Raw genomic sequence first — 57671 nt, 5'->3', positions numbered from 1 at the left:
GGCCTGAGTGGTCGCGGGCGGTCCGCTCGTAAAGGTCGCGGACGGCTTCGGCGTCGGTGACGTCCAGGGCCGCGCCGAAGGCCTTGCCGGGCCCGCTCGCGGTGAGGCGTTCGGCGGTCTCTGCCGCGCCGCCGGCGTTGATGTCGGCGAGGACGACGGTGTCGCCGCGCGCGATGAGTTCGGCGGCGATGGCCGCTCCGATACCGGAGGCGCCCCCGGTCACGATCGTGGTGGTCATGGGGACCTCTCGGCTGAACTCGGTGCGAGCGGACGGGGGGAATCCCCGGATTGTAGGGGGAAGGCCGGTCTCCCACCAGAGCTGCCGGTCTCCCACCAGAGCTGTGCCTACCGGTAACACGGGCGACATGTGTAACGGGACAACCACTAGTGTTGTGTCATGCCGGTGAAACAGTCGGACAAGTTGGCCGATGTCTGCTATGAGATCAGGGGTCCGGTCCTCAAGCGCGCGAAGCAGATCGAGGACGCCGGGCATCCGGTGCTGAAGCTGAACATCGGCAATCCCGCGCCCTTCGGTTTCGAAGCGCCCCCGGAGATCCTCCAGGACGTGATCCAGAACCTCTCCCAGGCGCACGGGTACAGCGACTCCAAGGGGCTGCTGTCGGCCCGCCGGGCGGTGGTCCAGCATTACGAGGGCCAGGGGTTCACGGGCGTCGACGTCGAGGACGTCTATCTCGGCAACGGGGTGTCGGAGCTGATCGTCATGTCGCTCCAGGCGCTGCTGAACGACGGCGACGAGGTGCTGATCCCCGCGCCGGACTACCCCCTGTGGACTGCCGCGGTCTCCCTGGGCGGCGGCACGCCCGTCCACTACCTCTGCGACGAGGCGCTGGACTGGCAGCCGTCGCTGGAGGACATGGCGCGCAAGATCACCGCGCGGACCAGGGCCGTCGTGCTGATCAACCCGAACAACCCGACGGGCGCGGTGTACTCGCGCGAGACCCTGGAGCACATCGCGGAGCTGGCCAGGCGGCACGACCTGATCGTCTTCTCCGACGAGATCTACGACCGGATCCTCTACGACGGCGCCGTGCACACCTCGATCGCGACGCTGGCGCCGGACCTGCTGTGCCTGACGTTCAGCGGATTGTCGAAGTCCTACCGGGTGGCCGGGTTCCGGTCGGGCTGGGTGGTGCTGTCGGGGCCGAAGCGGCGGGCCGCGTCCTACATCGAGGGACTCGATCTGATCGCGAACATGCGGCTGTGCCCGAACGCGCCCGCCCAGCACGCGATTCAGGCGGCGCTGGGCGGTCGGCAGAGCATCCGCGACCTGGTCCTGCCGGGCGGCCGGCTGCTGGAGCAGCGCGACAGGGCGGTCAAGCTGCTGAACGGCATCCCCGGGGTGAGCTGCGTGGAGCCGAAGGGGTCGCTGTACGTCTTCCCGCACCTCGATCCGCTGGTCTACCCGATCGCCGACGACGTGAAGTTCTGCCTCGACCTGCTGGAGGAGCAGAAGCTCCTGATCGTGCACGGCAGCGGGTTCAACTGGCCGCGCCCGGACCACTTCAGGTTCGTCACGCTGCCCTACGCCGACGTCCTGGAGGAGGCGATCGGCAGGTTCGCCGAGTTCCTGGAGCCCCGCAGGGTGCGGTGACGTCCGCCGCGCCGGACTCGGCCCGGGGGCTGTGGACAACCGGCGGCGGCTGTCCGTGGCGGCCGGTACGGTGTCGGGGTGTCTTCTCCGCAGCCCCGTATCGCCCTGAAGGATGTGCCTCCTTTGGAGGACCTCATGTCGGCCGGGGTGGCCGCCGTGGGGGGCAGTGAGCGGCCGGGCCAGGTGAAGATGGTCGAGGCGGTCGACCAGGCGCTGCGCCGCAAGGAGCATCTCGCCGTCCAGGCGGGCACGGGCACGGGCAAGTCGCTGGCCTACCTGGTGCCCTCGATCCGGCATTCGGTGTCCAAGGGCGTCACGGTCGTGGTGTCCACGGCGACGATCGCGCTCCAGCAGCAGCTCGTCGACAGGGATCTCCCGCGGCTCGCCGACGCGCTGGAGCCGCTGCTCGGCCGGGAGTTGCGCTACGCGATCCTGAAGGGCCGCCGCAACTACGTGTGCCTGAACCGGATGTCGGTGGGCGCGCCCGACGACCCCGAGGACGGCCTGTTCGACACCGCCCAGGTCTCGACCCTCGGCCGGCAGGTGCAGCGGCTGCACGAGTGGGCGGAGAAGACCCAGACGGGCGATCGGGACGAGCTGGTGCCGGGCGTCTCGGAGCAGGCGTGGCGGCAGGTGGCGGTGTCGGCGAAGGAGTGCCTGGGCGGCCAGCGCTGCCCGCAGGCGCAGGACTGCTTCTCGGAGCTGGCTCGGGCCGAGGCCGCCGAGGCCGACGTCGTGGTCACCAACCACGCGATGCTGGCGATCGACGCGCTGGAGGAGTTCCAGGTCCTGCCCGAGCACGACGCGGTGGTGATCGACGAGGCGCATGATCTCGTCGACCGGGTCACCTCGGTGGCGTCGGGGGAGCTGTCGGCGAACGCGGTGGAGGCGGCGGCGCGGCGGGCGGGCAAGCTCGTCGCCGACCGGACGGCCGACCGGCTGCGGGAGCTGGCCGAGGACCTGCGGGCGGCCCTCGACGAGGAGTCCGCGGCCCGGCTGGACATGCTGCCCTCGCACCTCGGCAACACCCTGGCGGCCGTCCGGGACGCCGCGCAGGCGTGCCTGCAGGGGCTCGGCCCCGAGCCCAAGGACGCCGACCCGGCGGTCGCCGCGGGCAGGCGGGCCGCCAAGACCGCCCTGGACGACGTGCACTCCACCGCGGTGCGGATGCTCGCGGTGTTCGAGGTGCCGCTCGCCGACCGCTGGGAGGTGGTCTGGCTGGCGAAGTCGTTCGACGGCAAGTGGCCGCCATCGCTGCACGTCGCGCCGATCGCGGTCGGCGGGCTGCTGCGCGAGGCGCTGTTCCGCACCCGGACCACGATCCTGACCTCCGCGACCCTCACCCTGGGCGGGTCGTTCGAGCCGCTGGCCCGGCAGTGGGGTCTGCCCGCGCCGGGCGGGCCGGTGCCGTCGGTTCCCGCGGCGCGCGACGGGGAGGCGTCCGAGGACGACGAGAAGCCGCTCATCTGGGAGGGGCTGGACGTCGGTTCGCCGTTCGACTACCCGCGCAGCGGCATCCTCTACATCGCCCGGCATCTGCCGGAGCCGGGCCGTGACGGCCTGCCCAAGGAGTACCTGGAGGAGCTGAAGGGCCTGATCGAGGCGGCCGGCGGCCGGACCCTCGGGCTGTTCTCGTCGATGCGGGCGGCCCGCCAGGCGGCCGACGAGCTGGAGATCGACTTCCCGGTGCTGTGCCAGGGCGAGGACTCGACGTCCCAGCTGGTCAAGCAGTTCGCCGAGTCGCCCGAGACGTGCCTGTTCGGCACGCTCTCGCTGTGGCAGGGCGTGGACGTGCCGGGGCCGTCGCTGTCGCTGGTGGTGATGGACCGGATCCCGTTCCCGCGCCCGGACGATCCCGTGGCGTCGGCCCGGCAGCGGATGATCGCGGCCCGGGGAGGCAACGGCTTCATGCAGGTGGCCGCCGCCCAGGCGGCGCTGCTGCTCGCCCAGGGGGCGGGCCGGCTGCTGCGCAGCGGTTCCGACAAGGGCGTGGTCGCCGTCCTCGACCCGCGGCTGGCCACCAAGCGCTACGGCTCGTTCCTGACGGGCAGCCTGCCTCCCTTCTGGCCGACCTCGGATCCGGAGAAGGTCCGGGCCGCCCTCAAGCGGCTTTCCGAGGGCTGATCGGCACGCGGCGAAAGAAGAAGGGCGGCGTCCCGAAGGACGCCGCCCTTGCGGGGGTGGGAGGGGGTCAGGGCTTGAGGGTGAGGGTGTGCCGGGCCGCCTTCTCGACGGCCGCGGCGGTGAAGGGCCAGGCGATGGTGTCGCCGCGCGCCCACAGTTCGGTCTGGTCCCAGTAGTGCGGGGAGTAGGCGTGCCCTGAGGCTCCGGTGAGGTTGACGTACCGGGAGGCGTCGAGGTCGGCGAGGTCGGCGACGAGGCGCAGCGACGGGACCGTCTTGACCTCGTAGCCTTCCTGGGCGTCCCAGCCCGCGGCGTTGACGACGGACTTGCCTCCGCCGACCTCGATCGGGCCCCGGTTGAAGATCTTCTCGATGAGGGAGATCCCGGACGTTCCGAAGCTCTCATTCGTGAGGGTCAGGGTGTGCAGGTCGCCCCACCGCCAGGAGGAGGGGTCGTCGCCGAGCTCGCCGACCAGTTCGTCGCTCGCCTCGCGCAGCGCGCGCAGCAGGACGTCGTCGCGCTGCTCGGCGGCCTCCTCGGTCGCCACGTCGTCCCAGAACGGGTCGGCGGGGCGGCCGAGGAGGGTGCGGACCACTTCGAACCAGCGGTCGCCACCGTCGGGGCGGGCCCCTTCGGGCAGCTCGTCGTTGAACGTGTCGAGCAGGAGGTGCCGCCAGACGGCGTTGAAGAACGCGGCGGGCGCGGAGTCCACGGGCTGGGAGTAGTCCCAGGTGCGGAGCAGCTCGATGCCCTTGACGCCCGCGCCGAGGCGCAGGAGGTGCGGCACCAGGGTCGGCGCGAAGCCCTGCCGGCCGTCCATCTGGATCCCGGCCATGGCCTCGGCGTCGAGGCGGCCGCCGTTGCGGACGAGTTCGTCGATCCGCTGGGCCCGGTAGCCGTAGGACCAGTCCTTGGTGAGCAGCGGCTGGTAGGACTCGCCGATGACCGCGTTGTTGGCGGTGACGATGTACCCGGCGTCGGGGTTGAGGACGGTCGGCAGCTCCTCGTACGGGAGGTAGCCGCTCCATTCGTGGACGCCGTCCCAGCCGGGGACGGGACGGGTCCCGTCGCCCGCAGTGCGGATCGGGATGCGGCCGGGGGACTGGTAGCCGATGTTGCCCTCGACGTCGGCGTACACGAGGTTCTGGGCGGGCACCTCGAACGACGCCGCGGCCTGGCGGAACGTCGTCCAGTCGGTGGCCCGGTTCATCTGGAAGATCGCGTCGGCGGTCCTGCCCGGGTCCAGGGCGGTCCAGCGGAGCGCGACCGCCTCGCCCCCGGGGGCGGCGGCCTCGGCGTCGGACATCACGTCGGAGACGATCGGGCCGTGCCGGGTGGTCCGGACGGTCAGCTCGACGGGCTTGCCGCCGGCCACCTCGATCTTCTCGTCGCGGATCTGGAGGGGCTCCTGGGCGCCCTTGTACTCGGCGGTCGTCGCGGTGACCTTCTCCAGGTAGAGGTCGGCGACGTCGGGGGCGAGGTTGGTGAAGCCCCAGGCGACCTTGTGGTTGTGCCCGATGACGATGCCGGGCAGCCCCGAGAAGGTGAAGCCGGTGACGTCGTAGGGGCAGGCGTCGGTGACGGTCCTGCAGTGCAGGCCCGTCTGGTACCAGACCGACGGCATCTGGGCCGACAGGTGCGGGTCGTTGGCGAGCAGCGGCTTGCCCGTGGCGCTGCGCTCGCCGGAGATCACCCACGAGTTCGAGCCCAGCTCCGCGTCGCCGTTGCCGAGGTCGTCGGGCATGGCGCGGATGGCCTCCAGCACCGAGCTGAGGGCCCGGGCGGGCGCCTCGGCCGCCTCCTTCGCGCCGGAGGAGGCGAAGGCGCCGTCGGTGACCTGGCCGCCGCCGACGATGGTCGGCATCCGGCGGAAGTCGTAGCCCGGGTAGAGCTGGTCGACCCGCTCGGCGGGCAGCTTCGTGTCGGCGATGGCGCGGCCCAGCTCCTCCTCGATGTTGGAGCGCAGGTCCCAGGCCATCGCCTTGAGCCAGGCTACGGAGTCCACGGCGGTCCACTCCTCAGGCCGGTAGCCGGTCCGCTGGAACCCCAGCACGGAGTACTCCAGCGACTGGGCGGCGGTGTCCGGGTTGTCCTTCAGCCAGGCGTTGACGCCGGCGGCGTAGGCCTCCAGCAGCTGCCGGGTCTCGGGTTCCAGCAGCGGCAGTTCGGCCTCGGCGGTCTTGCGCCAGCCCAGCGTGCGGGTGACCTTGTCGGTGTCCAGGGTGGTCTCGCCGAACAGCTCCGAGAGGCGGCCGGCGGTGATGTGCCGACGGAAGTCCATCTCCCAGAAGCGGTCCTGGGCGGTGACGTAACCCTGGGCGCGGAAGAGGTCCTCGGGGGAGTCGGCGTAGATCTGCGGGATGCCGTAGGAATCCCGATGGACGGTGACCTCCCCGGCCAGCCCGGGCATCTTGATCTGCCCGTCATAGGTCGGGAAGGCCTTGCGGACCGTCCAGACGAACCATCCGGAGACGACGAGGACCAGTACCATCACCAGGGCGAGAGCCCGCACACCCCACCGCAGCGGCCAGGGCCATTGACGCATGAACTTCACGGCCAGCACTCTATGGCGCAGGTCACTAAAAAAGGCGTGCGGGCCTCGTTACCAGGACATTCGTCACTGCTTTGTTGTCAAGGAGTCAGGATCACCCCGTTCCCAGGTCGGGGGGATCGGCGTAGGCGCGGGCGAGGTCCTCGGGCGTCATCGTCAGGAACGCCTCGGACGGGTGAACGCCCGCCTCCAGAGTCTGGCGCAGCAGATCGGCGAGGGAATAGGCCGGATCGGCCTCCTCGGCCACGTCCAGTGCCACGTTCGCCAGCGCGCCGTCCCCGGACAGGAAGGCGCAGTAGGCGAGCAGGCACGCGGGTGCCGGGCGGTAGGTCCTCGCCGTCCGGCGCAGGACGTACTGCCAGAACCCCCGCTGGGCGTGCAGAGCCCTCGGATCGATCCGCACCCATGCCTCGTCGCGCAGCCGCACCCGGCCGAGCGCGACGGTGAGCCGCGCGACCTCGGGGATCCCCGGCGGCGGCCGCCCGCTGCCGATCCCGGCCATCACCCCGCGCACGAGCCGCAGGCCTTCGGCGAGATCGAGCGGGACCCGCTCGGCCCGCGCCGCCTCCCGGGCCGCCGCCGCGGCGACGGGATCGGGAAGCGGCGCGACGGAGGCGGCGAGTTCCTCGCGCGAGGGCAGCGCCACCAGGCCGTTCACGACGGCCTGCACCTCCACGGCGGTGGGCCGCAGGGGCAGGCCCGCGAGCTTGCGGTCCAGGTAGGACCAGAACTCTCCGTCGTGCACCCGCAGCGCGTCGCCGACGTCGATCCCCAGCTCGGTGAGCGCCGCGCGGACCGCGGCCATGGCCGGATCCGCGGCCTCGGGCGGGCCGTAGCAGACCAGCATCACCTCGGTGAACCCGTGCACCGCCAGCAGCCCGGCCAGATGCGCGGCCGCCTCCTTGGAGACGTCTAAGTCGAGTCGCACGGCGCATGCGCCGCCGGGGCCGTCGAGCCCGACACCGACGATGCTCATCGCCGGGTGGTAGCCCAGCATGTAGGGGATCGCCGCGATGAGTTCCGCGGAACCTCGGATGACCAGGGGAGCGGCGCCGCCGCGTGTCTCGTCCATGCCCGAACGGTCGCACAACGCGGCGGAACCCGCTCGGCGCCCTGTGGACAACTTTCTCAGAGCGAGCCGCGGGAGCCCTTGTTCCGTTCGTTCCAGGCGCGCATGCGCGGCGGGTACCCGACGATCTGGACGTCGTAGACCGGCAGTCCCAGGTTGCGGGCCACCTTCGCGATCACCGCGGGGGCGCCGACGCGGCGCCGGATCCACTCGCCGTCGTGCGCGACGGCGACCGCGGTGGTGTCGGTGGCGAAGGTCTCGGGTTCCACGAAGAACTCCACGCCCCGCTTGTCCTTGGCGAAGGCGATCAGAGCCTTCACATCGGTGTCCGTGGCCTCGCGGTCGAAGCGCTGAACAGCGCCGCCGCGGTGCCTTCTGAGCCCGAAACGATCCCAGAGCCTCATCGCCGTCCGATCATCACTGTGGAGAAAAGCGCAAGGAAAACGATAACGAAAAAGTCCGACATCGGGTTCCGATGAACATCACCAGGGCATGTCACCACCGTTTTCGGGCGACGGGGGTGCAGATGAAACGGCTCATGGCGGCGCTGGCCGTCCTGGTCGCGCTGGCGGCCTGCGGCGAGGCGCCGGAGCGGCAGCGCACGAGCGCGGAGGCGGAGACGCCCGTGCTCGTGCAGCCCATGGTCTACCGCCAACCCGACCCGGACCGGCGCCGGGGCCTCGGCCCGGACGGGCTCCCCGACATGTGCGCCCAAGGCAAGTGCGTCGCCCTGACCTTTGACGACGGCCCGATGGACCACACCGAGCGCCTGCTGGAGATCCTGGCCCGCTACAACGCCCGGGCCACCTTCTTCGTCGTGGGGCAGATGGTCGAGGAGTTCCCGCAGCTCGTCCAGAAGGAGGTCGCCGCGGGACACGAGATCGCCAACCACAGCTGGAACCACTCCGACCTCGCGGGCCTGTCCGAGGAGGGCGTCACCGCGCAGATCAAGCAGACCCAGGAAGCCATCCTTCGGCACTCCGGCTACCGCTCGGTCCTTCTGCGCCCTCCCTACGGCTCGTCCAACGCCCGGGTGGCCAAGGTCGCCGCGTCGTTCGGCCTCCCGGAGATCATCTGGGCGGTCGACCCGCTGGACTGGCGGGACCGCAACTCCTCGCTCATCGCGCGCCGCGTCCTCTCCGAGACGGGCCCCGGCGACGTGGTGCTCCTGCACGACATCCACGCCAGCACCGTCGACGCCGTCCCGAAGATCCTGGAAGGTCTCTCGGCCAAGGGCTACCGGTTCGTCACGGTCAGCCGGCTCTTCCGGGGGATGGCGCTCCAGCCGGGGCACCAGTACCGCGAGCGGACGATGACGGTCGCGCGCTAAGGGGCTTCTCAGGGTTCTTCCCCGATGCGGACGGGGCGGCGAGCGGCGACCATCGGAGTATGGAGACCACCCAGATGCGCGTCGGCCACGCCGAACGCGAGTCCGTCATCGACGTCCTTCAGAGCGCCTACGCCGAGGGAAGGCTGGACACAGAGGAACTCGACCAAAGGGTCCACCTCGCCATGACGAGCAAGACGCGCGGCGACCTGGAGCCTCTGACGCACGACCTGGCTCCGCGGCCGGCCCTGGAAGCCGAGGAGACGGGCGAGGACAAGGTCCTCGGGTCGCTCGCCCACGTGACGGGGATGCTCACCACCTTCATCGGGCCGCTGGTCCTGCTGCTCACGTCCGGACGGCGCTCCGCTCCCGTCCGGGCGCACGCCGTGGAGGCGCTCAACTTCCAGCTCACCCTCCTGATCTTCACCATCGTCACGTTCGGCATCGGCGGCGTCGTGTACGCGGTGGCCTGGATCGCGTCGCTCATCGCGGGGCTCTCGGCCCTGACGAGCGGTTCCTTCCGCTACCCCCTGACACTGAGGCTCATCAAGTGATCTGAGTCTCAAAAGTAAAGGACCTGGAATATTTACGGGACGGAAAGGTTTACCGCATGAGTTGTGCGTGAAGATCGAGTGAGGGAGGCGCCCATGCCAGTGACCGAGTCCTCACATGACGCAGCGGTGGCCGCGCTCCGCGCGTCCTACGCCGCCATCCCGCCCGGAGCCCCGGTGCGGCTGGCGAAACCGACGTCGAACCTCTTCCGTTTCCGGGACAGCCCGGCCGCGCCCGGCCTCGACGTCGGCGGATTCGACGGGGTGCTGCGCGTCGAGGGGACGACCGCGGTCGTCCAGGGGATGACGACCTACGAGGATCTCGTGGCGGCCACCCTGCCGCACGGGATGATGCCCACGGTCGTCCCGCAGCTGAAGACCATCACCCTCGGCGGAGCCGTCACCGGGCTCGGCATCGAGTCCACGTCGTTCCGCCTCGGGCTGCCGCACGAGTCGGTCCGCGAGATGGACATCATGACCGGGGACGGCGAGATCGTCACGGCGAGCCGGGACAACGAGCACGCCGACCTCTTCTACGGCTTCCCCAACTCCTACGGGACGCTCGGCTACGCCGTCCGGCTCACCATCGACCTCGTCCCGGTGAAGCCGTTCGTCAAGGTCCGGCACGTCCGCTACACCGACGCGGCCGAGGCGGCCAGGGCGATCACCGAGATCACCGACGCCGACTTCCTGGACGGCACGGTGTTCGGCCCGGACGAGATCTACCTCTCGATCGGCACCTTCGCCGACGAGGCCCCCTATACCTCCGACTACACCGGACAGAAGATCTACTTCCGGTCCATCCAGGAACGCTCGGTCGACTACCTGACGATCCACGACTACCTGTGGCGCTGGGACACCGACTGGTTCTGGTGCTCGGGCGCCTTCGGCCTGCACCGGCCCGCGGTACGCCGCCTGTGGCCGGCCGCCAAGAAGCGCTCCGACGTGTACCGGAAGATCGTCGCCTGGGACAAACGCGCGCACTTCACCGCGCGCCTCGACCGCTGGACGGGAAAGCCGCCGCGCGAGGACGTCATCCAGGACATCGAGGTCCCCACAGAACGTCTCCCCGAGTTCCTTGAGTTCTTCCACAAGGAAGTGGGCATGAGTCCGATCTGGCTCTGCCCGCTCAAGGCACAAGAGAAGTGGCCCCTGTATCCGCTCGAACCCGGACGCAGCTACGTCAACGTCGGCTTCTGGGGGACGGTCCCGCAGCAGCCCGGCGCCCTGCCCGACCACTACAACCGGCGCATCGAGCGCGTGGTCGACTCGTTGGACGGGCATAAGTCCCTGTACTCGACGGCCTTCTACGCGCGCGACGAGTTCTGGCGCCACTACGACGGGAAGACGTACCAGGCCCTCAAGGAGCGCTACGACTCCGGTGGCCGCCTGTACGACCTTTACGACAAGTGTGTGAGGGGCACATGACCCTGGCGAAAGTCTTTGAAAGAGTCACCCACGGGGCGGACGTCCCCGTCGAGTTCGCGGCCTACGACGGGAGCCGGGCCGGGCGACCCGGCGCCGACCTGAGAGTGGAGATCCGCAGCCCCTACGCGATCTCCTACCTCGTCAGGTCACCCGGCCTGCTCGGCCTGGCCCGCGCGTACGTCGCGGGCCACATCGAGGTCCGTGGCGACATGTACACCACGCTGAGCACGCTCTCGCAGACGTTGGAGAGCATCTCGGTGAAGGACCGCCTCAGGGTGCTCGCCGGCGTCCTGGACGATCCGCTGCTGCGCGCGGCGGCCGCCACGAAGCTCGACCCGCCGTCGGTCGAGGCGCCCAAGCACGGCAGGCTCCGCCGGCACTCCAAGCGGCGGGACGCCGAGGCGATCCACCACCACTACGACGTCTCCAACCGGTTCTACGAGTGGGTGCTGGGGCCGTCGATGGCCTACACCTGCGCGGTCTACCCGGAGCAGGACTCGTCACTGGAGGAGGCGCAGTTCACCAAGCACGAGCTGGTGGCGCGCAAGCTCGGCCTCGAGCCGGGGATGCGGCTGCTGGACGTCGGCTGCGGCTGGGGCGGCATGGTCATGCACGCCGCCCGCGAGCACGGGGTGAAGGCGCTGGGCGTCACGCTGTCCAAGCAGCAGGCGGAATGGGCGCAGAAGGCCATCGCCGAGCAGGGGCTGGGCGACCTCGCCGAAGTCCGCTACATGGACTACCGCGACGTCACCGAGGAGGGCTTCGACGCGGTCAGCTCGATCGGCCTGACCGAGCACATCGGGCAGGCGAACGTGCCCGGGTACTTCGAGTTCCTGGCCGGGAAGCTGCGGCCGGGCGGGCGGATGCTGAACCACTGCATCACCCGGCCGGACAACACCCAGCCGTCGATCAAGCCGGACGGCTTCATCAACCGGTACGTCTTCCCCGACGGCGAGCTGGAGGGGCCGGGGTACCTCATCACCGCGATGAACGACCACGGGTTCGAGATCCGGCACGAGGAGAACTTCCGCGAGCACTATGCGATGACGCTGCGGGACTGGTGCCGCAACCTCGACGCGAACTGGGACGATGCGGTGGCCGAGGTCGGGCCGGAGATCGCCCGCGTGTGGCGGGTCTACATGGCCGGCTGCCGTCTCGGCTTCGAGAAGAACATGATCCAGCTCCACCAGGTCCTCGGGGTGAAGCTGACCGAGTCGCAGAGCTCGGGCATGCCGCTGCGGGCCACCTGGGCCATGTGACGCGTTGCGCGACCCTTCGGGGCGGTGATCCGGGTCCGGATCACCGCCCCGCGTGCGTGGGGGACCCGGAGCGCAGGGCCCGGCCGAGTGGCCCTGCGTGAATTGTCAGTGGCGGGGCGTAGCGTGCGCGGCATGGACGAGACACTTGTGCTGCCGGTTCCCGCCGAGCTGTGCGCGGTCTGCGTGGTCGCCGCGCCGCTGAGTCTGCCCGTGGGCCCGAGCGAGGGGGCTTTAGCGCTGGTCGAGCTGGTCGAGGCGGGGACGGCGCCGCTGCCGTGGCTGTTCGGGCCGAGCGCGCACTGCCCGCGCTGCCTGCCGGGCGGTCTCGACGTCGACGGCGCCTTGGTGCGCCGGATGCGCGAGGCGGATTTTCATCTGCGGATCAGCGCGATGGGCGAGCCGAGCTGGCCGCCCGGCCACGTCATCGAGGCCGCGTCCGTCGCGTTCGAGCTGGCGGAGGCGACCGGCGGGATCCTTCTGGACGCCGCGACGGGCGACGTGGAGCCGTGGTCGGGGCCACCGGAGCCGTTCGAGGGGCCGGAGGAGTTCGCGGTCGCCGAGTGGGTCGGGGTGCTGCCGGTACCGGAGCCGCACGGCAGGGGCTGGACGCTGACGACGGCGGGGCTCGCCGTCCTCGGGCTGCCCGAGCTGCGCGTCACCCGGATCGCGGAGGAACTGCGGCGGCCCTGGTCCGACGTGCTCGCCGGGCTCGCCCAGCGGCTGCTGGAAGACCAGTGGGCCGATCTGGCGCGGGCTCCGACGAGCGCGTTCCGGGAGATCCCCGCCCAGGTCAGGCTGACCGCCGCCGAGGTGGGCAGGGCCACCGCGGCCTGCCCGCACCGCCGCGGCGCGGCCCTCCTCGGCCTGCGCCTCGACCCGGGCACCCCCGCCGGCCCGCCCACCCACCTGTCAGTGGTCGCCCCCACCGCGCACCTGCACCGCCACCACCCCCTGTCCTGGAGGGAGGCCGTCGTCACCGAACTGGGCTGGTGACACCGCCCGCCCGACGCCCCCGACCCTGCGGGGGCGTCGGGCCGGTGGGCCGCTTCGTTCGGCGGGGTTCCTGGTGGGGCCAGGAGCCGGGGGAGTCGCGGCTTCGTGCGGAGCCCGCGACGTGGTGGGGCGTCCGGAGGCGGGGCGTCCGGAGGTGGACGTCGCGGGTTCCGTGGGGTGGGCCCGCGACGTGGCGGGGTCAGGACAGCGTGTAGGGGAGGTGCTTGATGCCGTTGATGAAGTTGGAGAAGAGGCGGTCGGGGGCGCCGGAGCGGATCTCGGGGAAGGCGGCGAAGAGGCGGCGGAACATGACGGTGACCTCGCGGCGGGCCAGGTGCGCGCCCAGGCAGAAGTGCGGGCCGGGGCCGCCGAAGCCGATGTGCGGGTTGGGGGAGCGGGAGATGTCGAACCTGTCGGGGTCGGGGAAGACCGTCGCGTCGCGGTTCGCCGACCCGTAGTACAGGACGAGCTTCTCGCCCGCCTTGATCTCGTGGTCGTTCAGCGTGGTGTCGCGGGTGGCGGTGCGCCGCATCCAGATGACCGGGGAGACGAACCGGACGATCTCCTCGACCGCGCCGGGGGCGTTCGCGTCGTAGTCCGAGAGCAGGAGCGCGCGCTGCTCGGGGTGGGCGGTGAACAGGTGCAGGCCGTGCGAGATGGCGTTGCGCGTGGTCTCGTTGCCCGCGACCGCGAGCAGGATGAAGAACGAGCCGAGCTCCTGCGGGCTGAGCGACTCGCCGTCGATGTTGGCGTTGATGAGCAGCGAGATGAGGTCGTCGCCGTCCCCGCCCTTGCGCTCGGCGCTCAGTTCCTGCACGAGGTTCTGGAGCGTCTCGCCCGCCTCGATGAGCTTCATCATGATGCCGTCGAAGTCGTTCGACGGAAGGTACTCGGGGTCGTTGCCGGCGAGGATGACGTTCGAGGCGTCCAGCACGTCCTGGTAGGAGGACTCGGGGATGCCCATCATCTCGCAGATGATCTGCAGGGGCAGGCGGCAGGAGACGTCGAGGACGAAGTCGCCGGTGCCCTTGCCCGCCCTCAGGTCGTCGACGATCTTCTCGGCGACGGTCTCGACCTGGTCCTCGAACCGCTGGATCATGCGCGGCGAGAAGGCGCGCGAGACGATCCGGCGGATCTTGGCGTGCCGGGGGTCGTCCATGCTGATCATCGAGCCGAAGTACTCGTGCACGTCGGTCGGCATGTCGGGGATGCTGATCGCGCCCTGGCCGGAGCAGAAGTCCTGGGGCCGCCGCGAGGCCTCGACGACGTCGGCATGGGTGACCAGGGCCTTGTAGCCGGGGCCGGGTTCGCCGAAGCCCGCCGGGAGTTCGCGGAAGTGCCGCAGGGCGCCGTGTTCGCGCAGCAGGCGGAAGCCCTCGTTGCGCTCGGCGAGCGGGCGCTCCCAGAAGGCCCAGTCGGTCAGGTCGATGTCCTCGACGTTGAGCATGTCCTGCCCCTCGGGTTTAGAACAACATTCGGTTGAAGCATCATGCCAAACTCTCTACGTACACTGTATGTTACCTGGATCACAGCCAGTCGAGGATCGCGGCGTTCACCGCTTCGGGCCGCTCCACCTGGAGGAAGTGCCCGGCTCCGGGCACGATCCGGGCCTGGGAGCCCGCCGGGAGGTGCGCGGTGATCGAGGAGAGGTCGCGCGAGCCGTCCGGCCCGGCCGGACTGACGGCGTCGAGGCCGAGGCAGCCGTCGTCCTCCCCATGCAGGTACAGCAGCGGCACGTCGGCCTCTCCGGAGGGCGCCGCCGCCGCGGCCTCGCCGAGGTTCTCCGGGGCGAGCATCGCCCTGTAGTAGCCGAGTGCGGCGGCGACGTTCTCTGGTGCGCCGAGCGCGTCCGCGACGTGTCCGACGTCCTCGGTGTGCCCGGGCGACCAGTCGCGCCACAGCCCCTCGATGAAGGCGCGGTCCAGGGCCATCTCCGCCAGCGGGGTCTGGAACAGGAAGATGTAGAACGAGCGCTTGAGCTGGGCGTAGGAGAAGAAGCCGGAGAGCAGCGAGGGCAGCGGCGGGAGGGCCAGCGCGGCGCCCCTGCGCCAGCGCGACGGGTCCTGGGCGATCGCGGAGTACACCGCGGCCGCGCCCCAGTCGTGTCCGACGAGGACCGCCGAGGAGTCGCCGCCGAGGGCCTCGTGCAGCGCGTTCGCGTCGGCGCCGAGCGCCCCCGCGCGGTAGTCGCCGTCCGGCGAGGTGCCGGACGGCGCGTAGCCGCGCATGAACGGTGCGGCGACGCGGTACCCGGCGCCGGCGAGCGCGGGCGCCAGGTGGCGCCAGGAGTGCGGGGTGTCGGGGAATCCGTGCAGGAGCAGGGCCAGCGGGCCGTCGGCGGGACCGGCAGTGCGGCAGGCGAACTCGATCCCGTTGGCCTTGATCGTCGTCTCGGTCATGCCGCGACGCTACTGCGCCCGCTCTGTCACGGCCAGAACCGGATTCTGGTGCGGGGGTGGGCCTCGCCGCGCCGGGTTACTTCGGATATCGTTGCGGAAGCAGGCTATGACACAGGATTCAGTGTCAAGTGTCCGTAACGACAACGAAATAAGTTGACGTCGCGCAGGGATGAGAGATGACGGGTTCTCAGGTGAACGATCTACAGGCGGCGGCCCGCGACAACCTCTGGCTGCACTTCACCCGGCACTCGGTGCACGAGAACGGCGCCGAGGTGCCGATGATCGTCCGCGGTGACGGTGCCTACATCTACGACGACAAGGGCAAGAAGTACCTCGACGGTCTCGCCGGGCTCTTCGTGGTCCAGGCCGGGCACGGCCGCGAGGAACTCGCCGAGGCCGCGGCCAAGCAGGCCAGGGAGCTCGCGTTCTTCCCGCTGTGGTCCTACGCCCACCCCAAGGCCGCCGAACTCGCCGAGCGCCTCGTCGCGGCGGCCCCCGGCGACCTGAACCGGGTCTTCTTCACCTCCGGCGGCGGCGAGGCCGTCGAGTCGGCGTGGAAGCTCGCCAAGCAGTACTTCAAGCTCACCGGCAAGCCGCTCAAGCACAAGGTGATCAGCCGCCAGACCGCCTACCACGGCACCACCCAGGGCGCGCTGTCGATCACCGGCATCCCGGCGTTCAAGCAGCCGTACGAGCCGCTCGTGCCCTCCACGTTCCGGGTGCCGAACACCAACTTCTACCGGGCGCCCGAGCACGGCGAGGACGTCGAGGCGTTCGGCCGCTGGGCCGCCGACCGGGTGGAGGAGGCCATCGTCTTCGAGGGCCCCGACACCGTCGCCGCCTTCTTCGTCGAGCCCGTCCAGAACGCCGGAGGCTGCTTCCCGCCGCCCCCCGGCTACTTCCAGCGGGTCCGCGAGATCTGCGACAAGTACGACGTGCTGCTCGTCTCCGACGAGGTCATCTGCGCCTACGGCAGGCTCGGCACCATGTTCGGCGCGCAGAAGTTCGACTACCTGCCCGACATCATCACCAGCGCCAAGGGACTCACCTCCGGGTACTCGCCGCTCGGCGCGATGCTCGTCAGCGACCGGCTGTTCGAGCCGTTCAAGCACGGCGACACGATGTTCGCCCACGGCTACACCTTCGGCGGCCACCCCGTCTCCGCGGCCGTCGCCCTGGCCAACCTCGACATCTTCGAGCGCGAGGACCTCCTCGGCCACGTCCTGCGCAACGAGGGGGCCTTCCGCGGCACCCTGGAGAAGCTGACCGACCTGCCGATCGTCGGCGACGTGCGCGGCGACGGCTTCTTCTACGGGATCGAACTCGTCAAGGACAAGGTCACCCGCGAGACCTTCGACGACGAGGAGTCCGAACGGCTCCTGCGCGGTTTCCTGTCCAAGGCCCTGTTCGAAGCCGGGCTGTACTGCCGCGCCGACGACCGCGGCGACCCCGTCATCCAGCTCAGCCCGCCGCTCATCGCCGACCAGTCGCACTTCGACGAGATCGAGCAGACGCTCCGCGCCGTCCTCACCGAGGCCTGGACGAAGCTGTAGGCCGATACCGCCCGCCAAGACAGGGCGGCAAGCCGTAGACACCGCGACCGCGCGCGGTGTTCACTCCGGGGTGTCGGCCCGTCCCGCACCCCGGAGGAAGCCCCCCGTGGACTACGACTATGTGATCGTCGGCGCCGGATCGGCGGGATGCGTCCTGGCCGCGCGGCTCTCGGCGGACCCCGCGGTCACCGTCGCGCTCATCGAGGCCGGAGGCGGCGACGACGCCAAGGAGTTCCGCATCCCGGCGGGATTCCCCCGACTGTTCGGGACCGAGGCCGACTGGGCCTACCGCACCGTCGCGCAGGACGCCCTGGACGGCCGCGCGCTGTACTGGCCCCGCGGCAAGGTGCTCGGCGGATCGTCCAGCATCAACGCGATGATGTGGGTGCGCGGCGGTCCCGCGGACTACGACGGCTGGGACGTGCCCGGCTGGTCCTACGCCGACGTGCTGCCCTACTTCCAGCGGGCCGAGCGCAGGGTCGGCTCCAACACGGGCGGCGTGTACGGCACCGAGGGGCCGCTGCACGTCGAGGAATTGCGCGACCCGAACACCACCACCGCGGCGTTCCTCGCGGCCTGCGCCGAAGCCGGGCACACCCGCCTCGACGAGGTCAACGGCCCCGTCGCCGAGGGGTTCGGGCCGACGCCGGTCACCCAGCGGCGCGGCAGGCGCTGGTCGGCCCACGACGCGTACCTGCGGCCGGTCCTCGACCGGCCGAACCTCACCGTCATCACCCGCGTCCAGGTCGCCAGGGTGCTCATCGACGACGGCAGGGCCGTCGGCGTCGCCTACGGGGCGCAGGAGGCCAGGGCGCGGCGGGAGGTCGTGCTGTGCGCGGGCGCGATCGGCTCCCCGCACCTGCTCCTCCTGTCCGGGGTGGGGGACCCGGACCACCTGGCCGAGCACGGCATCGAGGTGGCGCACCCCAGCCCGTCGGTGGGGCGGTACCTGGAGGACCACCTGTCCGTCCCGGTGCTGCGCGCCTGCCCGCGCAAGGTGACGCTCGCCAGCGCCGGGAGCGTGGGCGGTCTCGCCCGCTACCTCGCGCGGCGCAAGGGGCCGTTCACCTCGAACATCGGCGAGGCCGTGGCGTTCCTGCGCAGCGACGAGGCGCTGCCCGCGCCCGACCTGGAACTCGTTTTCGCGCCCGTCCCGTTCGTCGAGCACGGCCTGCGCGAGCCGTCCGGCGACGCGCTGACCATCGGGGTCGTGCTGCTCCAGCCCGACAGCGCCGGGTCCCTCCGGCTCGCCTCGGCCGACCCCGCCGTCCACCCGGCGATCGACGCCGCCTACCTGACCGGCGAGACCGACATCGCGCGGCTCGCCTTCGGGATCAAGGAGGCCGAGCGCCTCTTCGCCACCGAGGCGCTCGCTCCGTACGCGGCCGAGCCTTACGCGCCGTACACGGGCGCCGACGACCCCGCCGCCTTGCGCGCTTACATCCGGGCGCACGCCGAGACGCTCTACCACCCCGTCGGCACCTGCCGGATGGGCGTGGAGGAGACCTCGGTGGTGGACCCGGAGCTGCGCGTGCGCGGGGTCGAGGGACTACGCGTCGCCGACGCCTCGGTCCTGCCGCGGATCATCCGCGGGCACACCAACGCGCCGGCGATCATGATCGGCGAGAAGGCCGCCGACCTCATCAGGGGCTGAGGCGCGGGGCCCGGCCGCCGGGCCGGGCCCCGCCGCCGCCTAGCGCAGCTCGCGCTTGAGGATCTTGCCGGTGGCGGTCATCGGCAGCGCGTCGCGGAACTCCACGATGCGCGGGTACTTGTAGTTGGCGAACTGCTCCTTGCCCCACGCGACGAGCTCGGCCTCGGTGACCTCGACGCCCGGCGTCTTGATGACGTACGCCTTGATCTCCTCGCCGTGGCTGTCGTGCGCGACGCCCACGACGGCGGCCAGGGAGACGGCCGGGTGCGTCATGAGGACCTCTTCGATCTCCCGCGGGTAGACGTTGTAGCCGCCGCGGATGATCATGTCCTTGGAGCGGTCGACGATGAAGTAGTAGCCCTCGTCGTCGCGGGTGGCGAGGTCGCCGGTGCGGAACCAGCCGTCCCTGATCGCCTCGGCCGTCGCCTCGGGCCGGTTGTAGTAGCCCTTCATGATGTTGTGGCCGCGGATCGCGATCTCGCCAGGGCCCTCGCCCTCGATCGTCTTCCAGTCGTCGTCGATGAGCTTGAGCTCCACGCCCCACACGGGCAGGCCGATCGAGCCGGCCTTGGTCGGCCGGTCGGGGCGGTTGAACGCCGCGACCGGGGACGTCTCGGACAGGCCGTAGCCCTCAAGGATGTCCGCGCCGAACTTGGCCTTGACGCCCTTGATGACCTCCAGCGGCAGGGCGGCGCCGCCGGAGACCGCGACGCGCAGGTTCTCGGTGATCGTGGCGACGTCCTCGGCCGAGGTGTCGTCGGTCATCAGCGCCCACCACATGGTCGGGACGCCGGCGAACACGTTCACCTTCTCCTTGACCAGGAGCTCCACCGCCGCCTTGACCTCGAAGCGAGGCACCAGGACGAGGGTGGCGCGGCGGTAGACGCCGACGTTCATGACGCAGGTCTGGCCGAAGATGTGGAACAGCGGCAGCGCCACCAGGAAGGTGTCGTGCAGGGTCTTCTCGAACAGGCCGTCGGCGACCAGGGCGTTCATCATCATGTTGCCGTGGGTCAGCTCGGCGCCCTTGGGCTGGCCGGTCGTGCCGGAGGTGTAGAGCACCACGGCGGTGTCGGTCGCCTCGGTGATGACCGGCTCGAACGTCGAGGCCTGGCCCGCGAGCGCCGCCCAGAAGAGTTCGGTGCCCTCGATCGCCGGCTCGGTGGCGGCCGGGTTCGCCGGGAGCAGGAAGAAGTGCTCGCAGGCGTCGGCCTGCTGGAAGCCCGCGTAGCCCGCCTCGCCGATCGGGAGCTCGGGGGTGCCCTCGAAGCAGAACAGCGCCCGGGCGTCGGAGTCGGCGAGGTGGTAGGCGACCTCGCGCGGCTTGAGCAGGACGTTCAGGGGGACGACCACCGCGCCCGCCTTGAGGATGCCGAAGTACACCATCGGGAAGTACGGGAGGTTCGGTGAGGAGATCGCGACCTTGTCCCCCGGCCGGATGCCCCGGGCCACCAGGAGGTTCGCGACCTGGTTGGCGACCGTGTTGATGAACGCGTACGAAAGGCGCATCTCGCCGAAGACGACCGCGTCCCTGTCGGGGGTCTCGCGGGCCGCGTCCTCGATCAGCACGGACAGGTTGAGCATGGATCTACTCCTCGCGCCAGGGGCTGGGCAGTGAACTTCATGTGGGGGTGGCCACATCCAACCGTGGATCGCGATCCACATCTAGGGGTGAGAGCGCAGGGCGCACGGAAAACCCGAAGTTTCTTGCTCTTGCGCTACCCTTGGGCTATGCGATCGTGGCTGCTTCTCAGTCGGTCGCGTCGACCGAGATGACAGGTCCGAGGTCCCGAGCGTGCCCCCTTCGGCGGCAGACGACTCGGGCGGACCCGGACGGCGCGGCAGCCCCTTGCATGTGCGAGGGGCTTCTTCATTCCTAGAGGCAGCGAACCCCGAAAAGGACACCCAGTGAGCGACGAAGAGCAGCGGTACGACGCCGGAGCAGTCCAGGACAAGTGGCAGGACCGCTGGGCGGAACTCGGCACCTTCGTGGCCAGCGACGACCCCGCCGACCCCCGCGAGCGCCGCTACGTGGTGGACATGTTCCCCTACCCGTCCGGCGACCTGCACATGGGCCACGGCGAGGTCTTCGCGATCGGCGACGTGATCGCCCGGTACTGGTTCCACCAGGGCTACAACGTCCTGCACCCGATCGGCTGGGACTCCTTCGGCCTGCCCGCCGAGAACGCCGCGATCAAGCGCAACGCCCACCCCGCCGAGTGGACCTACGCCAACATCGAGACGCAGGCCAACTCCTTCCGCCGCTACGGCATCTCCTTCGACTGGACGCGCCGGCTGCACACCAGCGACCCGGACTACTACCGGTGGAACCAGTGGATGTTCACCCGGTTCTTCGAAAAGGGCCTGGCCTACCGCAAGGGCGGCCTGGTCAACTGGTGCCCGAACGACCAGACGGTGCTGGCCAACGAGCAGGTCGTGGCCGGCGAGTGCGAGCGCTGCGGTGCGACGGTCGTGCGGCGCGAGCTGACCCAGTGGTACTTCAAGATCACCGACTACGCGCAGCGGCTGCTGGATGACATGAAGCAGATCGAGGGCGGCTGGTCCGAGCGCGTGCTGACCATGCAGCGCAACTGGATCGGGCGCTCCGAGGGCGCGGACGTCACCTTCGAGATCGAGGGCCACGGGCCCGTCACCGTCTACACCACGCGCCCCGACACCCTGTACGGCGCGACCTTCTTCGTCGTCGCTGCCGACGCCCCGCTGGCCGAGCGGATCGTCAGCGATGAGCAGCGGGCGGCGCTGGCGGACTACCGGGCCGAGGTGGCCAAGCTCAACGACATCGAGCGGCTGTCCACCGACAAGGAGAAGACCGGCGTCTTCCTGGGCGTGCACGCGGTCAACCCGGTTAACGGCGAGCGGATCCCGGTGTGGGCCGCCGACTACGTGCTGGCCGACTACGGGCACGGCGCCATCATGGCGGTGCCCGCGCACGACCAGCGCGACCTGGACTTCGCCCGCGCCTTCGGCCTGCCGGTCAGGGTGGTGCTGGAGACGGGCGCCGAGGACCCGAACACTACGGGCACCGCCACCCCGGGCGAGGGCCGCCTGGTGAACTCCGGCCCGCTGGACGGGCTGAGCAAGACCGAGGCCATCTCCAAGATCATCTCCATCCTGGAGGACAAGGGCCTGGGCCACGGCACCGTCAACTTCCGGCTGCGCGACTGGCTGCTGTCCCGGCAGCGCTTCTGGGGCACGCCGATCCCGATCATCCACTGCCCGGACTGCGGCGAGGTGCCCGTCCCGGACGACCAGCTGCCCGTCACCCTGCCCGACGACCTGCGCGGCGCGGACCTGGCCCCCAAGGGCGTCTCCCCGCTGGCGGCGGCCTCGGACTGGGTCAACGTCGACTGCCCCCAGTGCGGCGGCCCCGCCAAGCGGGACACCGACACCATGGACACCTTCGTGGACTCGTCCTGGTACTTCCTGCGCTACACCTCGCCCGGCTACACCGACGGGCCGTTCGACCCCGCCAAGGTCAAGCAGTGGATGCCCGCCGACCAGTACATCGGCGGCATCGAGCACGCGGTGATGCACCTGCTGTACTGCAGGTTCTTCACCAAGGTGCTCTACGACCTGGGCATGATCGACTTCACCGAGCCCTTCACCCGGCTGCTGAACCAGGGCCAGGTGATCAACCAGGGCAAGGCCATGTCGAAGTCGCTCGGCAACGGCGTGGACCTGGGGCAGCAGATCAACGAGTTCGGGGTCGACGCGGTCCGGCTCACCATGCTGTTCGGCGGCCCGCCCGAGGACGACGTCGACTGGGCCGACGTCTCCCCGGCCGCCTCCCAGAAGTTCCTGGCCCGCGCCTACCGGGTCATGACCGACGTGGCGAGCGAGCCCGGCGTTGACTTCGCCGCGGGCGACATCGACCTGCGGCGCTTCACCCACCGGACCGTCGACGAGGTGACCCGGCTGGTCGAGGGGCACAGGTTCAACGTCGCCATCGCGCGCATGATGGAGCTGACCTCGGCCGCCCGCAAGGCGATCGACAGCGGCCCCGGCGCGGCCGACCCCGCGGTGCGCGAGGCCGCCGAGGCGCTGGCGATCATGCTCTCGGTCGCCGCCCCGTACATCACCGAGGAGGGCTGGGAGAAGCTCGGCCACGGCGCGGACGGCTCCATCGCCCGCGTCCCCTGGCCCGTCGCCGAGCCCGCGCTGCTGGTGCAGGACTCGGTGACCTGCGTGGTGCAGGTGAAGGGCAAGGTCCGCGACCGCCTGGAGGTGGCGCCGGACATCGCCGAAGGCGACCTGGAGAAGCTGGCGCTGGCCTCGGAGAAGGTCCAGGCCGCGATCGGCGACGCGACGGTGCGCAAGGTGATCGTGCGCGCGCCGAAGATCGTCAACATCGTCGTCTGATCGCCCCGCCGACTTAACAAACCGTCGGCGGCGGGTCACCCGCGCGTAACGTCGGCCGGGCACGCTGGGACCTTCCCGAGAACCGGAGGTCCCAGCGTGCCCCAGGCAGATCCAGCAGCGCGGGTGAAGCAGGCCGTCATCCTGGCCGGCGGCAACGCCACCCGGCTGCGGCCCTACACCGACCGGGTGCCCAAGGCGCTCGTCGACGTCGGCGGCAAGCCGATCCTCGACCACCAGCTCGCCTGGCTGGCCGACGAGGGGGTGGAGCACGTGGTGCTCTCCTGCGGATACCGCGCCGACGTGCTCCAGCGGCACCTGCTGGGCAGGACCTTGCCGCTGGAGGTGACCGTGGTGGTGGAGGACAGGCCGCTGGGGCGGGGCGGCGGGCTCAAGTACGCCGCGCGCGCCCTGCCGCTGCCCGACGCGCCCTGGCTGGCGCTCAACGGCGACATCGTCACCCGCTTCCCGCTCGCGGACCTCGCGTCCCGGCACGCGGAGTCGGGAGCCGCGGCGACCCTCGGCGTGGCCGCGCTGCGCACTTCCTACGGAATCGTCGACGTGGCCGCGGACGGAACCGTGCGCGGCTTCGAGACCGCGCCGGTGCTGCCGCAGAAGGTCAACGCGGGGGTCCAGCTCTTCGGCCCCGAGGCCGCGGCGCTGCTGCCGGACCTCGGCGACCACGAGCACGTCATGTTCCCCCGGCTCGCCGTGCAGGGGCGCCTGGCCGCCTACGAGATCGACGGCTACTGGCGCGCGATCGACAGCGCCAGGGACCTCTGGTGCGCCAACCGGGAACTCCGGCACCTGGAGTGGGCCGCCTGATCGTCCGGGCGGGCGGCGGGGCACGGGCGCGCAGGAGCGGGCCGGGAGTGCGGCCCCGCCCCGCCGGCGTCGCGGACGGGGCGGAGCCGCGCGGAGCGGCCGGGCCGCTCCTCAGATCTTGCGGAGGACCGCCACGACCTTGCCCAGGACGCTGGAGGAGTCACCGGGGATCGGTTCGTAGGCCGCGTTCTGGGGGAGCAGCCAGACGTGGCCGTCCTTGCGCTTGAACGTCTTGACCGTGGCCTCGCCGTCGATCATCGCCGCCACGATGTCGCCGTTGTCGGCGTCGGGCTGCTGGCGCACGACCACCCAGTCGCCGTCGGCGATGGCCGCCTCGATCATCGAGTCGCCCTGCACCTTCAGCAGGTAGTGCTCGCCCTCGCCGACGAGCTGCTTGGGCAGCGTGAAGACGTCCTCGACGGACTCCTCGGCCAGGATGGGGCCACCGGCCGCGATCCGGCCCACGAGGGGCACGTACGCGGGCTCAGGGCCGCGCGCGGCGGCCTCGCCGTCAACGGGACCCGCCTTACCCTGCATCCGGACCTCCACCGCGCGCGGGCGGTTCGGATCGCGGCGCAGGAAGCCCTTGCGCTGCAGGGTGCGCAGCTGATGGGAGACGCTGGACGTGCTGGTCAGGCCGACCGCCTCGCCGATCTCGCGCATCGACGGCGGGTAGCCGCGGCGCTGGACCGAGTCCCGGATCACCTCAAGTACCATGCGCTGGCGCTGGGTGAGGCCGCCTTCGTCCAGGGGTTCCTCAGGTGTCTGGGAGACCTTGCTCATGGCGCCTTCCCCTCCTTCGTGCACGAGTTGGCTTGCTTGCTCTTGGCCAGTCTTCGCCGCCCGTGGAGCGCGGCTCCGACACGGAGCGTCGCCACATTCCGTCGCCGCATATCCGCCACCACATAGCGTCACAGATCTGAACGTTAGCGTGTCCGCGACCACCATCGTACATCCGTTCTATCGAATCTGCATTCGAGGGGTGCGGGTGCGGGGTCGAAGATCGCCACTCGACACGCCGGTGGCCGGTACGTGACGGGCGCTACAACGCACGGGGCCCTTTCGGCTTGCGTTGCCAAGATCATAGGCCTAGGTTTAGGGACCACAACATCTAGTAGTTACACGGATGTAGTTCACCACAGCTTGTGTTCTGTCGGTGAATGGTTGACGCCGGAGGAACGGGAAGGAGACGGACGTGCACTGCCCGTTCTGCCGTAACCCGGACAGCCGCGTCATAGACAGCAGGTCCACGGAGGACGGTGCCGCCATCCGCCGCAGGCGCTCCTGCCCAGAGTGCAACAAGCGCTTCACCACTCAGGAGAACGTGCTCCAGATGGTGGCCAAGCGCAGCGGCGTGACCGAGCCGTTCCTCCGGGAGAAGATCATCGCCGGGGTGCGCAGGGCCTGCCAGGGCCGCCCGGTCGACGAGGACGCGCTCGCCCTGCTGGGCCAGCGGGTCGAAGAGGCCATCCGGGCGACCGGCTCCGCGGAGATCCAGTCCCACGAGATCGGACTGGCGATCCTGGGGCCCCTGCAGGAGCTGGACGAGGTCGCCTATCTGCGCTTCGCCTCGGTGTATCGGGGATTCGAGTCGCTCGACGACTTCGAGAAAGAGATCAACGCTCTGCGTCGGACCACGCCGCCGGAATGAGGAAGCCGGCGAACGCGCTGTAGCTGACGCGAGCGCACAGCAAACACCCACGCCCCCTCCGGCTCATCCGGCGGAGGGCGTGATCCGTCATGTGCGAGCAAGGGCCCTTGCGGGAGGGCCCAGATGAAGGGGGAAGACATGACAGAGACGGTCAGCGGACCGGCTCGTCGTGGCAAGACCACGGTGCGCAAGGGGCTGAAGATGCGCCGAATCTTCACCAAGCCCGGGGTGCACCCCTACGACGAGATCACCTGGGAACGCCGTGATGTCGTCATGACCAACTGGCGGGACGGCTCGATCAACTTCGAGCAGCGCGGTGTGGAGTTCCCCGACTTCTGGTCGGTCAACGCGGCCAACATCGTCACCACCAAGTACTTCCGCGGCGCGGTCGGCACCTCGCAGCGCGAGTGGAGCCTGAAGCAGCTCATCGACCGCGTCGTCCGGGTCTACACCGAGACCGGCCGCGAGCACGGCTACTTCGCCACCGAGGAAGACGCCGAGATCTTCGAGCACGAGCTGAAGTACACGCTCGCCCACCAGGTCTTCGCGTTCAACTCGCCGGTGTGGTTCAACGTCGGCACCAAGTCGCCGCAGCAGGTCAGCGCGTGCTTCATCCTGTCCGTGGACGACCAGATGGAGTCGATCCTGGACTGGTACAAGGAAGAGGGCGTGATCTTCAAGGGAGGCTCCGGTTCCGGGGTCAACCTCTCGCGCATCCGCTCGTCCAAGGAGCTCCTGTCGTCCGGTGGCACCGCCTCCGGCCCGGTCTCCTTCATGCGCGGCGCCGACGCGTCCGCCGGGACGATCAAGTCGGGCGGCGCGACCCGCCGGGCGGCCAAGATGGTCGTCCTGGACGTCGACCACCCCGACATCGCCGAGTTCATCCAGACCAAGGCCCGCGAAGAGGACAAGATCCGGGCCCTGCGCGACGCCGGCTTCGACATGGACCTGGGCGGCAAGGACATCGTCTCCGTCCAGTACCAGAACGCCAACAACAGCGTCCGCGTCTCGGACGAGTTCATGCGCGCGGTCGAGACCGGCGGCGACTTCGGGCTGCGCGCCCGGCTCAACGGCGAGGTCATCGAGACCATCAAGGCCAAGGACCTCTTCCGGCTCATGGCCCAGGCCGCCTGGGAGTGCGCCGACCCCGGCATTCAGTACGACGACACGATCAACGACTGGCACACCTCGCCGGAGACCGGCCGGATCACCGCCTCGAACCCGTGCTCGGAGTACCTGCACCTGGACAACTCCTCGTGCAACCTCGCCAGCATCAACCTGCTGAAGTTCCTGCGCGAGGACAACACCTTCGACGTCGAGTCGTTCCGCGACCTCGTCGAGCTGATCATCACCGCGATGGACATCTCGATCACGTTCGCCGACTTCCCGACCGAGCGGATCACTGAGACGACGCGGGCGTTCCGCCAGCTCGGCATCGGCTACGCCAACCTCGGCGCGCTGCTCATGGCCACCGGCCACGCCTACGACTCCGAAGGCGGCCGGTCCATCGCCGCGGCGATCACCTCGCTCATGACGGGCACCGCCTACCGGCGCTCGGCCGAGCTGGCCGCCGCCGTCGGCCCGTACGACGGCTACGCCCGCAACGCCGACGCGCACAAGCGCGTCATGCGCAAGCACGCCGCCGCCAACGACCACGTCCGCACCCTGGACGCGATGGACAAGGCGATCCACACCGAGGCCACCCGGGAGTGGGCCGAGTGCCTGCGCCTCGGTGACAAGAACGGCTACCGCAACGCCCAGGCCTCGCTCCTGGCGCCGACCGGCACCATCGGCCTGATGATGGACTGCGACACGACCGGCATCGAGCCGGACCTGGCGCTGAAGAAGTTCAAGAAGCTCGTCGGCGGCGGCTCCATGGAGATCGTCAACCACACGGTGCCGCGCGCGCTGCGCATGCTCGGCTACCAGGAGGAGCAGGTCGAGGCGGTCATCGGCTACATCGCCGAGCACGGCCACATCGTCGACGCCCCGGGCCTCAAGCGCGAGCACTACGAGGTGTTCGACTGCGCGATGGGCGAGCGGTCCATCAGCCCGATGGGCCACGTCCGGATGATGGCGGCGACCCAGCCGTTCCTGTCCGGCGCGATCTCCAAGACCGTCAACATGCCGGAGACGGCGACCGTCGAGGACATCGAGAAGGTGTACTTCGAGGGCTGGAAGATGGGCCTCAAGGCGCTCGCCATCTACCGCGACAACTGCAAGGTCGGCCAGCCGCTGTCGGTCGCCAAGAAGAAGGAGGAGCCGGCCGCGGTGGCCGCTCCCGTCGTGGCGGTTCCCGCCGTGCCCGCCGCCCCGGCCCGTCCGGTGCGGAGGCGCCTGCCGAAGAAGCGTCCGGCGACGGTCACGCGCTTCTCCGTCGCGGGCGCCGAGGGCTACATGACGGCTTCGTCGTACCCCGACAACGGGCTCGGCGAGGTCTTCCTGAAGCTCGGCAAGCAGGGCTCCACCCTTGCGGGCGTCATGGACGCGTTCTCCATGGCCATCTCCATCAGCCTCCAGTACGGGGTGCCGCTGGAGACGTGGGTCGAGAAGTTCACCAACATGCGCTTCGAGCCCGCGGGCATGACCGACGACCCGGACATCCGGATGGCGACGTCCTTCATGGACTACATCTTCCGCCGTCTGGCGCTGGACCACCTGCCGTACGAGTCCCGCGCCGAGCTGGGCATCTTCTCGGCCGAGGAGCGCGCCCTGCAGGTGTCCGGTGAGGACCCGGCGTCCCTGCACACCGCCGAGGACGTCCAGGCCCTCGCCCAGTCGGCCCCGGTCGACCAGGCCCCGGCCCAGCCCGCGGTGGCGGCCCCGCCCGTCATCCAGATCCAGTCGGCCCCGGTCGACGCGACCGAGTCCCACGGCCGCCGCACCGCCGACGCCCCCATGTGCATGACCTGCGGCACCAACATGCGCCCCGCAGGCTCCTGCTACGTCTGCGAAGGCTGCGGCTCCACCAGCGGCTGCAGCTGACCCCTCGCACCACCCGTAGGGCGGCGAAGCACCGGCTTCGCCGCCCTACGGCGTGCTCAGCGCCCCGCGGCCCCGGGAGTGAGCTCGGGGCCGCGCCCGGCGATCGTCGAGCGGCTGCCGGTAGGTGATGTCGGGGTCGAGGTGGGCGGGTGCGATCACCAAGGCCTCTCGTGATCAGTGGGCGTTGGCCCGCCGTTCTCAGGCCGCGCATATCGCGTCCCTGGCCGCCGCGATCAGCGCGATCGGCTGTGGGCTCTGCCTGCCGGTCGGGCAGAAGGGCGCCAGGGGTGTGCCGGGCGGGTACCGGACCGCGGGGTCGAGTGAGCAGGACTGGCGTGATCCTGGGTGTGAGGGAACCTGCCCGGCCCGGACTGGAGGGCGGACACGATCCGCCGCTCCACCGGGCGCGTGAAAGCAGAGGACCGGTCTGTCCAGCACAGTTCGGGACCGACGCACTGACCCCGGGGGGACACTCCTGGACAGTGCTCAAGAAACGGTTGAGGTGTCAGTGGGTGTCGGGTGGAGGGTGGGGGCGTGGATGAGGGGATGACCGTGGCGCAGGTGGCGCGGGTCGTCGGGGTCTCGGCGCGGAACGTGCGGTTCTGGGTCGAGGCCGGGGTCGTGCAGGCCTCGGCGAGGTCGGGGGGCGGGTATCGGCTGTTCGACGCCGAGGCCGTCGCCCGGGTGGAGCTGGTGGCGACGCTGCGGGGGCTCGGGATCGGGCTGGAAGAGGTCCGGCGGGTGCTCGCGCGGAGTGCGACCGTGGCGGAGGTGGCCGGAGCGCATGTGAAGGCGCTCGACGCCGAGATCCGGGTGCTGCGGCTGCGGCGGGCCGTTCTCTCGTCCGTCGCCCGGAGGGAGAGCACGGTGGAGGAGATGAGAGTGGTGCACGAGTTGGCGCGGCTGTCGGCGCGGGAGCGGCAGCGGATGATCGACGAGTTCGTGGCGGAGATCGTCGAGGGCGTGGCCGAGGACGCGCCCGCGCGGGGGATCGCCGAGAGCATGCGGCGGCTGCCCGCGGATCTTCCGGACGAGCCGACGGCCGCGCAGGTCGACGCGTGGGCGGAGCTGGCAGGGCTCGTCGGCGACCCCGGCTTCAAGGCGCGGGTCCGGGAGATGGCCGTCGCCGGGCGGGGTCAGGAGGAACTCGAACACGGGCCCGACTACCACACGGTGATGGAGCACGCGGGGAGGGCGCTGGCCGAGGGCGTCGCGCCGGACTCGGCGGAGGGACGGGACGTTCTGGCCCGGATCGTGCCCGCCGACACCCCGGCCGGGGTCCGCGCGCGGATCGCGGAGCAGTTGGAGACGTTCGCGGACGCGCGCGTCGAGCGGTACTGGCAGCTGCTGAGCGTTCTCAACGGGCGGCTGCCGCAGCCCGCGGCCGTCCCCGCGTTCACCTGGGTGATCGAGGCGCTGCGCGCGCAGGGGTGAGCGAGGTGAAGAGCCCGGCGCCGGGGAGAGTTCGGCGCCGGGCTCGGCCCCCGGCGGCTCGGAGGGGTCTCAGACGACGGAGCGGCCCAGCCGCATGCGGCGGCGGAAGTCCCAGAGGTAGACGTTGAAGGGGAACTTGCGCGCGACGGGCGGAAGGGCGCGGTTCAGGGTCGCGGAGGCGTGCACGAACCTGTCGAACAGCGCCTGGGACCGCTTGTTCCACGGCAGGCCCAGTTCGTCGCGGAACTCCTGGGGCAGGAAGCCCGTGCAGATGAAGCGGGAGAGCGGGCCCAGGGCGGCGCCGACGGGGCCGGGCAGGAACTCCAGGCCGGCGAGGTCGCGCAGGAAGGCGCGGGTGTACTCGTCGGTGGTCAGCGAGCCCAGGGAGTCGTTCCAGTACTTGGCGAAGGCCTCGCGGTCGGCGGGCCACATGTCGCGCGGGACCTGGAGGCTGGTGGCCAGGCGGGAGGAGTGCTGGTAGAGCTCCTCCCACTCCTTGTCGGTGAAGGTCAGCTCCAGCGCGTTGATCATGTCCTCGGTGCCCTTGTAGAGGCACGCGGCGACCCAGAGCTGGAGTTCGCGGTCGAACGCGTTGTACTTGACCTTGTCGCCGGGCCTGGAGACGACCTGCCGGTGCGCGCGGTTGATCTCCTCGCGCATGAACGCGCGCTCGGCGGCGGTGCCGTGGGTGGCGACGACGAGGAAGGTGAGGGTGGTGCGCAGGCGCTTGATCGGGTGCTTGTCGAGCCGTCCGCTGTCCACCCGGCTCTCCGCGACGCCGTAGCCGACCTTGAGGTTGGACAGCTGCATCAGCACATTGGGGAGGCCGAGAGCCATGGCGTACCAGCTCAGTGTCGCCTGGACCGCGCGCGGGACGGGACCGTCCTCCGGGATGGGCTGGTCCTTCGGCAGGGGCGAGACGGGGCTCGTCATGGGGGGTCCCTCCGGGGTGGGGCGGCTCCGGACGGACTTACGGTCTCGCAGTAAGTGAGCACTTGCAACATGGTGCGCGTCACACTTCCATGCCATTACGGAGTGTTCTCTCCCAATGGCATGCCGTAGCCGTCATAGGATGGCGCGCGACGCGGCACCGTGCATGGCGCGCTACGGTTCCGGGTGTTATGTGAGGGGGCGTGGGTGTCCACGCCCCCTTTTCCCGCTTCCGACCTTCTTCCGCCCCGCTCGGCCGAGCCGCGCCCCGTCCGCGGGCCTGGGATGATGGCCCGCGTGGCTGCCGGATACGAGGTCGAGGAACAACTGCGCGCCGCGGGCGCGACCCGCGTCGCGGGGATCGACGAGGTGGGCCGCGGCGCCTGGGCGGGGCCCGTCGTGGTCTGCGCGGCGGTCGCCGACCTCACCGCGCCGCCCGAACTGCCCCGCGGCAGGCGCCCGCCGGTGCGGCTCACCGACTCCAAGCTGCTGAGCGCCGCGCACCGGGCCGCCTTCGCCGAGGTGCTGCCCGGCTGGCTGAGCGGCTGGGCGCTGGGCGAGGCCTCCCCCCGCGAGATCGACGAACTGGGCATGACCGCCGCCCTGCGCAAGGCCGCCGTGCGCGCGCTCGAAGCCCTTCCCGAACGCCCCGACATGGTGATCGTCGACGGCGCGCACGACTTCCTCGGCGCCCCGTGGCGGGTGCGCACCGAGGTGAAGGCCGACCAGCGGTCCGTGACGGTCGCGGCCGCCTCGGTCCTCGCCAAGGTGCACCGCGACCGGTACATGGCGGAGTTGCCAGGCGGCGCCGAGTACGGCTTCGCCGAGAGCGCGGGCTATCCCTCGCCCGTCCACCAGGGCGCGCTGGAGCGGCTCGGCCCGACGGAGCACCACAGGCTCTCCTGGTCCTATATGGACGATCTGCCCCAGTGGCGGCACCTCAAGGTGCACCGCGATCCGCTCGCCGGCGAGGGCCAGCTCAGCCTCCTGTAGCCGCGCCGGGGCGGTTCGCCGCCCCGCTGCGCCGATCATCCGATGGTGCCTGTGGGACGGGTGCGACCGACGTTTCGGCTGCGAAGTGATCCCGCCGACGAAAACCACGGTTGCGGGGTGTGGCGCTGGACTCGCGGCCGGTCAGCGGTCAGGCTGTCGGTTCAAGATGGGAGCGTCGGGACGAATCGTGATCCACCCGCCCACGGGAGCGGCGCGGGACCTTTTCGAGCGCGCACGCGGCGGATATTTTCGGATGCACTCTGGTCTCAGGCGGCTCGCGGGGATCTTGTTGCTGGCGGTCTGCCTCACCGTCGCGGTGACGGCGGGACTTCCGGTGCCGAGCACCTTGGTGGGAGCCATCGTCGCGCTGGTGGTGGTCGATCTGACGCTTCGCTCCCCGGCCGGCACCGCCGTGCTGGCGGTGACGGCATGCTGGTTCGCCCTCGTGGTGCCGCTCGCGCGGATGTACCCCGAGGGCGCCTACCAGGGCCTCGCGCTCGCCCTGCTCGCCCTTCCCGTCGCCATGGCCTCCCTGCGGCTGCGCGGCTATGTGCCGTGGCGGAGCGCGCTCTGGGCGCTGGCCGTCGCCGGGCTGCTCACCACGGCGCTCGCCGACCTCGCCCCGCGGCTGCACGCCGGTCCCGCTTGGGCGGGCGCCGTCCTGGTGCTCGCCTACCGGTGGGACAGGGCGCGCCGGGTCGTCGCGGCGGACTCCTACGACTCGGGCTGGGTCGAGGAGGCCGCCCCCGCGCCCGTGCCCGTGCGGGCCCCCGTGCCGCAGTTGCCCCCGCCGCAGCCCCCGCCCGTCGTCCCCGTGCCGCGCCCGCCCCATGAGGAGCCGCGACCGTCCGTCGCCGCGGCGCTCGCGGAACTCGAGGACATGATCGGGCTGGAGCCGGTGAAGCAGCAGGTCCGCTCGATCGCCGCCTCGATCGAGGCAGCGCACCTGCGGGCCGAGGCAGGGGTCCCGATCGAGAAGCCGCTGCGGCACCTCGTCTTCGCGGGGCCCTCGGGCACGGGCAAGACGACGGTCGCCCGCACCCTCGCCACGATCTTCTACGCCTTCCGGCTGCTGCCCTCGGCCCGGGTCGTCGAGGTCCACCGGGCCGACCTGGTGGGGGAGTACCTGGGCGCGACCGCGATCAAGACCAACGAGGTGGTGGACTCCGCGGTCGGCGGGGTGCTGTTCGTCGACGAGGCGTACTCGCTGGTCAACGCGGGCGACGGCCAGGCCGACAGGTTCGGCAACGAGGCGGTCCAGGCGCTGCTGAAGCGCGCCGAGGACGACCGGGACAACCTCGTCATCATCCTCGCGGGCTACGAGGCGGAGATGGAGGGGTTCCTGGACTCCAACCCGGGCCTGGCCTCCCGGTTCGGCACCCGCGTCCTGTTCCCCAGCTACCTTCCCGGGGAACTGCTGGAGATCTGCCGGACCCACACCGAGGCGCGCGGCGACCGCCTCTCGGCCGACGCGCTCGACCACCTCGCCGCGTGCTTCGAGGAGGTCCGCCGCCGCGGCATCGTCGACCAGCTCGGCAACGGCCGCTTCGTCCGCTCGCTCGCCGAGGGCGCCTCGCGCGCCCGCGACCTGCGCGTGGTCTCGCGCAGCGCGCATCCTTCGGCCGCCGAACTGGTGACGATCCGGGCCGAAGACGTCCGGGTCGCCTACGACGAGCTGACCGCCCGCTACCGCGGCTACGCCGAGACCCCGACCCTGGAGGAGGCGATCGGGTCGCTCGACGGCATGATCGGGCTGGAGCCGGTGAAGCTCCAGGTCCGCCAGATCGCCGCGCAGCTCCAGGTCAGGAGGCTGCGCGCGGCCCAGGGGCTGCCCGCCCAGCCGCCGATGCGGCACTTCGTCTTCACCGGCCCTCCGGGCACCGGCAAGACGTCGGTGGCACGGGTCCTCGGCCGGATCTTCGCCGCGCTCGGCCTGCTCAGCCGCCCCGACGTCGTGGAGGTCTCCCGCGCGGACCTCGTCGGCGAGCACCTGGGGGCGACCGCGCTCAAGACCAACCGGGTGATCGACTCCGCGCTCGGCGGGGTGCTGTTCGTCGACGAGGCCTACAGCCTGATCGGCACCGGGTACTCCGGCGGCGACGCGTTCGGCCACGAGGCGGTGCAGACCCTGCTGAAGCGCGCCGAGGACGACCGGGACAGGCTCGTGATCGTCCTCGCGGGCTATCCGCGGGACATGGAGCGGCTGCTCGCGGCCAACCCGGGGCTGGCCTCGCGCTTCGACACCCGGGTGCCGTTCCCGAGCTACGGTCCGGACGAGCTGCTGCGCATCGCGGTGTCGCACGCCGCCGAGAACGGAGACCACTGGGCCGACGAGGCCCTGGACGACCTCGCGCTGGTGTTCCAGCGCGCCTGCGGTCAGGGCGCGATCGACGCGCTCGGCAACGCGCGCTTCGCCAGGACCGTCTACGAGCGGTCGTGCGCGGCGCGCGACGTGCGGGTCTCGGCGCTGTCCGCGCCGACCACCGGCGACCTGACGACGCTCACCCAGGGGGACATCCGCGGCGTCGAGTGAGGTGCCTGTGCGGCCTTCCGCACCCGGGCGTTGTACCGTTCGCCAATGATCGAGGTGCTGGCGGGCGGAATGCTGACGACGGTGCAGGACCTGGGCCGGACGGGCCTCGCCCATCTGGGCGTGCCGAAGGCGGGCGCGGCGGACCGGGAGAGCCTGGCGCTCGCCAACCGCCTGGTCGGCAATCCGGAGGACGCCGCGGGCCTGGAGCTGACGTTCGGCGGCGCGCGGCTGCGGTTCGTGCGCTCGGCGTGGGTGGCGGTCACGGGCGCGCCACTGGAGTGGGCGGTGGACGGGCGGGGCCAGGCCTGCGACGGCCCGTGCTTCGTGCCCGGCGGCGCGGTGGTGCGGTTCGGGGCTCCGGAGCGGGGCCTGCGCAGCTATCTGGCCGTGCGCGGCGGCATCGCGGTGCCGCCGGTGCTCGGCAGCAGGTCGACGGACCTGCTGTCGGGCCTGGGCCCGGAGCCGCTCACCGAAGGCATGACGCTGCCCGTCGGCAAGGTGGTGGGGGGCTTCGACGGGGTGGACCTCGCGCCGCGCCCGCTCCTGCCCGCCACGCCGGTGCTCGGGGTCATCCCCGGACCGCGCGCCGACTGGTTCACCCCCGACGCGCTCGGCACCCTGCTCAGCGCGCGCTACACGGTGACGGACAAGAGCAACCGGGTCGGGGTGCGGCTGGACGGCCCGGTGCTCGCCCGCTCGCGGGAGGGCGAGCTGGCTAGCGAGGGCATGGTGACGGGCGCGCTCCAGGTGCCGCCGGACGGCAAGCCGATCCTCTTCCTCGCCGACCACCCCACCACGGGCGGCTACCCCGTGATCGCGGTCGTGGCCGAGGCCGACCTGGGACACGCAGCCCAGCTGCGCCCGGGCGACGAGGTGACCTTCCGCCGCACCGGCTGAGCGGCGCCTTCAGGGCTCTGCGGGCCAGGCCCGCAGCGCCTCCCGCAGCGCGGGGGAGGGGACCGGCTCCCACAGGGAGGTCTCCTTGGTCTGCGGATCCCATGTGCCCGCGACCCGGCCCTCGTGGAGCACGACGGGCGCTATCCAGCCCGCCGTCCGGCTGACCTCCGCCCGGCGCTCGGGGGGAATGAGGGCAGCGCACGAGGTGCCCGCCCCGAGGACGTACGGATCGAACGCGCCGAGCAGGACGACCTTCGGCGCGGGCGGCCCGTCGAGGAGGGAGGCGACCTGGCCGGCCGGCATCCGCATGGGCACGCCGTCCACCGACACCTCCGCGAGGCCGTCGGCGGCCGCCGCGAACCAGGCGCGCAGTTCGCCCTTGCGGCTGGAGCCGCGGGTGAGCCAGGCGTCGAACATCTCGGGGGTGGCCGGTCCGTGCGCGCCGAGGTACTCGCCGATCACGGTCCGGGCGGCCTCCGCGACGGGCGGGGGATCCCCGAGCCGGGGCGCGGTGAAGGTGACCAGGGAGCCGCGGGCCGGGCCGTGGCAGAGCACGCCCCACCAGGCCAGCGGCTTGAGCAGCGCGCCCCAGCCGCTGCGCAGCGCCTCGCTCAGATGGGCCGAGCCGGTGCGCCCGGTGATCTCCGCCACGAGTTCCTCGCGGGTGAGCACGGCGCCGCCGGCGAGCGCCTCCCGCGCGGCCTCCGCCAGGGCCTCCAGCTCGGCGGGGGTGGCGCCGAAGGTCCTGGTCCAGCTCGGCTTCTCCCAGGTGCGCACGGTCGCGCACAGGGCCAGGAACGCCGCGGCGCGCTCGCGCTCCAGCAGGTGCAGGGTGCCGCGCATCGCCCAGGTCTTCAGCAGCGTTCCGGCGGCCAGGGCGGGGCCCGGGGGAGACGCGCCCCGGATCCGCAGCGCGGTGGCCGCGCTCGCGGCGACCTGCGCCTGCACCCCCGCCAGCCGGCGGGCGAGTGCGACGGGATCGGCGGGCCCGCCCCCGGAGAGGAACTGCCGGTGGGCCCGCCAGGCCAGCACCCGGCTCCATGTCGTCTCGATCATGCGTTCGACGCTACGCGACGCCACCGACACTTTCGCGGAACCGCACCCGGTCGCCCGGTTCCAGCAGCGACGGGGGTTCGCGGTCGGGGTCCCAGAGGCGCAGGTCCGTGCGGCCGATCAGATGCCAGCCGGCCGGCGACGCCGACGGGTAAACCGCGGTGTAGGGGCCGGCGATCGCGACGGATCCGGCGGGCACCGAGGTGCGCGGGGTGGCCTTGCGGGGCAGGACGAGTGCTTCCGCCAGCCCGGTCAGATAGCCGAAACCGGGAGAGAACCCGAGATAGGCCACCGTGTACTCGGCCGCGGAATGCCGCCGGACGACCTCCGCCACCGGCAGTCCCGTCAGCTCGGAGACCTCCGCCAGATCGGCCCCGTCGTAGACGACGGGCACCTCGACGAGCCGCCCCCGCGCCTCGGCCGCGCCGGCCTCCAGCGCGGCGATGCGGCCGGCCGCGTCGCCGACGGGCCCGGTGAACACCACGAGGACGGTCCGCTCGCCCGGCACGATCTCGGCGACGCCCGCGAGCCCGGCCTCGGCGATCGCGGCCCGCAGTGCGTGCGGGGCGCCGGTCTCGATCAGCAGCGCGCGGTCGCCCGCGGGCCGGATCTCCATCAGGCGAACGGGATGATCTGGACGCCCGCGTCGGTCAGCGCGCGCCGGACCGATCGGGCCAGCTCCACCGCGCCCGGGGTGTCCCCGTGCACGCAGATCGACCGCGCCGAGACCGGCACGACGGACCCGTCGATCGCCTCGACCTCCCCGGAGACGGCCATGCGCACCGCGCGCGCGGCGACCTTCTCCGGATCCCGGACGACGGCGACCGGCGAGCGCCGGGAGACCAGGGTCCCTTCGGGCGTGTAGGCGCGGTCGGCGTAGCACTCGGCGATGGTCTGGAGGTCGTCGTGGACCTCGGCCAGGACCGACCCGGGCAGCGTCAGGACGGGCAGCGAGGGGTCGTAGGACAGGACCGCCTCGGCCATGGCCATGGCCTGCTCCCGGTCGTGGACGACCCGGTTGTACAGCGCGCCGTGCGGCTTCACGTACGAGACCCGGGTGCCGCAGCTCCGGGCGATCCCGTCGAGGGCCGCGAGCTGGTAGAGGATCTCCGCGGAAAGCTCCTCGAACGGCACGTCCATCGAGCGGCGTCCGAACCCGGCGAGGTCCCGGTAGGAGACCTGGGCGCCCACGGTGACCCCGCGCGCCTGCGCGGCCCGGCACACCGTGCGCATGATCAGCGGATCGCCCGCGTGGAACCCGCAGGCGACGTTGGCGCTCGTCACCACCGACAGGAGCGCGGTGTCGTCGCCCAGCTGCCACGTGCCGAAGCCCTCGCCGAGGTCGGCGTTGAGGTCGATCGTCCGCAGGTCCATGACGGTGGGCCTCCTGCCCAGCTCGACGGCCCGTCCCGCGACCAGCCTGTCGCTCACCCGTACACCTCCTCGTGGATTCGGCCCACCTCCGTGACCGGAGCCCACGCCTGGTAGACGCCCCGGTCGAAGTACTCCAGGCCGAGCGCCTCGGCCGCCGGGGCGCTGCCGCCGGTGTACTCCACCCGCAGCCAGCCGTCATGCTCCCCGATGATGAGGAACGGCTCGTCGCGCCACACGCAGCGGGTGACCACGTACTTGAGCTGGTCGACCTCCCACGCGGGCACGACCTTGACGAACCTGCCCGGAGCCGCGGCGACGAAACCGACCCGCGGGTCGGCCGAGTACAGCCGGACCTCGCCCTCGCCGGGCGCGCAGGCGAACTCCTCGCCGTGCCATGTGGCGAAATATCCGTCGCGCACCTACACCGCCGCCCATCGCGTGCCGTCGGCGTCGAACAGGGCGACCAGCACCCTGCGGCCCGACCTGTCGAACCGGTAGATCTCGGCGCCGTGCGGCAGCCGCTGGCTGTCGACCTTGAACTCGGGGATCGCCGTGCCGAGGCCGGGCGCGAACCCGTTGCCCTCGAACGGCGGATGCTCGACCACCCACCCGCCGGGCATGCGGCGCATCGCCTCCTCGTCCGCGCCGCCGAACGGGGTGCGCAGGGGACCGCCGAACCTGGAGTGCCAGCGCAGCACGTGCACCGCGTCGTCGTCCGGGGAGAAGCTGGAAGACCGCCCGTGGCCGAGGCCGAGCGCGGCGTACAGCAGCTTGGGCGTGGTCAGGGACAGGACGTCGGCCACCCGGTGGACGTACCCGGCCACGCGGTCGTACCCGCCCTCCAGGTAGTGGACGACCAGCGGGTGCGGAAGCACCTTCTGCATGACGAGCCGGGAGGAGACGCCGCCCGAGAGGCGGGCGAGCGTCAGGGAGTCCAGGTATCCGGCGCTGGGGAGTCCGTCGTCCACGGCGAGCTGCCAGTGCGGCTGAGGCCAGTCGGCGACCAGGGCGCGCAGCTCGGCCGTCGCGTGCGGCTCCTCAGGCGGCGACGTGTAGGCCTTGAGGTACACGCCGTCGGAGTAGATGACGGTGCCCGTGACGTACAACTCGGCGCTCTGCAGGACGTTCAGGTAGCCGTCCCTGTCGCCGTTGGCCTTGGCCTCGGCGAGGCGCACCGCCGTCCGGTTGGGCATCCTGGCCGGCCCGCCCGCGACGGGCACGTCTCCGGCGGGCGCGGCGCCGCCCTGTCCGGCGGTGGGACGCCCGTCGGGCCGGGGGATGTCGGCGAGGGTGTCCCCGGCGGGGGAGGGCCCGTCGGAGACCGCGGCGAACCGCGCGGTGTCCTCGCCGGAGTCTGCGGGGCGTTCGGCGGTGGGCCCGCGGTCGGCCATGGTGACGCCCGGGTCTCCCGACGGGGCCGGGAAGGCGAAGGCCCCCGACGTGAGCGGGTCGTCCTCGGGACCGGACGGGCGCGGCATGTCGGCGGCGGGCCCACCGGTGTCCGCCGAGGGCGGGGAGGCCGGGGGCGGGGAGAAGGTGAACGACCCGGAGGTGAGGGGGTCATCGTCACCGTAAGGCGGACGCGCGTACAGGTCGTCGGTGACCGGCGGGAACGAGTACGGCCCGGACGAGCTCGGGTCGTCCTGCGAGGGCGCGGCGGGCGGGAAGGAGAACGCACCCGACGTGAGGGGGTCGTCCTCCGCGGCCCTGTCGGAGGGGCCCGTACGCGATGGGAAGGAGAACGATCCGGAGGTCAGCGGATCGTCGTCCCGCGCCGGCGGCCTCGTAGGCGGGAAAGAGAAGGACCCCGACGTGAGCGGGTCGTCGTTGTCGGCCGCTCCCCCGTAAGACGGCATCCCGTAGGGGTCCTCCCGGGGGACGCTGAACGATCCCGAGGTGAGGGGGTCGTCGTCGAAGGGGGGCAGGGGAGGCAGGGAGTAGGCGCCCGTAGAGGGGCCGGACTCCGGCGGCGAGGGAGGAGGCGGAGTGGACGGACCCACGCGGGTCGCCAAGGGGTCGCCGTCGGAGGGGACGGCCGGGAAGTGCGCGGTGTCGGCCGTCGTGAGCAGCGGGTCGTCCTCCGGGCGGTAGGGCGGCGCCGGAGGGGAGTCCGGGTGCGGGTCGGCCCAGGAGACGTCCCCGTACGGATCGCGGTAGCCCGCGGCGGGGTTCTCCGGGAAAACGGGATTCTCCGGGCGGGAGGACGCAGGGAAAGAGGCCTCGGGGAAGGGGTCCTGGACGGGCGGCACCGCCGCCAGCCGGGGCGGGACGTCCGGCAGAGGCGGCGGGACGTGCTTCTCCGTGGCCCTGCCGGCTTCGGCGGGCTCGATGCCGAACTCCGTCAGCTCCAGGAAGACGCCGCCGCGGAACGACTCGTAGGCGAGGTCCTCCGGGCCGTCCGCCCGCTGCACGTCGCGCAGGGCGATCGTCATCAGGGTCGCCACCTCGCGGAAGGAGTCGGGCGGCGAGGAGAACGAGAGGTCGTAGGTCCAGTTGCCGAAGGTCTCCGGCCGCTGCCAGCCGAGGTCGGCGAGCCTGTCCTCGGCGACGGGGTCGAAGCGCAGGGCGGCGCCCAGGACGGAGCTGCTGACCGCCTCGGCGTGCAGCAGGTCGCCCGTGCGGAACGCCTGCACGTAGTGGCTGCCCTCGGTGCGCCGGTGGACGACGAGGACCATGTGCGAGTCGAGCCCGGCGAGTTCACGGGCCAGCCGTTCGGCGAATTCTCCCCAGTCCATGGCGCTACTGCGTCCGGGAGGTCTCGGACCAGCGGCCGCTGACGCCGTCGAACACCGCGATCAGGCCGGTGTCGGACCACAGCTGAGCGCCGTGCGGCAGCCGGATCGGCAGGCCGGGAGCGGGCGGCAGCACCTGGGCGTCGACCGCGGACACCCGGCCTGCGGTGCGGCGCATCTCGGCGAGCCGCTGGACGGCCGGCGCGTCGAAGCGCATCTCGCTCGGCAGCCCCGGGTTGACCGTGAGCTGCCAGGCCGGATCGGGCCAGCCGACGGCCAGCCCCAGCACGTCGGTGCGGTGGTGCGGTCCGGCGTACCCCGCGGCGTCCTGGGCGGCGGGCGAGGTGAACGCGAGGACGTGCACGGCGCCGTCGTGCAGGACGGTGCGGTAGCCGACCTGGCCCGCCCCCGTCAGCGGGAGGAGCAGCTCCGCGCCGATCAGGATGTCGAGATAGGTGACGTGGTCGTCTTGTCTTCGGGCTTCGGTGAGGATGTCTTCCACGGTCGGCTCCCGAACCGGGACGGGCGCGGAGATGGGCGCGGAGATGGGCGCGGGGGCGCGACGGCGGCCCGCCGCCTGGGCGGAGGGGATGCCGAACCGCGGCAGGTCGATCTGGCCCGTCCCGTGCCGGTGGAACGACTCGTAGACGAGGTCCAGAGGCCGCCGGACGCCTTGGACGTCGCGCAGGGCGGTCACCATCATGTCGGCGAGCAGGGTGAAGGCGCCGGGCCCGGAGTCGGGCGGCAGTTCGGTCCACCAGTTGGCGGGCGACCAGTCGGCCGTCGGAGGGCGCCAGCCCGCCTCGGTGAGGATCTCCTCGTCCGACGGGCCGAGCAGCAGCGGGCCGTCGAGGAAGTTGTTGCTCACCGACTCGGCGTAGAGCCGGTCGGGTTCGCGCATCGCCTGCACGTAGTGCCTGCTCTCGTCGCGTTCGCGGACGATGAGGATGGTGTCGCGGTCGAGGGTCGACAGCTCAAGGGCGAACCGCTGGGCGAACTCCGACCACTCCAAGGCGATTCTCCGTTTCACGCTGCGGGGCATCCCCCCGAACGTCCAGCGAATGATCCCGATGCGCTGTCACTCTGGCAACCGGGCGGCCACAGTCTAAAGGTCTTCCGGGCGTATCTTTCGGAGAGCCCGGCGCAGACCGGGACGGTCCCGGTCGAAACGTACAACGAGCCGCATCAGCCCGTGCACCACGAGGTGGCGCTGGCCGCCCTCGTCGAGCAGCCGCTGCGTGGCGTCCCACAGCTCGGGAGGGTCACCCTTCCACAATCCGTCGGCAAGCCGCTCGTATCCGTCGAGTTCGGCCTCGGTGGCGCCCGGGTGCTCGTAGGCGAGCATCACCCTTCGGTCCGCGGCGTCGGCGGGGTCGAGCCCGGCCAGCTCACCGGTGAGGAACGGCAGGGCGAAGGCGCGGCGAGGCAGGGCCTCCAGGTCTCCGTCGGGAAGCAGCTTCTCGACCAGCGCGCGGTCCAGCCCGGAGGACGCCGGATCCCGGTAGGCCTCGCCGAACTTGTGGGTGGCGTCCCACACGGCGTCCAGGGTCGCCCGCACGCCCTCGTCGGGCAGGTTCGTGCGGCGGGCCGCCCAGCGCGCCCACGCGGCGAGCACATGCGGCATCGCCTCCTGCTCCGACGGGCTGAGGAACACCTTGCGGGGCAGCCAGTCCAGCAGGAACATCTCGCACTTGATCGGGCTGACCCGCAGGGGGCGGCCGAAGTCGCGCGCGCAGCCGTAGTCGATGATCCGGTCGACGCACCGGCCCGCCGCGGCGAGGTCGGAGAGCTCGTTCGCCTCCTCCGACGCGAGGAACCGGGCGCCGAGGGTCGCCTTGCGGTCGGCGCTCCATGCCGGGAGCGGGGGCTTGAACCCGCCAGGGGGCAGCGCCCGTACGCGGGCGCGCAGCAGCGCGTTGTAGGAGGCGAAGCTGTCGCTCACAGGGGCGTCGCGCAGGGACCCCGTAAGGTCGAGCGCGGGTTCCAGCAGCGCCCTCGCCTCGCGCGGATCGATCTCGGCGAACTCCATGAGCGGGCTGGAGAGCGCCTCCTCGCGGCAGTGGTCGAGCAGCCGCTGCACCTGAGAGGACACCCAGGCGTCCCGTACGAGCCCGCTGTCGGCGGGGCCGTCGAAGCGCCCGCCCAGGTTCTCGTCCACGAGGACGACCAGGGCGTGCTCCTCCTCGCCGCCGTACGTGAAGGTGCACACGACGGTCTTCTGGTCGCCGTAGACGTCCTTGGACAGGTAACAGGCGGAGGGCTCCACGAGCACCAGCCGGTCGGCCCACGCGGGCCGGGCCACCCCGGCGCCCATCAGCCGCAGCGCTCCCCGCTCGGCCTTGGCGGCCTGGCGCGGGGTCCCCAGATGGGCCACTCCGGACAGCAGCGCGAGCGCCGCCGGGTTCGCCGAGCGGATCGCGTGGTCGAGCAGGGCCTCGCCGACGACCTTCTCGACGTCGCCCTGGCCGGATCTGCCGCCGTACCAGGCCCCGAGGATCTCGCTCACGATCAGCTCGGCGTCCAGGGGGCTGCGCACGGCGAGCAGTTCTCGGGCGTGCATGAGCATGTCGTCGAAGATCCCCGAGATCTCCTCGGCGCGGCGCGGACTCACGCTGAGCACACTACCTTCCGGCCGCGGGGACGGGTGGGTGTTCCGGACAGGGGCGGCAGGCCGCTCCATAATGGATCGCATGGTGGAACTGCGACTCGCCCAGGACCCGGAGGCCGACGCGCTGCTGTCGCGCAGCCCGCTCGCGGCGCTCATCGGCATGCTGCTCGACCAGCAGGTGCCCATGGAGCGCGCGTTCGGGGGCCCGCTGACCATCGCGCATCGGATGGGCGGCGAGGACCTCGACGCGCACGAGATCGCCGCGCACGATCCCGAGGCGTTCGCCGCGCTCATGGCCGAGACGCCGGCGGTGCACCGCTACCCGGGGTCGATGGGCAAGCGGATCCAGCAGCTGTGCGCCTACCTCGTCGAGCACTACGACGGCGACGCGGAGGCCGTCTGGGCGGACGTCCCCGACGGGCGGACGCTCCTGCGGCGGCTCAACGAACTGCCCGGTTTCGGCAAGCAGAAGGCACAGATCTTTTTGGCCCTGCTGGGGAAGAGGTTCGACGTGGCACCGGAGGGCTGGCGGGAGGCGGCCGGTGCGTACGGGGAAGAAGGTTCTCACCGTTCGGTCGCCGACATCACCGGCCCGGAATCGTTGGTGAAGGTGCGGGAGTTCAAGAAGGCGGCCAAGGAGGCCGCCAAGCGAGGGGGCTGATCCCGATTCCGGCGAGTCAGGGGTACCGGGCACGCCCCGCGTTCTAGGATCTCGGGGCGCTTCGCGCCATGGCGCCCGTTGGAGGGGACGACTAGGGTGACATTGACCGGATGGGTCCGACGAGACGGGTGGTTGTGCAACCGCGCGCACCTCGGGATGATGAAGTGAATCCGACCGCTGTTGTGATGGAGGCGGGAGCGCCAGCCTGCTCCCATTCACCCAAAGTGATCGAAACTTGCCTCGCCGTAGGGCGTGAGGGGCACCGGAGGTGGCGGCGATGAGCACCGATACGTCTGTGCCCGGCCCGCGGGTCTCGGGCCTTGCGGCGTCCGATGCGGCGCTCTTCACGACACTGGTCCGCGAGGCCCCGATGGGCTTCGCGTTCTTCGACGCCGAGATGCGCTGCCAGCGCGTCAACGACACCCTGGCCGACCTCTTCGGGGTCCCCGCCGACGATCTCGTCGACACCCTCCCGGCCGACACGCTGGTCGAGGACGTCGCGGCGGGGGTGACCGCGCAGATCGCCGAGGTCATCTCCACCGACCGGGCCGTGCTGGACCGGGACCTCCGCTTCGCGGGCGAGGCCGAGGGCGACATCGCCCGCTGCTGGGCGACCAGCTGGTTCCCCTCGCACGGCCCCGACGGCAAGGTGCTCGGCGTCGCGCTGATCGCCGTGGACGTCACCGAGCGACGGCTGGACGAGGAGCAGATCCGCCGCAAGGAGGAGCGGTACAGGTCCCTGGTGGAGGCCTCCTCCCAGGTGGTCTGGGTGACCTCCCCGCGCGGCGAGGCCGTCGACGACGCACCCGAGTGGCGCGCGATCACCGGCCAGACGCTGGAGGAGTACCGCGAGGGCGGCTGGCTGTCGGTCGTCCACGAGGAGGACCGCCAGCGGGTCGAGACCTCCTGGCTGGAGGCGCTGGACGACAACCGGACCTTCCAGATCGCCTACCGGGTCCGCACCAAGACCGGCGCGTTCCGCCAGTACGAGGTGCGGGCCGTCCCGATCAAGCGGGGCGAGCAGGTGGTGGAGTGGGTCGGCGCGAACACCGACGTCACCGGCCAGCGCGAGGCCGACGAGATGCGCGGCCGTCTCACCGAGCAGCTCTCCGCCGCGGCCCTGCGCACCGCGCGCCTTCAGCAGGCCACCTCGATGCTGGCCGAGGCGCTGACGGTCTCCCAGGTGGTCTCGGTGATCACCGAGGTGGGCAGGTCGGCGATCGGCGCGGACCGCTCCTCGGTGGCGCTGCTCGACCACGACAAGTTCCGGCTCACCCTGATCTCGCCCGACGGCGCGGCAGAGGGCGAGGCGCCCACGGTGATCCCGGTCAGCGCGTCCACCTCCATGTCCGTGGCGGTCCGCGAGAGCCGCCCGTTCCTGGCCTCCACGCCCGCCAGCCTGCGGCAGCAGCTCGGCGGCGGCGCGGAGCTGGAAGGCTACCTGGCCGAATCCGATGAGCGGGCCTGGGTGGGCCTGCCCCTGCTCATGGCGGGGTCGGCGATCGGCGCCCTGCGCTTCACCTTCACCAGGCCCAGGGAGATCACCGAGGAGGAGCGGGTCTTCCTGGAGGCCCTGGCCGGCCAGTGCGCGCTGGCGGTGGGCCGCGCGACGCTCTACGAGCAGGAGCACAAGACCGCCGAGACCCTCCAGCGCTCCCTGCTGCCCGACACGCTGCCCCAGCTCGCCGGGATGCAGCTGGCGGCCCGCTACCACCCCGCGACCCGCCACGTGCAGGTCGGCGGCGACTGGTACGACGCCTTCCGCCTGGCCGACGACAGGCTCGCGATCGTCGTCGGCGACGTCATGGGCAAGGGCGTCCTGGCCGCGTCGGTGATGGGCCGGGTCCGCAACGCGCTGCGGGCCCTGGCGCTCAACGACCCCCGCCCGGCGGCCGTGCTGGCCGGGCTCGACCGCGTCTTCTCGGCCACCGAGCCGGAAGAGCAGTTCGTGACGCTGGCCTACGCGGTGATCAACCCGGACACGGGCGCCGCCGTGGTGTCCAATGCCGGACATCCGCCGGCCCTCGTCGTCCGCCCGGACGGGCCGCCGTCGCTCGGGTTCGCCGAGCCCGGGACGCCCCTGGGCTGGCCCTCCCAGCGGCAGCAGTCGAGTTTTTCCGTGGAACCCGGCAACACTGTCGTGTTCTATTCCGATGGACTTGTAGAGAACCGTCGGCGTGGGGTCGACGCGGGACTCGACGAACTTGTCGGAGTCGCCGGGAACGCCCCGCCCGACGTGGTCCGAGACCCCGAGATCCTCGTGGATTACCTGGTCGACCAGATGCTGGCCGGGTATGACCAGGACGACGACGTCACGGTGCTCGCGCTCCATGTTCCACCCAGAAACACGGCGTAGTCCGTACGAAGGACCACTGGACTCCCCCTAAGGTGGTGTGTTAGCGGGCTCCGGGTACGATGCTCCTTCCCTGACGGGCCTGAGGACCGTGTCTGATTAGAGGCACGGGCCGCCGAAGCCACACGTTCGTTCGAGAGGTATTTGTGTCGCCTGCCAGTTCTACCTCGAAGCCGTCCGAGCTGCACGACCTCGTCATCGAGCAGCTCCTCGAACGTGCCAGGACGCAGGGCTACATCGAAGCTGACGATGTACGCCGGACGTTCGAGGAGGCCGACATTCCGGTGTCGAAGGCCCCCGCCATCCTGCGGAGCCTGAGCAAGGAGGGTGTGACCGTCATGGTGACAGCTGCCGACTCCGCGGCGCCCAAGCGCCCGCGCAAGGCCGCCGCTCCACGCCGCCCCAAGACAGCGGCCGCCGCCAAGGAGAAGCCGGAGACGGTGACCGCGGTGGTGGAGGAAGGCGAGCAGGAGACGCCCGCCGCTGCCAAGCCCACCCGAGCCCCTCGCAAGCCGAAGGCCGCCGCACCCGCCAAGCCGGCGGCGCCCGCGGCCAAGAAGGCTGCGGCCCCGGCGAAGCCGGTCAAGGCCGTCAAGAAGGCCGGTCCGGACTCAGATGACGAGGCCGAGGACCTTGAGGAGATCGAGGACCTCGACCTGTCCGACCTCGAGGTCGACGAGGCCGTGGAGGAAACGGCCGAGGAGACCGAGGAGACCGAGGAGGACGACGAGCCTCAGGCCGCCGAGGTCCCCAAGCCCCGCGCGGCGGGGGAGAAGGACGAGGAAGAGGGCTTCGTCCTCACCGACACCGACGACGACGAGGACGCTCCCGTCCAGCAGATCGTCGCGGCCGGCGCCACGGCCGACCCGGTCAAGGACTACCTCAAGCAGATCGGCAAGGTCCCGCTGCTCAACGCCGAGCAGGAGGTCGAGCTCGCCAAGCGGATCGAGGCCGGCCTGTTCGCCGAGGAGCGCCTGGCCAACGAGGTCGGCCGCCTGTCGGAAGAGGACCTCGAGGACCTCGAGTGGATCGCCGAGGACGGCCGCCGCGCCAAGAACCACCTGCTGGAGGCCAACCTCCGCCTCGTGGTCTCGCTGGCCAAGCGCTACACCGGCCGCGGCATGCTGTTCCTGGACCTGATCCAGGAGGGCAACCTCGGTCTGATCCGCGCGGTCGAGAAGTTCGACTACACCAAGGGCTACAAGTTCTCCACGTACGCCACCTGGTGGATCCGTCAGGCGATCACCCGCGCCATGGCCGACCAGGCCCGGACCATCCGCATCCCGGTCCACATGGTCGAAGTGATCAACAAGCTGGCCCGCGTGCAGCGGCAGATGCTCCAGGACCTGGGCCGCGAGCCCACCCCGGAAGAGCTGGCCAAGGAACTCGACATGACCCCGGAGAAGGTCGTCGAGGTGCAGAAGTACGGCCGCGAGCCGATCTCCCTGCACACCCCGCTGGGTGAGGACGGCGACAGCGAGTTCGGCGACCTGATCGAGGACTCCGAGGCGATCGTCCCGGCCGACGCGGTCAGCTTCACCCTGCTCCAGGAGCAGCTGCACTCGGTGCTCGACACCCTGTCCGAGCGTGAGGCGGGCGTGGTCTCGATGCGGTTCGGCCTGACCGACGGCCAGCCGAAGACGCTGGACGAGATCGGCAAGGTCTACGGCGTCACGCGTGAGCGGATCCGGCAGATCGAGTCCAAGACCATGTCGAAGCTCCGCCACCCGTCTCGCTCTCAGGTGCTTCGGGACTACCTCGACTGATCGCTTCGTCGGGTTTGACCACCGAATCGATCACGGCGGGCCGTCTCCTGGAGACGGTCCGTCGTATTTTTTCGGATCTTGCTCCCCCAAAGAGGGCGATTTACATGCTGTTTACGTAAGCGCACTTACCGAAGCCCCCGTACTCCCTAGTCTCGCTTTTCATGGGAGTGATGGAGGTTGACAGGGTGCACTTGCAGCCCGCGGGACACCGTCCTCGGGCCGAGCGCGTCATCGAAGGACGCCCCTGGCTTGACCCGATTCTGGATCAGGCCTGCGACGCCGTCCGCGAACGCTATCTGAGAGTCGCGGTCTCCGCTCTCTGGGAGACCCGCACCGATCCCGAGCGGCGCTCGCTGCGCGTGGAGTACCTGGCGAAGGCCGCGGTGGGCTGGAGCAAGGGGATCGAGGCGCTGATCGCGCACGATCCGCGCAATCCCGACCTGCACCTGTGGCTCGGCCGCACGCTGATCGAGGAGGCCTGGCAGATAAGGCCCGCCGCCCGGTCGCGCTCACAGCAGGCCGGCGGATACCAGGCGTTCACCAAGGCGCTGCACGAGGCTCGGTTGCCGCTGAAGACGGCAGCCGAGCTTTTTCATGACGACCCGGTGCCGTGGGAGTCGATGCAGTGGCTCGCCCTCGGGCTGGAGACCGACGCCGACGACAAGACCGAGCTGTGGAAGCAGGCCTCGTCGCGCTGGCCGACCCTCTATGGCGCGCACGTCGCCCGGGTGATCAGCCTTTCCCCGCAGTGGGGAGGGGTCGCCGAGGAAATGTTCGATTTCGCCCGCGTGGCGATGAGCATGTCCTCGCGTGAAGATCCTCGTGCCGCGCTGATGCCTCTCGCCTATTTCGAGTACTTCGTCCAGGAACGTTCCGGAATTATCAAGGGCACGTCGTCCTGGTTCTCCGGTTCCGAGATCCGCGACGTCGAGGCCGCCGCCCGCGGCTGGCACGAGGGCCCCCGCCCGCACCCCCGGACGATCGAGGCGCACAACCTTTTCGGCGCGGCCTTCCACCTCGCCGACGCGCGCCGCCCCGCCCGCAACCACCTGCTGCGGACCCAGGGCCGGCCGTCCTCGCTCCCGTGGACCTACATGGGAGGCAGTGCCGCCGATCAGTACACGAAGGCGTGCAAGCACCTCAATCTCATGGACGGCTGACCTCAGGGCTCGTTGAGCACCACGTCGATCACGCCGCTTCCCTGCTCGACGGCGTAGCCGAGCTCGGAGAGCGTCTTGGCCAGCTCGTCGGCGGTCGCCGCCTCGACGCCGTGGACCAGCAGGTCGCGGGCGACGGCGCCGCGCGTCGCCTTGGCCATGTGGCTGACGACCGAGCGCTTCACCACGCCGTCGACGACGCGTTCGCGAAGCACCCGTACGCCCACGGAGGGCCGCTTCCAGGCGGCCGCGTACGGCGCCGAGCGCATGTCGACGACCAGACCGCCGTGGTCGACCGCCTCGTGCAGCGCCGGGCGCCAGACGCCCGCGAGCGCGCCGAGGGACGGCAGCCGCACACCCATCGCCAGCCGGTACGGCGGCACCCGGTCATCGGGCCGGAGGACTCCCCACAGCCCGGAGAAGATCAGGATCTTCGCGCGCGCGGCCTCGTCGAGGTCGGCGAGGCGCAGATGGTCGTAGAGCACGCCCGTGTAGAGCTCGGCGGCCCGCAGGGTCGGGGCGGCGCGCAGCTCCCGGTTGCGCGCGATCGCGTCGCGCTGCCCGTCGGTGAGGCCCAGGACGGCCTGAGCGTGCGCCTCGGGGCCGGAGCACAGCTCCGTGAGCGAGGCCAGCACCTTGTCGCGGACGGGCGTCAGGGCGGCGTAGGAGAGCGTCGAGAGGTCGAGCGGCGGTCCGGTCCCGGCCGTCCGCTTGCCCTCTGACGGCGGCAGGAGGATGAGCATCAGATGATCTTAAGCAGGACGAAGGACCGCCCTGGACGGACGGCCCTTCGCTCAACCTGTCGGGCTGATCAGTACTTATGCGTGGTCGTCGCCGCGCAGTCTGTTCTCGGTCAGCTTGTCGGTCTCGTCGTGGAGCTCAGCCCCCGAAGCACGGAGGGTCTCCCCGTACTTCCGGCCGTGGTGGGCGCAGAACAGTAGATCGGCGCCACCGCTGAGGGTGGCACGCACATACGCCTGGGCCCCACAGCGGTCGCAGCGGTCCTGCGCGGTGAGCGGCTTGGTCGGGGCAAGGGTTCCAGTCACGGCACCTTCCTCTGTACTCGGGGGTCGGTACTTAGGAGAACATCTAACCCGACCTGGGCGTTCCCAAAACCTCCTGCGCTACGCCGACAGCAGAAAGCGCCTTCTTCACCGAGGGTTCGCCATGATCCCACCACGCGCAGGGCCCGTTTCAGTGACCGAAGACACAGAATTCGTTGCCTTCCGGATCTGCCATGACGGTCCACCGGATCTCCGCATCCTTCGCCCGCAGGACCCGCGCACCCGCCGCCACCAGGTCGGATGCCTCGCCGGAGACGTCCCAGTGCAGGCGGTTCTTGACGGTCTTGGGCTCCGGGACGGGCACGAAGTCCATCGAATCGAACGGCGCCAGCGGGATTTCCCGGATCGACCACCAGCCGTCCCCCTCGACGGCTTCGGCGCCGAGGGCTCCGGCCCACCACGCGGCCTGCGCGGCGGGATCGGCGCTGTCGACGACGAGGGACCTGATCCGGCCGTCGGCGGGGCCGGGGAACACGCAGAACTCGCCTCCCTCGGGATCGGCCATGACCGTCCATTCCGGCTCGCGGGACAGGACGCGGGCCCCGAGGGCCTCCAGGTCCGTGATGCCGGTCGCGGGCCGGACGTCCAGGTGGACCCGGTGTTTGACGGTCTTGGGCTCCGGCACCTTGTTGATCCAGATCGTCTCCTCCTCGACGGGGCCGCGCAGGACCGACTCGCCCTCTTCGTCGGGGTTGTCGGCGAGTCCCAGGAGACGCCCCCAGAAGGCGCCGAAGGGGACGGCGTCGTTCGCGTCGATGCAGAGGTCTTTGAAGATCGCGATGGCCATGCCCCTCACGGTAGGCCCGGTCCCCGACGGCCGGCCGGACCCCGCCGTCATTCCCGGCGAACCCGGACGGCGCTCGTCCGTCGGCCGGACGGGGTAAGGTCTTGCGACGACGATGCAATGCATGTTCGAACCGGCAAGGTTCGAGCCGGGTCCGGGCCCGCCTGGGGCCGCCGAATGAGGGCGGGCCGACGTCGTCCGGCCCACCGGGCCCGCGCGGGACATCGTGTCCGAGGAGCGTTTGAGGGAGCGTCGTGACCACCGCCGTCGAGGAAAACGTGGACGCAACCGGCTACTCCGCCCGGCACCTGTCGGTGCTGGAGGGCCTGGAGGCCGTGCGTAAACGCCCCGGTATGTACATCGGGTCGACCGACAGTCGCGGCCTCATCCACTGCCTGTGGGAGATCGTCGACAACTGCGTCGACGAGGCGCTGGCCGGCTTCTGTACGAGGATCGACGTCGTGCTGCACGCCGACGGGTCCTGCTCGGTCGCCGACAACGGGCGGGGCATCCCCGTCGACATCGAGCCCAAGACCAAGCTGCCCGGGGTGGAGCTGGTCATGACCAGGCTGCACGCGGGCGGCAAGTTCGGCGGCGTCTCCTACACCGCCTCCGGCGGCCTGCACGGCGTGGGCGCCTCCGTCGTCAACGCGCTGTCGGCGCGGCTGGACGTGGAGGTGGACCGCTCGGGCCACACCCACCACATCTCGTTCCGCCGCGGCATCGCCGGAATCTTCACCGGCGAAGGGCCGAAGGCCTCGTTCAAGAAGAAGTCGGGCGTCGTCGAGGGCGCGCAGGTGGCGCGGGGCGCCACCGGCACCCGGATCCGCTTCTGGCCGGACTTCCAGATCTTCCTCAAGGACGCCTCGATCGCCACCGAGCCGGTGCTCGACCGGATGCGGCAGACCGCCTTCCTGGTTCCCGGCCTGGAGATCACGGTCACCGACGAGCGCGCCGAGACCCCGCTGTACGAGGCGTTCCGCTTCGAGGGCGGCATCGGCGAGTTCACCGGCTTCCTGGCCCGCGACCCGGAGCTCTGCGACGTCCTGCGCATCCAGGGCAGCGGCAACTTCACCGAGACCGTCCCGGTGCTCGACGACCTCGGCCACCTCGTGCCGACCGACGTCCCGCGCGAACTCGACGTGGACGTCGCGCTGCGCTGGGGCACCGGCTACGACACCACGGTCCGCAGCTTCGTCAACGTGATCGCCACGCCCAAGCACGGCACCCACGTCCTCGGCTTCGACCGCGCGCTGGTGCGCGTGATCAACGAGCAGCTGAGGGCGAGCAAGCTGCTCAAGGTCGCCGACGACAACGTGGTCAAGGAGGACATCCTCGAAGGCCTCACGGCGGTCGTCACCGTCCGCCTGCCCGAGCCGCAGTTCGAGGGCCAGACCAAGGAGATCCTCGGCACCTCCGACGCCACCCGGATCGTCAACCAGGTGGTCGGCAGGCAGCTCAAGGAGATCTTCGAGAACCCCACGCGCGCCCAGAAGCAGCAGTTGCGCACGGTGCTGGAGAAGATCGTCTCGGCGGCCAAGACCCGGATCGCCGCGCGCACCCAGCGCGACACCCAGCGCCGCAAGAACGCGCTGGAGTCGTCCGCGCTGCCGGCCAAGCTGGTCGACTGCCGCACCACCGAGGACCGCAGCGAGCTGTTCATCGTCGAGGGCGACTCGGCGCTCGGCACCGCCAAGCTGGCCCGCGACTCCGAGTTCCAGGCGCTGCTGCCGATCCGCGGCAAGATCCTGAACGTGCAGAAGTCGTCCGTGGCCGACATGCTCAAGAACGCCGAGTGCGCCGCGATCATCCAGGTCCTCGGGGCGGGTTCCGGGCGGACGTTCGACGTCGAGGCGGCGCGCTACGGCAAGATCATCCTGATGGCCGACGCCGACGTCGACGGCGCGCACATCCGCACCCTGCTGCTCACCCTCCTGTTCCGCTACATGCGGCCGATGGTCGAGGCGGGCCGGGTGTACGCGGCGGTGCCGCCGCTGCACCGGATCCAGCTCACCAACCCCAAGCGCGGCCAGGACAAGTACATCTACTGCTACTCCGACGCCGAACTGCGCCGCAAGCTGGTGGAGCTGGAGCGCAAGGGCCTGCGCTGGAAGGACCCCGTGCAGCGCTACAAGGGCCTCGGCGAGATGGACGCCGACCAGCTGGCCGAGACCACGATGGATCCGCGCCACCGCACCCTGCGGCGCATCCGCATCGAGGACGTGGCCGAGGCCGAGCACATGTTCAACCTGCTGATGGGCAGCGAGGTGCCGCCGCGCCGCGACTTCATCATCGCGGGCGCCGCCGAGATCGACGAGACGCGGATCGACACCTGACGGTCCCGGGTCAGGAAAGTGTCCGGGCCGGGTCAAGGTAGGGGCAAGGGGCCCGCGCCGCCGGACGGCTCCCGGCACCCTGATCGTCGTGCAGAAGAGTGCGATGGTCGCCGACTACCTCCAGCAGTGCGCCCGGTGGCGGCTCGACCGCGCCGGGACGGCCGACGACCGCCGCGACGCGCGCAGCGCGCTGGCGCTGCTGGACGCGGCGGCGCACGCCCGCGCGCTGAGCGACAGCGACAGGCTCATCCTGCGCCTGCACGCCGCGGGCTGCTTCGTCCTCGGCAGGTACAGCCCGGGCGTCGAGGGCGAGAAGATCGTCCGCTTCTGGCACTACGAGGCGCCGGGCGGCGAGCCCGAGGACCTGCTCGCGCTCCTCGTCGCCTGCGCGGAGAAGGCCCGTATCCCGGTCCCCGCCCAGCGCACCCCCGAGTGACCCCTTCGGCGAGCGCGGTGGGGTGCCTTGGTCAGTCGCGCCACTTGATGCCGCAGCCGAGGCTCGGCCTGTGCGGCTCGGGGACCGGATGGCCGGTCAGGGCGAGTTCGAGGGCGTCGCGCAGGGTCGCGCCGGTGGCGGGGACGTCGTTGGACGGGCGGGCGCCGTCGAACTCGCCCCGGTAGACCAGGGTGCGGTCGGGGGCGAAGAGGAAGAAGTCGGGCGTGCAGGCCGCGTGGTAGGCGCGGGCGACGTCCTGGGACTCGTCGTAGAGATAGGGGAAGGCGAAGCCCGCGCGCTCGGCCTGCTCGGCCAGGCGGTCCGGGGAGTCGTCGGGATAGGCGACCGCGTCGTTCGCCGAGATCCCTACCGTGGCGACTCCTCGCGCCGCATAACGGGACGTCAAAGCGCCCAGCGCGCTTTCGATCCGCCGTACGTACGGGCAGTGGTTCGAGAGGAAGACCACGAGCAGGAGCGGATGCTCCTCGACGGAGGCGAGGGTGACCGTCGTTCCGTTCAGGTCGGGCAGCGAGAACGCGGGCGCGGGCGTACCGAGAGGAACCAGGAAGGACTGGATGGCCATGGGGACATGGTGGCATCCTTCGCCCGCGCGGACGCGGCGGACAGGCCGCTCTGGAGCGGGGACCAAGCGATTGGTACGCTCCCGCCCATGCCCACCCAGGATGAGATGAAGGCCGCGATGCGCGCCTACGTAGACGGTTTCGCCAACAAGGACGCGGAATCCGTCCTCGCTCTGTTCGCCGAGGACGCGGTGGTCGAGGACCCCGTCGGCACCCCTGAGAAGCGCGGTGAGGAGATCGCCAAGTTCTACCGTGACGCCGTCGCCTCGGGAGTCACCCTCGTCCTTGAGGGCCCGCTCCGCGGCTCGCACGGCAACGGCGCCGCGATGGCCTTCACCATCGAGGCCCCCGAGATGAACCTCAGCATCAAGGCGATCGACGTCTTCACCTTCGACGACGAGGGCAAGATCGCCTCCATGCGCGCCTACTGGGGCCCCGACGACATGGGCGGCGCCTGATCCCGCTGCGCCTGATCCCGCTGCGCTCGGACGCCTCGACGCCGCCGTCCCCCCGACGGCGGCGTCTGTCGCCACGAACATCCGATATGGGGTGTTCGAGTGTGCTTGGGTGACGGGATGTCGATCGCCAAGTGGGTGTGGTGGGTCGTGTGGGTGGCGGCGTCGCTGCCGGCGGCCGGAGTGCTGTGGTGGGCCGACGCCTCGCCCTCGACCAGGGAGGGCGGGTGGGCGCTCGGCCTGCTGATGTGGGCGGTGATCGGGGGAGTGTGGCTGGTGCAGGTGATCTGGTGGCGGAGCCTCGTGGTCGTGGTCGTGCCGGTCCTGGCGCTGGCGACGTACGGCCTGCTGCGGACGGATCTGCCGCTCGCGTCCGGGTTCGCGGTGTCGCAGGGCGCGCTGGAGGAGATGCGGGAGTCCGGGGAGGCGGGGGTCGCCGGGATCTACGCCATCGGCTCGGTCGAACCCGGCGACCACGGCATGACGTTCCTGGAGATGGAAGACCTCGGCGGGGCGTTCTACGCGGAGGCGGGCTTCCTGCACGCGCCGCAGGGGGTGTTCGCGGAGTCCGAGCTCATGCAGTACGTCGAGTTCGGGCACATCAAGGGCGACTGGTACTGGTACAACGTGCCTGAGAGCACTCTGTGAAGGTCGTGCCGGTTAGAGTGCAAAGGTGATCGTCAAGGCTTCGGTGTGGTGGCTCGTGGTCCTGCCCGCGGGGGCGTCGGTGGCGGTGCTGTACTCGCTGGTCTTCCCGTCGGGGAACTCGGGGCCGTTCCTGGTGGGGGCGCTGCTCTGGGCGCTGGTCGGGGTGGTGTGGCTCGGGCGGCTGATCTGGCGGCGGGACAGGTGGCTGTGGGCGACGCCGGCGCTGGCGCTGACCATGGCCGTGTGCGCCTGGTTCGACCTGCCGATGAAGGCGGCGTTCGCGGCGGGCGAGGCGAACCTGGAGCGGCAGGTCGCCTCGGGGAAGGCGGCGCGGGCGGGCCTCTACGAGATCGCGAAGGTCGAGCCCGTCGAGGGAACGGACATGACGCGGCTGCGCGTCGCGGGCACGGGCGGGCCCTACTACGAGGAGACGGGCTTCCTGTACGCGCCCTCAGGGGTCCCCGCGAAGGCGGACGGCCTGAGCGGCATCGTCTACCGGCCGATCAAGGGCGCCTGGTACTGGTACGACATCCCGACGCCCTGACCCCGCTCACCCCCTGCGGAATCCGCCCTCGGTGCTGAGGTACTGGCCCGTCATCCAGCCGCCTTCGTCGGAGACGAGCCACGCGACGAGGCGGGCCGCGTCGTCGGGGAGGCCGTAGCGGCCCAGGGGGAACGCGCGCGCGAAGCCGGGGAACTCTGCCTCCGGCGGCAGGTGCCCGGTGTCGACGGGGCCGGGATTGACCGCGTTGAGCAGGATGCCCCTCTCGGCGAGTTCGGCGGAGACGGTCGGCAGCGCCCCGATCAGGGCGCCCTTCGCGGCGGTGTAGGCCACTTCCGAAGGCATCGGTCCGAGGTGCTGGCCCGATCCGAACCAGACGACGCGGCCTCCGGCACGGCCGTCGTGCTGCGCGGCGAAATCGCGGGTCAGGAGAAGCGTCGAGCGCGCGTCGACCTGCCAGTGGGCGTCGAGCCAGGCCGGGTCCAGCGCGCTGAGCGGGCCGTCGGAGCCGCTGCGGGCGTGCACGCAGACGAGGGCGTCGAGGTGGCCGTAGGCGGCCACGGCGGCCGCCACGACCGCGGAGGGGGCCTTCGGGTCGGCGAGGTCGGCCGGGAGGTCCACCACCCGCGGCGCGGCCTCCCGCAGCGACTCCAGGACCGCGGAGAGGTCATCGGCGCCCCACGGCTGCGCGGCGTCGTGCGCCTGATGGTGGGTGACGAACAGGGAGGCGCCCATGGCGCCGAGCCGCCGCGCGACCGCGTGGCCGATGCCCCGGCGGCGGCTGACCCCGGTCACGAGCACGACGCGCCCGGCGAGCGGCGCGGACGAGGAGGAGCTCACGCCCGCGATCCTGACACGAGCACGCCGGCACCCGCCACGGAGAAATCTTCGCTCTCGCCGCCTGGCGTGCGGGGCGATCCGTCGAGAGCGCCGGGAGGTGGGAGCTTCCCGGGGGCGGACGGGCCGCCCCCGGGGACGCGGGTCACTCCGCGGGTGTGCGGGGGCCGATCGAGCCGCCGATCGCGGCGATCGCGACGGACAGGGGGGTGCCCGACCCGTCGCGGCGGCCCAGCTCCGGTGGCAGGTCCGCGGGCTGGCCCGTGGAGGTCGCGGCCGAGGCGGGCATCGGGCCCGCCCAGGCGAGGATCACCGTGTTCTCGCCCTTGAGGAAGCGGTGCGAGCGGACCCCGCCCGTCGCGCGGCCCTTCGGCGGGAAGTCGGCGTAGTCGCTGACCTTCGCCGCGCCGAGCTGGGTGCCGGCCAGGGACTCGGTGTCGCCCGCGACCGTCACCACGGCCGAGGGGCGCGCCGGATCGACAGCCCCGAAGAAGATCGCCTTGGCCTCGGGCGCGAGCTTGATGCCCGCCATGCCGCCCGCGGGCCTGCCCTGCGGCCGGACGTTGGAGGCCGCGAAACGCAGCAGTTGACTGTCGTCGGCGATGAAGACGAGGTCGTGCTCCTCCGACTCCAGCTGCACGGCGCCGATGACGCGGTCGCCCTCCTTGAGGGTGATCACCTCGAACTCGTCGCGGTTGGCCGGGTAGTCGTTGAGCACCCGCTTGACGACGCCCTGCTCGGTGCCGAGCGCGAGGCCCGGCCCGTCCTCCGACAGCGCGCCGACGCCGACGACGGTCTCGCCCGGCGCCAGCTTGATGAACTCCTCCACCGGCGCGCCGCCCGCGAGCGACGGCGGCGAGGCCGACGGCGGCAGGATCGGCAGGTCGATGACGTTCGCCTTCACCAGGCGCCCGGCGCTGGTGACGATGCCGAACTCGGCGCGCGCGGACGTGGTGAGCACCGCGGTGAGCACGTCGTGCGCGGCCCGCGGGCCGTCGTCGGGCAGCGGGTTCGGCTCGGTGGTGCGGGCCAGCAGACCGGTCGAGGACAGCAGCACCAGGCACGGGTCGTCGCTGACCTCCAGCGGCATCGCCGCGACCTGAGCCTGCCCGCCGGCCTCCAGCAGCACCGTGCGGCGCGGCGTGGCGAACTCCTTGGCGACCGCCGCGAGCTCCTTGG

General features: G+C 71.3%; 48 protein-coding genes (2 of these 48 only partly in view). 26 read left to right on the top strand and 22 right to left on the bottom strand.

What is annotated here, in order from left to right; translation table 11 throughout:
• Window positions 1-238, bottom strand: partial view of an SDR family NAD(P)-dependent oxidoreductase gene (locus ACYVOM_RS25615; protein WP_460306042.1) — the 5' portion only. 578 nt of this gene lie to the left of the window's left edge; the window shows 238 of its 816 coding nt (coding positions 1-238); it begins with the start codon at window positions 236-238; its stop codon lies off the left edge, out of view.
• Window positions 239-397: 159 nt separating this feature from the next.
• Here ACYVOM_RS25615 and ACYVOM_RS25610 point away from each other — a divergent pair, with 159 nt between their 5' ends.
• Together ACYVOM_RS25610 and ACYVOM_RS25605 are read left to right on the top strand one after the other, a co-directional pair.
• Entirely contained in the window at window positions 398-1612 is a 1215-nt protein-coding gene (locus tag ACYVOM_RS25610; RefSeq protein WP_460306041.1) for a pyridoxal phosphate-dependent aminotransferase, read from the top strand.
• 135 nt (window positions 1613-1747) lie between these two features.
• Window positions 1748-3736: an ATP-dependent DNA helicase gene (locus tag ACYVOM_RS25605; RefSeq protein WP_460306050.1), complete on the top strand. Its 1989-nt coding sequence runs from the start codon at window positions 1748-1750 to the stop codon at window positions 3734-3736.
• 67 nt (window positions 3737-3803) lie between these two features.
• On the opposite strand, the gene ACYVOM_RS25600 is transcribed toward ACYVOM_RS25605, so the two are convergent.
• The 3 genes from ACYVOM_RS25600 to ACYVOM_RS25590 form a co-directional block, all read right to left on the bottom strand.
• The gene (locus tag ACYVOM_RS25600; protein WP_460306049.1) at window positions 3804-6281 is read right to left on the bottom strand and encodes a penicillin acylase family protein; all 2478 of its coding nucleotides are present in this window, start codon (window positions 6279-6281) and stop codon (window positions 3804-3806) included.
• Window positions 6282-6381: 100 nt separating this feature from the next.
• Window positions 6382-7359 (bottom strand): DUF4192 domain-containing protein, encoded by a 978-nt coding sequence (locus ACYVOM_RS25595; protein WP_460306040.1) that lies wholly within the window; start codon window positions 7357-7359, stop codon window positions 6382-6384.
• A gap of 56 nt (window positions 7360-7415) precedes the next feature.
• Complete coding sequence (locus ACYVOM_RS25590; RefSeq protein ID WP_460306039.1) at window positions 7416-7760, bottom strand: hypothetical protein; 345 nt, start codon at window positions 7758-7760, stop codon at window positions 7416-7418.
• A 122-nt stretch (window positions 7761-7882) separates the two neighbouring features.
• Here ACYVOM_RS25590 and ACYVOM_RS25585 point away from each other — a divergent pair, with 122 nt between their 5' ends.
• The 5 genes from ACYVOM_RS25585 to ACYVOM_RS25565 all read left to right on the top strand — a co-directional run bounded on the left by ACYVOM_RS25585 (window position 7883) and on the right by ACYVOM_RS25565 (window position 12914).
• Entirely contained in the window at window positions 7883-8686 is an 804-nt protein-coding gene (locus ACYVOM_RS25585) for a polysaccharide deacetylase family protein (RefSeq protein WP_460306038.1), read from the top strand.
• Between the two features lie 59 nt (window positions 8687-8745).
• Entirely contained in the window at window positions 8746-9237 is a 492-nt protein-coding gene (locus ACYVOM_RS25580) for a DUF1707 domain-containing protein (RefSeq protein WP_460306037.1), read from the top strand.
• Window positions 9238-9330: 93 nt separating this feature from the next.
• Complete coding sequence (locus tag ACYVOM_RS25575) at window positions 9331-10662, top strand: FAD-binding oxidoreductase (protein WP_460306036.1); 1332 nt, start codon at window positions 9331-9333, stop codon at window positions 10660-10662.
• The gene (locus tag ACYVOM_RS25570; RefSeq protein WP_460306035.1) at window positions 10659-11921 is read left to right on the top strand and encodes a class I SAM-dependent methyltransferase; all 1263 of its coding nucleotides are present in this window, start codon (window positions 10659-10661) and stop codon (window positions 11919-11921) included. Before ACYVOM_RS25575 ends, ACYVOM_RS25570 begins: the two co-directional genes overlap by 4 nt.
• Before the next feature lie 132 nt (window positions 11922-12053).
• Entirely contained in the window at window positions 12054-12914 is an 861-nt protein-coding gene (locus tag ACYVOM_RS25565) for a hypothetical protein (RefSeq protein WP_460306034.1), read from the top strand.
• Between the two features lie 199 nt (window positions 12915-13113).
• On the opposite strand, the gene ACYVOM_RS25560 is transcribed toward ACYVOM_RS25565, so the two are convergent.
• Together ACYVOM_RS25560 and ACYVOM_RS25555 are read right to left on the bottom strand one after the other, a co-directional pair.
• Window positions 13114-14361 carry a cytochrome P450 gene (locus ACYVOM_RS25560; RefSeq protein WP_460306033.1) on the bottom strand — a complete coding sequence of 416 codons (1248 nt, stop codon included), beginning with the start codon at window positions 14359-14361 and terminating at the stop codon, window positions 13114-13116.
• Window positions 14362-14440: 79 nt separating this feature from the next.
• Entirely contained in the window at window positions 14441-15313 is an 873-nt protein-coding gene (locus ACYVOM_RS25555; RefSeq protein ID WP_460306032.1) for an alpha/beta fold hydrolase, read from the bottom strand.
• A gap of 176 nt (window positions 15314-15489) precedes the next feature.
• Between ACYVOM_RS25555 and ACYVOM_RS25550 the strand changes: the two genes are divergently transcribed.
• Window positions 15490-16866, top strand: coding sequence for an aspartate aminotransferase family protein (locus ACYVOM_RS25550; RefSeq protein WP_460306031.1), 1377 nt, complete (start codon window positions 15490-15492; stop codon window positions 16864-16866).
• Window positions 16867-16972: 106 nt separating this feature from the next.
• Window positions 16973-18520: a GMC family oxidoreductase gene (locus ACYVOM_RS25545; protein WP_460306030.1), complete on the top strand. Its 1548-nt coding sequence runs from the start codon at window positions 16973-16975 to the stop codon at window positions 18518-18520.
• A 39-nt stretch (window positions 18521-18559) separates the two neighbouring features.
• Here ACYVOM_RS25545 and ACYVOM_RS25540 read toward each other — a convergent pair whose 3' ends face one another.
• On the bottom strand, window positions 18560-20104 hold the full coding sequence (locus tag ACYVOM_RS25540) for a long-chain-fatty-acid--CoA ligase (RefSeq protein ID WP_460306029.1): 1545 nt from the start codon (window positions 20102-20104) through the stop codon (window positions 18560-18562).
• A gap of 324 nt (window positions 20105-20428) precedes the next feature.
• Here ACYVOM_RS25540 and leuS point away from each other — a divergent pair, with 324 nt between their 5' ends.
• Both leuS and ACYVOM_RS25530 read left to right on the top strand, forming a co-directional pair.
• Window positions 20429-22900: a leucine--tRNA ligase gene (gene leuS / locus ACYVOM_RS25535; RefSeq protein ID WP_460306028.1), complete on the top strand. Its 2472-nt coding sequence runs from the start codon at window positions 20429-20431 to the stop codon at window positions 22898-22900.
• Window positions 22901-22996: 96 nt separating this feature from the next.
• On the top strand, window positions 22997-23722 hold the full coding sequence (locus ACYVOM_RS25530; RefSeq protein WP_460306027.1) for a nucleotidyltransferase family protein: 726 nt from the start codon (window positions 22997-22999) through the stop codon (window positions 23720-23722).
• Between the two features lie 111 nt (window positions 23723-23833).
• On the opposite strand, the gene lexA is transcribed toward ACYVOM_RS25530, so the two are convergent.
• Complete coding sequence (gene lexA, locus ACYVOM_RS25525) at window positions 23834-24505, bottom strand: transcriptional repressor LexA (RefSeq protein ID WP_460306026.1); 672 nt, start codon at window positions 24503-24505, stop codon at window positions 23834-23836.
• A gap of 412 nt (window positions 24506-24917) precedes the next feature.
• On the opposite strand from lexA, the gene nrdR reads away from it, so the two are divergent.
• From nrdR to ACYVOM_RS25510, 3 genes are all read left to right on the top strand, one after another.
• Window positions 24918-25373, top strand: coding sequence for a transcriptional regulator NrdR (gene nrdR, locus ACYVOM_RS25520; RefSeq protein ID WP_460306025.1), 456 nt, complete (start codon window positions 24918-24920; stop codon window positions 25371-25373).
• 138 nt (window positions 25374-25511) lie between these two features.
• Entirely contained in the window at window positions 25512-28358 is a 2847-nt protein-coding gene (locus tag ACYVOM_RS25515) for a vitamin B12-dependent ribonucleotide reductase (RefSeq protein ID WP_460306024.1), read from the top strand.
• A gap of 546 nt (window positions 28359-28904) precedes the next feature.
• On the top strand, window positions 28905-29792 hold the full coding sequence (locus ACYVOM_RS25510) for a MerR family transcriptional regulator (RefSeq protein ID WP_460306023.1): 888 nt from the start codon (window positions 28905-28907) through the stop codon (window positions 29790-29792).
• Between the two features lie 69 nt (window positions 29793-29861).
• Here ACYVOM_RS25510 and ACYVOM_RS25505 read toward each other — a convergent pair whose 3' ends face one another.
• Window positions 29862-30725: an oxygenase MpaB family protein gene (locus ACYVOM_RS25505; protein WP_460306022.1), complete on the bottom strand. Its 864-nt coding sequence runs from the start codon at window positions 30723-30725 to the stop codon at window positions 29862-29864.
• Window positions 30726-31010: 285 nt separating this feature from the next.
• On the opposite strand from ACYVOM_RS25505, the gene ACYVOM_RS25500 reads away from it, so the two are divergent.
• The 3 genes from ACYVOM_RS25500 to ACYVOM_RS25490 all read left to right on the top strand — a co-directional run bounded on the left by ACYVOM_RS25500 (window position 31011) and on the right by ACYVOM_RS25490 (window position 35145).
• Complete coding sequence (locus ACYVOM_RS25500) at window positions 31011-31715, top strand: ribonuclease HII (protein ID WP_460306021.1); 705 nt, start codon at window positions 31011-31013, stop codon at window positions 31713-31715.
• A gap of 253 nt (window positions 31716-31968) precedes the next feature.
• Window positions 31969-34248: an AAA family ATPase gene (locus ACYVOM_RS25495; RefSeq protein ID WP_460306020.1), complete on the top strand. Its 2280-nt coding sequence runs from the start codon at window positions 31969-31971 to the stop codon at window positions 34246-34248.
• A gap of 45 nt (window positions 34249-34293) precedes the next feature.
• Window positions 34294-35145: a 5-oxoprolinase subunit C family protein gene (locus ACYVOM_RS25490; RefSeq protein ID WP_460306019.1), complete on the top strand. Its 852-nt coding sequence runs from the start codon at window positions 34294-34296 to the stop codon at window positions 35143-35145.
• A gap of 9 nt (window positions 35146-35154) precedes the next feature.
• Here the strand turns inward: ACYVOM_RS25490 and ACYVOM_RS25485 are convergent, their stop codons facing one another.
• The 7 genes from ACYVOM_RS25485 to ACYVOM_RS25455 all read right to left on the bottom strand — a co-directional run bounded on the left by ACYVOM_RS25485 (window position 35155) and on the right by ACYVOM_RS25455 (window position 42915).
• Window positions 35155-36201, bottom strand: a complete 1047-nt coding sequence (locus ACYVOM_RS25485; RefSeq protein ID WP_460306018.1) for a DNA glycosylase AlkZ-like family protein — start codon at window positions 36199-36201, stop codon at window positions 35155-35157.
• A 10-nt stretch (window positions 36202-36211) separates the two neighbouring features.
• Window positions 36212-36814, bottom strand: coding sequence for a 5-oxoprolinase subunit PxpB (pxpB, locus tag ACYVOM_RS25480; protein ID WP_460306017.1), 603 nt, complete (start codon window positions 36812-36814; stop codon window positions 36212-36214).
• Complete coding sequence (locus tag ACYVOM_RS25475; RefSeq protein ID WP_460306048.1) at window positions 36814-37572, bottom strand: LamB/YcsF family protein; 759 nt, start codon at window positions 37570-37572, stop codon at window positions 36814-36816. Before ACYVOM_RS25475 ends, pxpB begins: the two co-directional genes overlap by 1 nt.
• A 53-nt stretch (window positions 37573-37625) precedes the next feature.
• Window positions 37626-37991, bottom strand: coding sequence for a hypothetical protein (locus ACYVOM_RS25470; protein WP_460306016.1), 366 nt, complete (start codon window positions 37989-37991; stop codon window positions 37626-37628).
• Complete coding sequence (locus ACYVOM_RS25465; protein WP_460306015.1) at window positions 37992-40307, bottom strand: TY-Chap domain-containing protein; 2316 nt, start codon at window positions 40305-40307, stop codon at window positions 37992-37994.
• A gap of 4 nt (window positions 40308-40311) precedes the next feature.
• Window positions 40312-41334, bottom strand: a complete 1023-nt coding sequence (locus ACYVOM_RS25460; protein ID WP_460306014.1) for a TY-Chap domain-containing protein — start codon at window positions 41332-41334, stop codon at window positions 40312-40314.
• Window positions 41335-41409: 75 nt separating this feature from the next.
• Window positions 41410-42915, bottom strand: coding sequence for a hypothetical protein (locus ACYVOM_RS25455; RefSeq protein ID WP_460306013.1), 1506 nt, complete (start codon window positions 42913-42915; stop codon window positions 41410-41412).
• A gap of 79 nt (window positions 42916-42994) precedes the next feature.
• Between ACYVOM_RS25455 and ACYVOM_RS25450 the strand changes: the two genes are divergently transcribed.
• From ACYVOM_RS25450 to ACYVOM_RS25435, 4 genes are all read left to right on the top strand, one after another.
• Window positions 42995-43573, top strand: coding sequence for an HhH-GPD-type base excision DNA repair protein (locus tag ACYVOM_RS25450; RefSeq protein ID WP_460306012.1), 579 nt, complete (start codon window positions 42995-42997; stop codon window positions 43571-43573).
• Between the two features lie 277 nt (window positions 43574-43850).
• The gene (locus ACYVOM_RS25445; RefSeq protein ID WP_460306011.1) at window positions 43851-45929 is read left to right on the top strand and encodes a SpoIIE family protein phosphatase; all 2079 of its coding nucleotides are present in this window, start codon (window positions 43851-43853) and stop codon (window positions 45927-45929) included.
• A gap of 143 nt (window positions 45930-46072) precedes the next feature.
• Window positions 46073-47692 (top strand): RNA polymerase sigma factor, encoded by a 1620-nt coding sequence (locus tag ACYVOM_RS25440; protein ID WP_460306010.1) that lies wholly within the window; start codon window positions 46073-46075, stop codon window positions 47690-47692.
• Window positions 47693-47862: 170 nt separating this feature from the next.
• Window positions 47863-48852, top strand: a complete 990-nt coding sequence (locus ACYVOM_RS25435) for a hypothetical protein (RefSeq protein WP_460306009.1) — start codon at window positions 47863-47865, stop codon at window positions 48850-48852.
• Between the two features lie 2 nt (window positions 48853-48854).
• Here the strand turns inward: ACYVOM_RS25435 and ACYVOM_RS25430 are convergent, their stop codons facing one another.
• From ACYVOM_RS25430 to ACYVOM_RS25420, 3 genes are all read right to left on the bottom strand, one after another.
• Window positions 48855-49592, bottom strand: coding sequence for a YaaA family protein (locus ACYVOM_RS25430; protein WP_460306008.1), 738 nt, complete (start codon window positions 49590-49592; stop codon window positions 48855-48857).
• 75 nt (window positions 49593-49667) lie between these two features.
• On the bottom strand, window positions 49668-49895 hold the full coding sequence (locus ACYVOM_RS25425) for a DUF7455 domain-containing protein (protein WP_123668500.1): 228 nt from the start codon (window positions 49893-49895) through the stop codon (window positions 49668-49670).
• 148 nt (window positions 49896-50043) lie between these two features.
• Window positions 50044-50700, bottom strand: a complete 657-nt coding sequence (locus tag ACYVOM_RS25420; RefSeq protein ID WP_460306007.1) for a VOC family protein — start codon at window positions 50698-50700, stop codon at window positions 50044-50046.
• 251 nt (window positions 50701-50951) lie between these two features.
• On the opposite strand from ACYVOM_RS25420, the gene ACYVOM_RS25415 reads away from it, so the two are divergent.
• Both ACYVOM_RS25415 and ACYVOM_RS25410 read left to right on the top strand, forming a co-directional pair.
• Window positions 50952-53033 carry a DNA gyrase/topoisomerase IV subunit B gene (locus ACYVOM_RS25415; RefSeq protein ID WP_460306006.1) on the top strand — a complete coding sequence of 694 codons (2082 nt, stop codon included), beginning with the start codon at window positions 50952-50954 and terminating at the stop codon, window positions 53031-53033.
• A gap of 88 nt (window positions 53034-53121) precedes the next feature.
• Window positions 53122-53469, top strand: coding sequence for a hypothetical protein (locus ACYVOM_RS25410; protein ID WP_460306005.1), 348 nt, complete (start codon window positions 53122-53124; stop codon window positions 53467-53469).
• Between the two features lie 31 nt (window positions 53470-53500).
• On the opposite strand, the gene ACYVOM_RS25405 is transcribed toward ACYVOM_RS25410, so the two are convergent.
• Window positions 53501-54052 carry a thioredoxin family protein gene (locus ACYVOM_RS25405; protein ID WP_460306004.1) on the bottom strand — a complete coding sequence of 184 codons (552 nt, stop codon included), beginning with the start codon at window positions 54050-54052 and terminating at the stop codon, window positions 53501-53503.
• An 87-nt stretch (window positions 54053-54139) separates the two neighbouring features.
• Here ACYVOM_RS25405 and ACYVOM_RS25400 point away from each other — a divergent pair, with 87 nt between their 5' ends.
• The 3 genes from ACYVOM_RS25400 (at window position 54140) to ACYVOM_RS25390 (ending at window position 55697) form a co-directional block, all read left to right on the top strand.
• Window positions 54140-54508, top strand: coding sequence for a nuclear transport factor 2 family protein (locus ACYVOM_RS25400; RefSeq protein ID WP_460306003.1), 369 nt, complete (start codon window positions 54140-54142; stop codon window positions 54506-54508).
• A gap of 117 nt (window positions 54509-54625) precedes the next feature.
• Window positions 54626-55153, top strand: coding sequence for a hypothetical protein (locus ACYVOM_RS25395; RefSeq protein ID WP_460306002.1), 528 nt, complete (start codon window positions 54626-54628; stop codon window positions 55151-55153).
• A gap of 25 nt (window positions 55154-55178) precedes the next feature.
• Entirely contained in the window at window positions 55179-55697 is a 519-nt protein-coding gene (locus tag ACYVOM_RS25390) for a hypothetical protein (RefSeq protein WP_460306001.1), read from the top strand.
• Between the two features lie 6 nt (window positions 55698-55703).
• Here ACYVOM_RS25390 and ACYVOM_RS25385 read toward each other — a convergent pair whose 3' ends face one another.
• Entirely contained in the window at window positions 55704-56495 is a 792-nt protein-coding gene (locus ACYVOM_RS25385; RefSeq protein WP_460306000.1) for an SDR family oxidoreductase, read from the bottom strand.
• Between the two features lie 142 nt (window positions 56496-56637).
• Window positions 56638-57671: the final stretch of a DNA gyrase/topoisomerase IV subunit A gene (locus ACYVOM_RS25380; RefSeq protein WP_460305999.1), read on the bottom strand. Its footprint extends 1441 nt past the window's final position; 1034 of the gene's 2475 nt are visible here — the last part of the coding sequence; its start codon lies off the right edge, out of view — the gene reads right to left on this strand; the stop codon is at window positions 56638-56640.

The organism is Actinocorallia aurea, assembly GCF_054783995.1.
This window is presented reverse-complemented; position numbering and strand designations above follow the sequence as displayed.

Excerpts from the sequence above, each read along its gene's own strand:
- ACYVOM_RS25595 (WP_460306040.1), bottom strand. The coding sequence starts at position 7,359 with ATGGACGAGACACGCGGCGGCGCCGCTCCCCTGGTCATCCGAGGTTCC.
- ACYVOM_RS25420 (WP_460306007.1), bottom strand. The coding sequence starts at position 50,700 with ATGGCCATCGCGATCTTCAAAGACCTCTGCATCGACGCGAACGACGCC.
- ACYVOM_RS25575 (WP_460306036.1), top strand. The coding sequence starts at position 9,331 with ATGCCAGTGACCGAGTCCTCACATGACGCAGCGGTGGCCGCGCTCCGC.
- ACYVOM_RS25605 (WP_460306050.1), top strand. The coding sequence starts at position 1,748 with ATGTCGGCCGGGGTGGCCGCCGTGGGGGGCAGTGAGCGGCCGGGCCAG.
- ACYVOM_RS25610 (WP_460306041.1), top strand. The coding sequence starts at position 398 with ATGCCGGTGAAACAGTCGGACAAGTTGGCCGATGTCTGCTATGAGATC.
- ACYVOM_RS25430 (WP_460306008.1), bottom strand. The coding sequence starts at position 49,592 with ATGCTCATCCTCCTGCCGCCGTCAGAGGGCAAGCGGACGGCCGGGACC.
- ACYVOM_RS25515 (WP_460306024.1), top strand. The coding sequence starts at position 25,512 with ATGACAGAGACGGTCAGCGGACCGGCTCGTCGTGGCAAGACCACGGTG.
- ACYVOM_RS25550 (WP_460306031.1), top strand. The coding sequence starts at position 15,490 with ATGACGGGTTCTCAGGTGAACGATCTACAGGCGGCGGCCCGCGACAAC.
- ACYVOM_RS25560 (WP_460306033.1), bottom strand. The coding sequence starts at position 14,361 with ATGCTCAACGTCGAGGACATCGACCTGACCGACTGGGCCTTCTGGGAG.
- ACYVOM_RS25590 (WP_460306039.1), bottom strand. The coding sequence starts at position 7,760 with ATGAGGCTCTGGGATCGTTTCGGGCTCAGAAGGCACCGCGGCGGCGCT.
- ACYVOM_RS25570 (WP_460306035.1), top strand. The coding sequence starts at position 10,659 with ATGACCCTGGCGAAAGTCTTTGAAAGAGTCACCCACGGGGCGGACGTC.
- ACYVOM_RS25555 (WP_460306032.1), bottom strand. The coding sequence starts at position 15,313 with ATGACCGAGACGACGATCAAGGCCAACGGGATCGAGTTCGCCTGCCGC.
- ACYVOM_RS25580 (WP_460306037.1), top strand. The coding sequence starts at position 8,746 with ATGGAGACCACCCAGATGCGCGTCGGCCACGCCGAACGCGAGTCCGTC.
- lexA (WP_460306026.1), bottom strand. The coding sequence starts at position 24,505 with ATGAGCAAGGTCTCCCAGACACCTGAGGAACCCCTGGACGAAGGCGGC.
- ACYVOM_RS25500 (WP_460306021.1), top strand. The coding sequence starts at position 31,011 with ATGGCCCGCGTGGCTGCCGGATACGAGGTCGAGGAACAACTGCGCGCC.
- ACYVOM_RS25585 (WP_460306038.1), top strand. The coding sequence starts at position 7,883 with ATGAAACGGCTCATGGCGGCGCTGGCCGTCCTGGTCGCGCTGGCGGCC.
- ACYVOM_RS25405 (WP_460306004.1), bottom strand. The coding sequence starts at position 54,052 with ATGGCCATCCAGTCCTTCCTGGTTCCTCTCGGTACGCCCGCGCCCGCG.
- ACYVOM_RS25475 (WP_460306048.1), bottom strand. The coding sequence starts at position 37,572 with ATGGACCTGCGGACGATCGACCTCAACGCCGACCTCGGCGAGGGCTTC.
- ACYVOM_RS25495 (WP_460306020.1), top strand. The coding sequence starts at position 31,969 with ATGCACTCTGGTCTCAGGCGGCTCGCGGGGATCTTGTTGCTGGCGGTC.
- ACYVOM_RS25505 (WP_460306022.1), bottom strand. The coding sequence starts at position 30,725 with ATGACGAGCCCCGTCTCGCCCCTGCCGAAGGACCAGCCCATCCCGGAG.
- ACYVOM_RS25395 (WP_460306002.1), top strand. The coding sequence starts at position 54,626 with ATGTCGATCGCCAAGTGGGTGTGGTGGGTCGTGTGGGTGGCGGCGTCG.
- pxpB (WP_460306017.1), bottom strand. The coding sequence starts at position 36,814 with ATGGAGATCCGGCCCGCGGGCGACCGCGCGCTGCTGATCGAGACCGGC.
- ACYVOM_RS25490 (WP_460306019.1), top strand. The coding sequence starts at position 34,294 with ATGATCGAGGTGCTGGCGGGCGGAATGCTGACGACGGTGCAGGACCTG.
- ACYVOM_RS25450 (WP_460306012.1), top strand. The coding sequence starts at position 42,995 with ATGGTGGAACTGCGACTCGCCCAGGACCCGGAGGCCGACGCGCTGCTG.
- ACYVOM_RS25485 (WP_460306018.1), bottom strand. The coding sequence starts at position 36,201 with ATGATCGAGACGACATGGAGCCGGGTGCTGGCCTGGCGGGCCCACCGG.
- ACYVOM_RS25445 (WP_460306011.1), top strand. The coding sequence starts at position 43,851 with ATGAGCACCGATACGTCTGTGCCCGGCCCGCGGGTCTCGGGCCTTGCG.
- ACYVOM_RS25510 (WP_460306023.1), top strand. The coding sequence starts at position 28,905 with ATGACCGTGGCGCAGGTGGCGCGGGTCGTCGGGGTCTCGGCGCGGAAC.
- ACYVOM_RS25565 (WP_460306034.1), top strand. The coding sequence starts at position 12,054 with ATGGACGAGACACTTGTGCTGCCGGTTCCCGCCGAGCTGTGCGCGGTC.
- ACYVOM_RS25435 (WP_460306009.1), top strand. The coding sequence starts at position 47,863 with ATGGAGGTTGACAGGGTGCACTTGCAGCCCGCGGGACACCGTCCTCGG.
- ACYVOM_RS25465 (WP_460306015.1), bottom strand. The coding sequence starts at position 40,307 with ATGGACTGGGGAGAATTCGCCGAACGGCTGGCCCGTGAACTCGCCGGG.
- ACYVOM_RS25540 (WP_460306029.1), bottom strand. The coding sequence starts at position 20,104 with ATGCTCAACCTGTCCGTGCTGATCGAGGACGCGGCCCGCGAGACCCCC.
- ACYVOM_RS25400 (WP_460306003.1), top strand. The coding sequence starts at position 54,140 with ATGCCCACCCAGGATGAGATGAAGGCCGCGATGCGCGCCTACGTAGAC.
- ACYVOM_RS25600 (WP_460306049.1), bottom strand. The coding sequence starts at position 6,281 with ATGCGTCAATGGCCCTGGCCGCTGCGGTGGGGTGTGCGGGCTCTCGCC.